Source organism: Actinoplanes sp. NPDC019969, assembly GCF_055562375.1.
On record NZ_JBVHFK010000001.1, the window covers coordinates 791,603 to 848,713 of the forward strand.

General features: G+C 70.9%; 55 protein-coding genes (2 of these 55 only partly in view). 19 read left to right on the forward strand and 36 right to left on the reverse strand.

Going from position 1 to position 57,111, the window contains the following annotated elements:
* On the reverse strand, positions 1-618 hold the 5' portion of the coding sequence (locus tag ACZ3II_RS03810) for a methyltransferase domain-containing protein (protein ID WP_465516074.1). It extends 135 nt beyond the left edge of the window; 618 of the gene's 753 nt are visible here — the first part of the coding sequence; the start codon lies at positions 616-618; its stop codon lies off the left edge, out of view.
* Between the two features lie 48 nt (positions 619-666).
* On the opposite strand from ACZ3II_RS03810, the gene ACZ3II_RS03815 reads away from it, so the two are divergent.
* The 4 genes from ACZ3II_RS03815 to disA all read left to right on the forward strand — a co-directional run bounded on the left by ACZ3II_RS03815 (position 667) and on the right by disA (position 5,018).
* The gene (locus ACZ3II_RS03815) at positions 667-1,494 is read left to right on the forward strand and encodes a UbiA family prenyltransferase (protein ID WP_465516075.1); all 828 of its coding nucleotides are present in this window, start codon (positions 667-669) and stop codon (positions 1,492-1,494) included.
* A 93-nt stretch (positions 1,495-1,587) separates the two neighbouring features.
* On the forward strand, positions 1,588-2,277 hold the full coding sequence (locus ACZ3II_RS03820; protein ID WP_465516076.1) for a hypothetical protein: 690 nt from the start codon (positions 1,588-1,590) through the stop codon (positions 2,275-2,277).
* 32 nt (positions 2,278-2,309) lie between these two features.
* Positions 2,310-3,731: a DNA repair protein RadA gene (gene radA, locus ACZ3II_RS03825; protein WP_465516077.1), complete on the forward strand. Its 1,422-nt coding sequence runs from the start codon at positions 2,310-2,312 to the stop codon at positions 3,729-3,731.
* Positions 3,732-3,833: 102 nt separating this feature from the next.
* Positions 3,834-5,018 carry a DNA integrity scanning diadenylate cyclase DisA gene (gene disA, locus ACZ3II_RS03830; protein WP_465516078.1) on the forward strand — a complete coding sequence of 395 codons (1,185 nt, stop codon included), beginning with the start codon at positions 3,834-3,836 and terminating at the stop codon, positions 5,016-5,018.
* A 335-nt stretch (positions 5,019-5,353) separates the two neighbouring features.
* Here disA and ACZ3II_RS03835 read toward each other — a convergent pair whose 3' ends face one another.
* The 4 genes from ACZ3II_RS03835 to ACZ3II_RS03850 all read right to left on the reverse strand — a co-directional run bounded on the left by ACZ3II_RS03835 (position 5,354) and on the right by ACZ3II_RS03850 (position 7,662).
* Complete coding sequence (locus tag ACZ3II_RS03835) at positions 5,354-5,863, reverse strand: 2'-5' RNA ligase family protein (protein WP_465516079.1); 510 nt, start codon at positions 5,861-5,863, stop codon at positions 5,354-5,356.
* A gap of 2 nt (positions 5,864-5,865) precedes the next feature.
* Complete coding sequence (locus ACZ3II_RS03840) at positions 5,866-6,582, reverse strand: adhesin (RefSeq protein WP_465516080.1); 717 nt, start codon at positions 6,580-6,582, stop codon at positions 5,866-5,868.
* Positions 6,583-6,664: 82 nt separating this feature from the next.
* The gene (gene def, locus ACZ3II_RS03845) at positions 6,665-7,162 is read right to left on the reverse strand and encodes a peptide deformylase (RefSeq protein ID WP_465516081.1); all 498 of its coding nucleotides are present in this window, start codon (positions 7,160-7,162) and stop codon (positions 6,665-6,667) included.
* On the reverse strand, positions 7,159-7,662 hold the full coding sequence (locus tag ACZ3II_RS03850) for a glycine cleavage system transcriptional repressor (protein ID WP_465516082.1): 504 nt from the start codon (positions 7,660-7,662) through the stop codon (positions 7,159-7,161). The genes def and ACZ3II_RS03850 overlap by 4 nt, the downstream gene beginning before the upstream one ends.
* Before the next feature lie 20 nt (positions 7,663-7,682).
* Here ACZ3II_RS03850 and ACZ3II_RS03855 point away from each other — a divergent pair, with 20 nt between their 5' ends.
* Entirely contained in the window at positions 7,683-8,579 is an 897-nt protein-coding gene (locus ACZ3II_RS03855) for an HhH-GPD family protein (protein ID WP_465516083.1), read from the forward strand.
* On the opposite strand, the gene ACZ3II_RS03860 is transcribed toward ACZ3II_RS03855, so the two are convergent.
* From ACZ3II_RS03860 to ACZ3II_RS03910, 11 genes are all read right to left on the reverse strand, one after another.
* The gene (locus ACZ3II_RS03860) at positions 8,556-9,122 is read right to left on the reverse strand and encodes a DUF4291 domain-containing protein (RefSeq protein WP_465516084.1); all 567 of its coding nucleotides are present in this window, start codon (positions 9,120-9,122) and stop codon (positions 8,556-8,558) included. The two genes, ACZ3II_RS03855 and ACZ3II_RS03860, sit on opposite strands and share 24 nt — an antisense overlap.
* Before the next feature lie 91 nt (positions 9,123-9,213).
* On the reverse strand, positions 9,214-11,739 hold the full coding sequence (locus ACZ3II_RS03865; RefSeq protein WP_465516085.1) for an ATP-dependent Clp protease ATP-binding subunit: 2,526 nt from the start codon (positions 11,737-11,739) through the stop codon (positions 9,214-9,216).
* Positions 11,740-12,084: 345 nt separating this feature from the next.
* The gene (locus tag ACZ3II_RS03870; protein ID WP_043533106.1) at positions 12,085-12,441 is read right to left on the reverse strand and encodes a histone-like nucleoid-structuring protein Lsr2; all 357 of its coding nucleotides are present in this window, start codon (positions 12,439-12,441) and stop codon (positions 12,085-12,087) included.
* 96 nt (positions 12,442-12,537) lie between these two features.
* Complete coding sequence (lysS, locus tag ACZ3II_RS03875; protein WP_465516086.1) at positions 12,538-14,046, reverse strand: lysine--tRNA ligase; 1,509 nt, start codon at positions 14,044-14,046, stop codon at positions 12,538-12,540.
* A gap of 51 nt (positions 14,047-14,097) precedes the next feature.
* Positions 14,098-14,856 (reverse strand): type III pantothenate kinase, encoded by a 759-nt coding sequence (locus ACZ3II_RS03880; RefSeq protein ID WP_465516087.1) that lies wholly within the window; start codon positions 14,854-14,856, stop codon positions 14,098-14,100.
* Between the two features lie 62 nt (positions 14,857-14,918).
* Entirely contained in the window at positions 14,919-15,776 is an 858-nt protein-coding gene (gene nadC, locus ACZ3II_RS03885) for a carboxylating nicotinate-nucleotide diphosphorylase (RefSeq protein WP_465516601.1), read from the reverse strand.
* A gap of 59 nt (positions 15,777-15,835) precedes the next feature.
* Entirely contained in the window at positions 15,836-17,482 is a 1,647-nt protein-coding gene (locus ACZ3II_RS03890; RefSeq protein WP_465516088.1) for an L-aspartate oxidase, read from the reverse strand.
* A 62-nt stretch (positions 17,483-17,544) separates the two neighbouring features.
* Entirely contained in the window at positions 17,545-18,456 is a 912-nt protein-coding gene (locus tag ACZ3II_RS03895) for a septum formation family protein (RefSeq protein WP_465516089.1), read from the reverse strand.
* Positions 18,457-18,577: 121 nt separating this feature from the next.
* Positions 18,578-19,006 carry an aspartate 1-decarboxylase gene (gene panD, locus ACZ3II_RS03900; RefSeq protein WP_465516090.1) on the reverse strand — a complete coding sequence of 143 codons (429 nt, stop codon included), beginning with the start codon at positions 19,004-19,006 and terminating at the stop codon, positions 18,578-18,580.
* A complete protein-coding gene (panC, locus tag ACZ3II_RS03905) occupies positions 19,006-19,839 on the reverse strand; it encodes a pantoate--beta-alanine ligase (RefSeq protein WP_465516091.1) in 834 nt (277 codons plus the stop codon). Before panC ends, panD begins: the two co-directional genes overlap by 1 nt.
* Entirely contained in the window at positions 19,836-20,705 is an 870-nt protein-coding gene (locus ACZ3II_RS03910; protein ID WP_465516602.1) for a Rossmann-like and DUF2520 domain-containing protein, read from the reverse strand. The genes panC and ACZ3II_RS03910 overlap by 4 nt, the downstream gene beginning before the upstream one ends.
* Positions 20,706-21,175: 470 nt before the next feature.
* On the opposite strand from ACZ3II_RS03910, the gene ACZ3II_RS03915 reads away from it, so the two are divergent.
* Positions 21,176-22,183, forward strand: a complete 1,008-nt coding sequence (locus ACZ3II_RS03915) for an SAM-dependent methyltransferase (RefSeq protein ID WP_465516092.1) — start codon at positions 21,176-21,178, stop codon at positions 22,181-22,183.
* A gap of 17 nt (positions 22,184-22,200) precedes the next feature.
* Positions 22,201-23,325: an NADH-quinone oxidoreductase subunit D gene (locus ACZ3II_RS03920; protein WP_465516603.1), complete on the forward strand. Its 1,125-nt coding sequence runs from the start codon at positions 22,201-22,203 to the stop codon at positions 23,323-23,325.
* A gap of 4 nt (positions 23,326-23,329) precedes the next feature.
* On the opposite strand, the gene ACZ3II_RS03925 is transcribed toward ACZ3II_RS03920, so the two are convergent.
* From ACZ3II_RS03925 to folP, 8 genes are all read right to left on the reverse strand, one after another.
* Positions 23,330-24,469, reverse strand: coding sequence for a hypothetical protein (locus ACZ3II_RS03925; RefSeq protein WP_465516093.1), 1,140 nt, complete (start codon positions 24,467-24,469; stop codon positions 23,330-23,332).
* A gap of 98 nt (positions 24,470-24,567) precedes the next feature.
* Complete coding sequence (locus ACZ3II_RS03930) at positions 24,568-25,059, reverse strand: hypothetical protein (protein ID WP_465516094.1); 492 nt, start codon at positions 25,057-25,059, stop codon at positions 24,568-24,570.
* 53 nt (positions 25,060-25,112) lie between these two features.
* Positions 25,113-25,406 carry a hypothetical protein gene (locus ACZ3II_RS03935; protein WP_465516095.1) on the reverse strand — a complete coding sequence of 98 codons (294 nt, stop codon included), beginning with the start codon at positions 25,404-25,406 and terminating at the stop codon, positions 25,113-25,115.
* Between the two features lie 3 nt (positions 25,407-25,409).
* Positions 25,410-26,618, reverse strand: coding sequence for an ABC transporter permease (locus ACZ3II_RS03940; protein ID WP_465516096.1), 1,209 nt, complete (start codon positions 26,616-26,618; stop codon positions 25,410-25,412).
* Positions 26,619-26,756: 138 nt separating this feature from the next.
* Positions 26,757-27,272, reverse strand: a complete 516-nt coding sequence (locus ACZ3II_RS03945) for a DUF3180 domain-containing protein (protein ID WP_465516097.1) — start codon at positions 27,270-27,272, stop codon at positions 26,757-26,759.
* Entirely contained in the window at positions 27,269-27,790 is a 522-nt protein-coding gene (gene folK, locus ACZ3II_RS03950; RefSeq protein ID WP_465516098.1) for a 2-amino-4-hydroxy-6-hydroxymethyldihydropteridine diphosphokinase, read from the reverse strand. Before folK ends, ACZ3II_RS03945 begins: the two co-directional genes overlap by 4 nt.
* Positions 27,787-28,149 (reverse strand): dihydroneopterin aldolase, encoded by a 363-nt coding sequence (gene folB / locus ACZ3II_RS03955; protein ID WP_465516099.1) that lies wholly within the window; start codon positions 28,147-28,149, stop codon positions 27,787-27,789. The genes folK and folB overlap by 4 nt, the downstream gene beginning before the upstream one ends.
* Before the next feature lie 31 nt (positions 28,150-28,180).
* Positions 28,181-29,020: a dihydropteroate synthase gene (gene folP / locus ACZ3II_RS03960; RefSeq protein WP_465516604.1), complete on the reverse strand. Its 840-nt coding sequence runs from the start codon at positions 29,018-29,020 to the stop codon at positions 28,181-28,183.
* 335 nt (positions 29,021-29,355) lie between these two features.
* Here folP and ACZ3II_RS03965 point away from each other — a divergent pair, with 335 nt between their 5' ends.
* From ACZ3II_RS03965 to ACZ3II_RS03995, 7 genes are read left to right on the forward strand one after another with little or no spacing between them, the layout of a single operon-like run.
* Positions 29,356-29,619: a hypothetical protein gene (locus ACZ3II_RS03965; RefSeq protein WP_465516100.1), complete on the forward strand. Its 264-nt coding sequence runs from the start codon at positions 29,356-29,358 to the stop codon at positions 29,617-29,619.
* Position 29,620: 1 nt separating this feature from the next.
* Entirely contained in the window at positions 29,621-29,983 is a 363-nt protein-coding gene (locus ACZ3II_RS03970) for a hypothetical protein (protein ID WP_465516101.1), read from the forward strand.
* Positions 29,984-30,020: 37 nt separating this feature from the next.
* Positions 30,021-33,338, forward strand: a complete 3,318-nt coding sequence (locus ACZ3II_RS03975) for an ATP-binding protein (protein WP_465516102.1) — start codon at positions 30,021-30,023, stop codon at positions 33,336-33,338.
* 1 nt (position 33,339) lies between these two features.
* Positions 33,340-35,286, forward strand: a complete 1,947-nt coding sequence (locus ACZ3II_RS03980; protein ID WP_465516103.1) for an MFS transporter — start codon at positions 33,340-33,342, stop codon at positions 35,284-35,286.
* Positions 35,287-35,289: 3 nt separating this feature from the next.
* Positions 35,290-35,832, forward strand: a complete 543-nt coding sequence (locus ACZ3II_RS03985) for a hypothetical protein (protein WP_465516104.1) — start codon at positions 35,290-35,292, stop codon at positions 35,830-35,832.
* Positions 35,829-36,944 (forward strand): M23 family metallopeptidase, encoded by a 1,116-nt coding sequence (locus ACZ3II_RS03990; RefSeq protein ID WP_465516105.1) that lies wholly within the window; start codon positions 35,829-35,831, stop codon positions 36,942-36,944. Before ACZ3II_RS03985 ends, ACZ3II_RS03990 begins: the two co-directional genes overlap by 4 nt.
* Positions 36,941-37,543, forward strand: a complete 603-nt coding sequence (locus ACZ3II_RS03995; RefSeq protein ID WP_465516106.1) for a hypothetical protein — start codon at positions 36,941-36,943, stop codon at positions 37,541-37,543. Before ACZ3II_RS03990 ends, ACZ3II_RS03995 begins: the two co-directional genes overlap by 4 nt.
* Positions 37,544-37,545: 2 nt before the next feature.
* Here the strand turns inward: ACZ3II_RS03995 and ACZ3II_RS04000 are convergent, their stop codons facing one another.
* From ACZ3II_RS04000 to ACZ3II_RS04020, 5 genes are read right to left on the reverse strand one after another with little or no spacing between them, the layout of a single operon-like run.
* Positions 37,546-38,115, reverse strand: coding sequence for a hypothetical protein (locus tag ACZ3II_RS04000; protein ID WP_465516107.1), 570 nt, complete (start codon positions 38,113-38,115; stop codon positions 37,546-37,548).
* Between the two features lie 53 nt (positions 38,116-38,168).
* A complete protein-coding gene (locus ACZ3II_RS04005) occupies positions 38,169-38,456 on the reverse strand; it encodes a hypothetical protein (protein WP_465516108.1) in 288 nt (95 codons plus the stop codon).
* 20 nt (positions 38,457-38,476) lie between these two features.
* Positions 38,477-39,472: a WXG100-like domain-containing protein gene (locus ACZ3II_RS04010; RefSeq protein WP_465516109.1), complete on the reverse strand. Its 996-nt coding sequence runs from the start codon at positions 39,470-39,472 to the stop codon at positions 38,477-38,479.
* Positions 39,469-39,813, reverse strand: a complete 345-nt coding sequence (locus ACZ3II_RS04015) for a WXG100 family type VII secretion target (RefSeq protein WP_465516110.1) — start codon at positions 39,811-39,813, stop codon at positions 39,469-39,471. The genes ACZ3II_RS04010 and ACZ3II_RS04015 overlap by 4 nt, the downstream gene beginning before the upstream one ends.
* Positions 39,810-40,139: a hypothetical protein gene (locus ACZ3II_RS04020; protein ID WP_465516111.1), complete on the reverse strand. Its 330-nt coding sequence runs from the start codon at positions 40,137-40,139 to the stop codon at positions 39,810-39,812. The genes ACZ3II_RS04015 and ACZ3II_RS04020 overlap by 4 nt, the downstream gene beginning before the upstream one ends.
* Before the next feature lie 181 nt (positions 40,140-40,320).
* Here ACZ3II_RS04020 and ACZ3II_RS04025 point away from each other — a divergent pair, with 181 nt between their 5' ends.
* Genes ACZ3II_RS04025 through ACZ3II_RS04035 form a run of 3 tightly spaced genes read left to right on the forward strand, consistent with a single transcriptional unit; the run spans position 40,321 to position 43,880 of the window.
* Complete coding sequence (locus tag ACZ3II_RS04025; protein ID WP_465516112.1) at positions 40,321-42,927, forward strand: FtsK/SpoIIIE domain-containing protein; 2,607 nt, start codon at positions 40,321-40,323, stop codon at positions 42,925-42,927.
* Positions 42,924-43,610 carry a hypothetical protein gene (locus tag ACZ3II_RS04030; protein WP_465516113.1) on the forward strand — a complete coding sequence of 229 codons (687 nt, stop codon included), beginning with the start codon at positions 42,924-42,926 and terminating at the stop codon, positions 43,608-43,610. The genes ACZ3II_RS04025 and ACZ3II_RS04030 overlap by 4 nt, the downstream gene beginning before the upstream one ends.
* A 9-nt stretch (positions 43,611-43,619) precedes the next feature.
* On the forward strand, positions 43,620-43,880 hold the full coding sequence (locus ACZ3II_RS04035; protein ID WP_465516114.1) for a hypothetical protein: 261 nt from the start codon (positions 43,620-43,622) through the stop codon (positions 43,878-43,880).
* A 9-nt stretch (positions 43,881-43,889) separates the two neighbouring features.
* Here ACZ3II_RS04035 and folE read toward each other — a convergent pair whose 3' ends face one another.
* The 6 genes from folE to dacB all read right to left on the reverse strand — a co-directional run bounded on the left by folE (position 43,890) and on the right by dacB (position 50,995).
* Positions 43,890-44,537 carry a GTP cyclohydrolase I FolE gene (gene folE / locus ACZ3II_RS04040; protein WP_465516605.1) on the reverse strand — a complete coding sequence of 216 codons (648 nt, stop codon included), beginning with the start codon at positions 44,535-44,537 and terminating at the stop codon, positions 43,890-43,892.
* Positions 44,534-46,558: an ATP-dependent zinc metalloprotease FtsH gene (gene ftsH / locus ACZ3II_RS04045; RefSeq protein ID WP_465516115.1), complete on the reverse strand. Its 2,025-nt coding sequence runs from the start codon at positions 46,556-46,558 to the stop codon at positions 44,534-44,536. The genes folE and ftsH overlap by 4 nt, the downstream gene beginning before the upstream one ends.
* Before the next feature lie 302 nt (positions 46,559-46,860).
* Positions 46,861-47,436, reverse strand: a complete 576-nt coding sequence (gene hpt, locus ACZ3II_RS04050) for a hypoxanthine phosphoribosyltransferase (RefSeq protein ID WP_043533076.1) — start codon at positions 47,434-47,436, stop codon at positions 46,861-46,863.
* Between the two features lie 65 nt (positions 47,437-47,501).
* Positions 47,502-48,476: a tRNA lysidine(34) synthetase TilS gene (gene tilS, locus ACZ3II_RS04055; protein ID WP_465516116.1), complete on the reverse strand. Its 975-nt coding sequence runs from the start codon at positions 48,474-48,476 to the stop codon at positions 47,502-47,504.
* A gap of 2 nt (positions 48,477-48,478) precedes the next feature.
* Positions 48,479-49,519, reverse strand: coding sequence for a zinc-dependent metalloprotease (locus ACZ3II_RS04060; protein WP_465516117.1), 1,041 nt, complete (start codon positions 49,517-49,519; stop codon positions 48,479-48,481).
* Between the two features lie 60 nt (positions 49,520-49,579).
* Positions 49,580-50,995: a D-alanyl-D-alanine carboxypeptidase/D-alanyl-D-alanine endopeptidase gene (dacB, locus tag ACZ3II_RS04065; RefSeq protein WP_465516118.1), complete on the reverse strand. Its 1,416-nt coding sequence runs from the start codon at positions 50,993-50,995 to the stop codon at positions 49,580-49,582.
* Between the two features lie 3,075 nt (positions 50,996-54,070).
* Here dacB and ACZ3II_RS04070 point away from each other — a divergent pair.
* On the forward strand, positions 54,071-54,577 hold the full coding sequence (locus ACZ3II_RS04070; RefSeq protein ID WP_465516119.1) for an inorganic diphosphatase: 507 nt from the start codon (positions 54,071-54,073) through the stop codon (positions 54,575-54,577).
* A 125-nt stretch (positions 54,578-54,702) separates the two neighbouring features.
* On the opposite strand, the gene eccD is transcribed toward ACZ3II_RS04070, so the two are convergent.
* Entirely contained in the window at positions 54,703-56,127 is a 1,425-nt protein-coding gene (eccD, locus tag ACZ3II_RS04075; protein ID WP_465516120.1) for a type VII secretion integral membrane protein EccD, read from the reverse strand.
* A gap of 159 nt (positions 56,128-56,286) precedes the next feature.
* Between eccD and eccCa the strand changes: the two genes are divergently transcribed.
* Positions 56,287-57,111, forward strand: partial view of a type VII secretion protein EccCa gene (eccCa, locus tag ACZ3II_RS04080; RefSeq protein ID WP_465516121.1) — the 5' portion only. The gene runs 3,114 nt beyond the window's last position; only the first 825 of its 3,939 coding nucleotides appear in the window; its start codon is at positions 56,287-56,289; its stop codon lies beyond the right edge, outside the window.

Genomic DNA, 57,111 nt, shown 5'->3' on the forward strand with positions numbered 1-57,111 from the left:
CAGCCAGCGGAACAGGCCCGGCAGACTCGGGCGCACCCCGCGCACCCTCAGCGTCACGCCGTGCCGGGCGAACTCGGCCACCAGCCGCCGCGGCGGCACGAACAGCGCCGGATCGTGCAGGCCCACCGGGGCGACGCCGAACCGCTCGCCCAGCGTCACCGTGAGCAGCCGGGCCAGCGCCGTGTCGTTGATCGTGTCGAGCACGACGAGACCACCCGGGCGCAGCACCCGGCTCAGCTCGGCGACCGTGCCCGGCAGGTCGGTGACGTGCTCCAGGATCTCTCCGGCGACCACCACGTCGGCGCTGCGGGCGGCCAGCGGCAGCGCCGCCACGTCCCCGGTGACCGCTGTCACGCCGCGGGGAGCGGCCTGCCGCAGCCCGGCGTGCCGCAGGTCCACGCCGATGTGCCGGTAGCCCTTGCCGCGCAGGTGCGGGGCGAGGAGGCCGCCGCCGCACCCGGCGTCGACCAGGATCCGGCCAGGACCGGCGGCGGGAGGGATCAGGGCGGCCCGGGCCGCGGCGAGCCAGTGCAGGATCGCGAAGGTTCCGGCGGGACGCCACCATTCGGTGACCAGGTCGTCGTATTGGCGGGGATCGTTGCGTGGCATCGACCGCATGTGATCGAGACTGGCACGCGGACGCCGACACCACCACACTTGGCGAACATGTCCCGTGCTCTCGCGCTGCTCAGGTCGTCCCATCCGGAACCGGGTGGCGCGGTCACCCTGGCCATGACCCTGCTGGCGGCCGGGGCCGGGCACCGCGGCTGGCGGCTGGTGACGGTCGCCCTGGTGGTCGCGGCCAGCCAGCTCGCGGTCGGCTGGGTCAACGACTGGCTGGACGCCGACCGGGACCGGGTCACCGGGCGGCGGGACAAGCCGGTGGCGTCCGGGGCGGTCTCCGCGCGTGCGGTCGGCCTCGCCGGCGGGGCCGCCGCGCTGGCCGTGCCGCTGCTCGCCCTGCCGCTGGGCGGCCCCGCGACGGTCGCGATCACGGTGGCGACCGGGTTCGCGCTGCTCTACGACTGGCCGCTGAAGAACACCGTGTTCTCGGTAGTGCCGTACCTGATCGCTTTCGGTCTCCTGCCCGCCTTCGTGGTGCTGGCCCTGCCGGGCCACCCGGCGCCGCCGGTCTGGCTGGTCGCCGCCGGGGCGTTGCTCGGTGGCGGCGCGCATTTCGCCAACGTGCTGCCCGACCTGGCCGACGACGAGGCCACCGGGGTACGCGGCCTGCCGCACCGGATCGGCGCCGCCGGCTCGCAGCTGGCCGCCGCGGGACTGCTGCTGGGCGCAACGATCACGCTGGTCCTCGGCCCGCCGGGGCCACCGTCGTGGTCCGGGCTGGCGGCGGGCGCGGCCGCCGTCGTGGTGCTGCCCTGGGGGTGGTACGCCGCCCGCCGCGCCGACGGGCGCCCGGTCGCGCTGTTCCGCGCGGTGATCGTGGTGGCCCTGATCGACGTCCTGCTGCTCGTCCTCAGCGGCCGGGTGACGTGATCTCCAGAGCCTGATGGATGGGTCCCCGCACGCGCCCGATCGCGGCCCACTACGCTGATCTCACACCTTGGTGTCTCTATTTGGAGGATCGTGATGCGCTCCCTGGGAACCCGTCGCGCAGCTCTGGTCGCGGGTGCCGCCACGGTCGCTGCACTGGCGCTGAGCGGATGCTCGGCCGGCCAGGTCGCCGAAACCGCCATCCTGGACACGCCGATCGCCGGCGTGAACACCCAGTCCAAGAGCGGCAGCGTGCTCATCCGCAACCTGCAGGTGGAGTACAACGGCACCGAGGGCTACGCCGCGCAGGAGAACGCCCCGCTCGAGTTGAGCCTCTACAACCAGAGCAACGAGGCGGTCACCGTCACGATCAGCGTCGCCGAGCCGACCCGGCCGCAGGTCGTCGGCGCGACGAACGTCGGCTTCGTGAGCACTGCGACGGTCACCACACCGGGTGAGGTCCCCTCCTCGGCCGCGGTCGCTCCGTCCGGTGCCGCCTCCGCCGCTCCGAGCGCCGCCGCGCCGGGCGCCACGGTCGAGGCCGCGCGGATCCAGATCGGCCCGCAGGGCTCGGCCCTGTTCCGCCCGACCGACACCAAGCTGCTCCAGGTCATCGGCCTGAAGGAGGAGCTCACGCCGGGCATGGCCGTCGCTCTGAAGTTCGCGTTCAGCGACAGCGCCGACGAGCTGGAGGTGCAGGCTCCGGTCGCGAGCCCGCTGACCCCGGCGCCCCGCGGCTCCGCCGAGATCCACGAGCAGACCGGTTCCGAGGGTGGCGGTCACTGAGTTCTGTCGTACCGGCGAGCTAGCTTGTCGGGGTGACGACCTCCCGCTCCTCGGCCAAGGCACCCAAGGCCTCGTACGTCTGTGACGCCTGCGGGCACAACCCACCGAAATGGCTGGGCCGGTGCCCGGAGTGCGGCGAGTGGGGCTCGATCATCGAGTCCTCGGTCACCGTCGGCGTCTCCGGCCGGGTGGTCAGCTCCCGCATGCCGGCCGAGCCGGCCCGCCCGATCGCGCAGATCAGCGCGGCCCCGGCCCGGGCCGTGGCAACCGGTGTCAGCGAGCTCGACCGGGTGCTCGGCGGCGGCCTGGTGCCCGGCGCGGTGGTGCTGCTGGCCGGTGAGCCCGGCGTGGGCAAGTCGACCCTGCTGCTCGACGTGGCCCAGCAGTGGGCGGTCGGCGCCGGCAGCCCGTCGCTGGTGGTCAGCGGTGAGGAGTCGGTCAGCCAGGTGCGGTTGCGCGCCGAGCGGCTCGGCGCCCTGCACGACAAGCTCTACCTGGCCTCGGAGAACGATCTCGGCACGGTGATCGGTCACCTCGACGCGGTCAAGCCGGGCCTGCTGGTCCTCGACTCGGTGCAGACCGTCTCGGCGCCCGGCACCGAGGGCGTTCCCGGCGGTGTCACCCAGGTCCGGGCGGTCACCGCCGCGCTCGTCTCGATCGCCAAGGAGCGGGGCATCGCCACCGTCCTGGTCGGTCACGTGACGAAGGACGGTCAGGTCGCCGGCCCCCGGGTCCTGGAGCACCTGGTCGACGTGGTGCTGCACTTCGAGGGTGACAAGCACTCGTCGCTGCGCCTGGTCCGCGGGGTGAAGAACCGGTTCGGCGCCGCCGACGAGGTCGGCTGTTTCGAGATGCACGAGGGCGGCATCAGCAGCCTGCCCGACCCGTCCGGTCTCTTCCTCACCCGCTATCTGGAGCCGGTCCCCGGCACCTGCGTGACGGTGGCGATGGAGGGCCGGCGGGCGCTGGTCACCGAGGTGCAGGCGCTGATCGGGGCCGAAGTGCAGGGTTCGCCCCGGCGCACGGTGTCCGGGCTCGACCACGCCCGGCTGGCCATGGTGCTGGCCGTGCTGGAGCGCCGCACCAAGCAGCTCAAGCTCTACAACCGCGAGGTCTTCGCGGCCACGGTGGGCGGCATCCGCCTGATCGAGCCGTCCGCCGACCTGGCGATGGCCCTCGCGGTCGCGTCCGGCGGCCTCGATCTGGCGATGGCTCCGCACATGGTGGCAATCGGCGAGGTCGGTCTGACCGGTGAGATCCGGCGGGTCGGCGCGGTCGGCCGGCGGCTGGCCGAGGCGGCCCGGCTCGGTTTCAAGGTGGCGCTCGTCCCACCCGGCTGCGGGCCGGACGGCACCGACGGCACACCCAAGGGCATGGAGGTGATCGAGGTCGGCAACGTGCAGGTGGCGTTGCAGAGCGCGGCACGGGTCGCCGCCGATCACGGGCGGCGGTGACGACCCACCTTCAGGTCACCGTCAGTCACGTTTCATCACGCTACGGAGCATTCATTGAACCTTGCCTCGTTCGGCGTGGATGACAGTCCGTAGAATGTCCGGGTGCCGCTCGACCGCGATGGTTCCAAGCCCGCCGCCAGTTCAACGCCGCGTCCCGGCGTCAACGGCGCGGGACATCGCGCGATGACGCCGGCCGCCGGGGCAGGCCTGACCGGAGGCGCGAGCGATCCGCTCCGGGCCAACCTGGCCCTGATGGCCCCCGGCACCGCCCTGCGCGACGGTCTGGAGCGCATTCTGCGGGGCCGCACCGGCGCGCTCATCGTGCTCGGTTACGACGCGGTCGTGGAGACCATCTGCACCGGCAGCGGTTTCCCGCTCGATGTGGAGTTCTCCGCCACCCGGCTGCGTGAGCTGTGCAAGATGGACGGCGCGGTGGTCCTCTCCAGCGACGGCACCCGCATCGTCCGGGCCGCCGTGCACCTGATGCCCGACCCGTCGATCCCGTCCGAGGAGTCCGGCACCCGGCACCGCACCGCCGAGCGGGTGGCGAAACAGTCCGGCTATCCCGTCATCTCGGTCAGCCAGTCGATGCACATCATCGGCCTCTACGTGAACGGCCAACGCCACGTCCTCGACGACTCGGCGGCCATCCTGTCCCGCGCCAACCAGGCCCTCGCCACCCTCGAGCGGTACAAACTCCGCCTCGACGAGGTGTCCGGCACCCTCTCCGCCCTGGAGATCGAAGACCTGGTGACCGTCCGCGACGCCGTCGCCGTGGTGCAGCGGCTGGAGATGGTCCGCCGGATCGCCGACGAGATCTCCGGATACGTGGTGGAGCTCGGCACCGACGGCCGGCTGCTCGCCCTCCAGCTCGACGAGCTGATGGCCGGTGTCGACGCCGATCGCACCCTGGTCATCCGGGACTACCTGCCCTCCGGCCGCAAGGCCCGCACGCTGGACGAGGCCCTGGTCGAGCTGGACCTGCTGACCGCCACCGAGATGATCGACCTGGTCGCGGTCGCCAAGGCGATCGGCTACCCGGGGGCGTCGGATTCGCTGGACGCGGCGGTCTCCCCGCGCGGGTTCCGGCTGCTGGCCAAGGTGCCGCGGCTGCCGGCCCAGATCGTGGACCGGCTGGTCGACCACTTCGGCAGCCTGCAGCGGCTGCTCGGCGCCACGGTCGAGGATCTGCAGGCGGTCGAGGGCGTGGGGGACGCGCGGGCCCGAGGCGTGCGGGAGGGCCTGTCCCGGCTGGCCGAGGCCTCGATCCTCGAGCGGTACGTCTAGTCACCCCACGTGATCCGCATCACCCGTGCGTCGGAAGCCGTGTTCGCGAGCCGTCGCTGACGCAGGTCATGGGGCCCGGGTTACCGGCCCGAGCGACGGCTCGCGCTCCGAGGCAGCGGCAGGCGCGTTCGCGAGCCGTCGCTGACGCAGGTCGTGGGGCCCGGGTTACCGGCCTGAGCGACGGCTCGCGATCCGGGGGTAGCGGTGACCATCGCATTCGGCCCGGTGGCCGCGCTACGGCCTTGACCCGGGCCTGCCTCGCGCGGGACGGGCGGGACGGCTCACGTTGGGCCGGGACGGCTACGTGCGTACGACATCGGGGTCAGTAGCCAGGACTACAGAGGGTGGCTGATGTCGTTGGCGTGGTCGGCGAGGGCGGCGCCGGTGACCGTTGCACGGATCGGGAGGTACTCCAGGCAGCGGCGGATGGCGGGTGCCATGACCGGGTTGGGTACGCGCAGCGAGATCGTGCAGTGCGGCACCCAGCGGCCCGGCCGGTAGTGCTCCCAGATCTCCACGCCGCCCGCGGTGAGGCGGTCGTGGACGGCCTGGTGGTGGCTGAGCAGTTCGGGAGTCATGGTGACGCCCAGCCACAGGACTCGGCCGACGAACTGGCCGACGAAGTCGATGCCGAGGGTCAAACCGCGGCCCACCGGGAAGCCGTCGAGGGCCTCGGCGACGGCGTGCGGGTCGATCCGGTGGGCGGCCGCCAGTGACACGTGTGGCCGGTGTTTCTGGTGCAGCGAGCCGAGCGACGGGATGCCCTCGTCGTCGAGCGCGCGCCACAGCGTGCGGACCCGGCGGGTCGTGTCGGTGTCCAGGTACAGCTCGAGTGCCGCGACCAATGTCAGCCGACGATCGTCAGACCGACCGCTTCGCTGAGCCGGCCGTCCAGGCGGCCGCGCAGCGTGTAGGCGCCCGCCGCCGGGAACGGCCCGGACGCGACGTTGGCGGTGCACGCGGTGGACTGGCGGCCGTTCCAGGTGACCTCGTAGACCCGCTCGGCGCCGGCCGTCAGCGTCTCCACCTGGTTGCCCTTGACGGGGTTGCACTGGTCGGACGACCAGAACTTGGTGGCGCCCTGCTCGATGTAGAGCTCCTGCGCGCTGGCGCCCAGGTCACGTGTGCAGCTGCGGGTGCCCGCGTTCTTGATCTTCAGCTGGATCCGCAGTGGGGTGCCGCGCTGGGGCGACTGGGTGGCCGGGATCGGCGTCACGGTGATCTCGGTGTCCGCGCAGGCCTCACCGGCGCCGACCACGGGGGCGCCGGGGTTCGCCGGCGGCGGCAGGGTCTCGGCGGGCGAGGTCTGCTGCGGGTCCGGGAACGGGTTGCCCCCGGCGGGCGCACTCTCCTCGAACGACGGTGTCGGTGACACCGGCGGATCCTGTGCGGCGGTCGTCGTCGCCGGAGCCGTCTGCTGAGCAGACGTCTTCTTCGGATCGGGATCGCCCCCGGGAAGGCAGGACACGAACAGGACGATGACGCCGAGCAGCACCGCGCCCAGCACGACCAAACGCCGCCGCCAGTAGACCGCGGGTGGGAGGGGACCAACCGTCGCACGCATGATGCCGCCCACCGTAAACCCGCACACCCATCGCTATGTGAACGACGCGCCGATCCTGCGACACCAACTCACATGATCGTCGTTAGAGATAAATCTTCCGCTGGTAGACGGCGTGTGCCCCGGCCACTCGATCGAGGAAGAGTTTCCCGGCGCAATGATCGATCTCGTGTTGCACGGCCCGCGCCTCGAACGCGTCGGTGGTGATCGTGATCTTCTCACCGGTGCCGGGCCGCAGCCCTTCGACCACGATCCGGGCGGCCCGCTTCACGTCGCCGGTCAGGTCGGGCACCGACATGCAGCCCTCCCGCCCGGGACGCCACCGGCTCGCCTCCAGGATCGTCGCGTTGCACAGCACGAACATTCCGTGCGTGGTCACCGCCTTCGGGTGCCCGGTCACGTCCACACAGAAGACCCGCGCGCTCACCCCCACCTGCGGGGCGGCCAGGCCGACACATCCGGGTGACGCCCGCATCACCGCGACCAGCTCGCCGGCCAGCCGGACGATCTCCGGGTCGGCCGGGTCGACCTCCGCGGCGGGTCTGCTGAGCACGCTCGCGGGCGCGGTGACGACCTTCCTCACAGAATCTCCGGCTCGGCGCGCCGCAGCGTCACGTCCACGTCCAGTTCGGCGGCGGCCACGGCGAGCCGCTCGGCCAGCTCGTCCCCGGTCCCGGCCGGCACCTCGACCTCGGCGACCAGCACGTAGAGCGGGCCGCTCAGGCGGGTGGTCAGGTCGGTGATGTTGGCGCCGACGGCCGCGACCACCCGGGTCACCGCGGCGACGATGCCGAGCCGGTCCGCGCCGTGGACACTCACCTGGTACGGCTCGCCTGACGATGTCCCGGCCGGCTCCGGCTCGACCGGGCGGACCGTGGCCAGCACCCCGTCGATCGGCTGCAGCGCCCGCACCGCCTCGTCCTCGCTGGGCCCGGCGCAGATCAGGGTCATCGCGAAATGACCCCGCAGCCGGGTCATCGTCGAGTCGGTCAGGTTGGCGCCGACCGCGGCCAGGGCTTCGGCGACGTCGGCCACGATGCCGGTACGGTCCGGCCCGATCACGGTGATGGCTAGCTCGTGCACCCGCTTACAGTAAACGGGATATGACTCTCGCAGACGACGCCATCACCTGGTATGCCGCGAACGCCCGAGATCTGCCTTGGCGGCAGCCGGACACCACCCCCTGGGGAGTACTGGTCAGCGAGGTGATGCTGCAGCAGACCCCGGTCGTCCGGGTGGAGCCCGCCTGGCGCTCCTGGATGACCCGCTGGCCCACCCCGGCCGCGCTCGCCGACGATCCGCCGTCGGAGGCGATCCGGATGTGGGGACGGCTCGGCTATCCGCGACGGGCGATGCGGCTGCACGCCTGCGCTGTCGCGATCGTGGAACGGCACGGCGGCCAGGTGCCCTCGGACCTGGACCAACTGCTCGCCCTGCCGGGGGTGGGAACGTACACCGGGCGGGCGGTGGCGACGTTCGCGTACGGGCAGCGGCATCCGGTGGTGGACACGAACGTACGGCGGGTGGTGTGCCGGGCTGTCGAGGGCAAGCCGGACGCCGGGCCGGCGACGACAGCGGCCGACCTGACGGCCATGGAGGCCCTGCTGCCGGACGACGAGGCCCGTGCGGCCAGAGCCAGCATCGCGTTCATGGAGCTGGGCGCGATCGTGTGCACCGCCCGCGCGCCGAAATGTGTCGACTGCCCGTTCTATGCGGTCTGCGCCTGGCGGCTGACCGGATTGCCGCTGCCCGACGGGCCCAGCCGCAAGCCGCAGCGGTACGCCGGCACCGACCGGCAGGTCCGCGGGCTGCTGCTGGAGGTGCTGCGGCATGCCACCGGCCCGGTTCCGCGCCAGCGGCTCGACCTGGTCTGGCAGGACGAGGTGCAGCGCGCCCGGGCTCTCGCCGGCCTGGTCGAGGACGGCCTGGTGCAGCCTCTCGGCGGCGACGATTTCGTCCTGGCGGGCGACGCGCCGTCAGGGGAGGTGCAGACCCTCTAGGGGCCGCTCCGGCGGCAGGAGGGCCGTGGCGCCCTCCTCGTCGCCGGCGTCCAGGCGGCCCCGGATCTCGCGGACCAGCGGGGTCACGTCGGTGATCCCGGTGATCCACTCGTCGACGTACCGGTCCACGGCCGCGCCGCCGATGCCGAGCTGGAGCGACCGGTACGGCAGCTCCCGCAGGCGCAGGTCCCGCTCCGGGTCCCACTGGACGCGGACCGGCGCCCTTTTGAGCTCCCGCTGCCAGGTCGCCCGGTCCGGGTGGACGCCGCGCACGTAGTGGCTGAGGGCCGCGTTGGCGAGGACCCACTCCAGGCCCTCCCGGGTGATCGAGACGGCCAGGACGCGCTCCTGACCGGGCTTGGTGGCCCAGCCGCAGCGGTACATCATCCACAGGAACGACGGCTTGATCCAGGTCATCCGCTCCCGTTTGAACGGTGGGACGAACCGGCCGGCACGCACCGCCGGATCGGCGATCTCCGGGCGGTACGCCTGGTAGACGGTGACGGTGTGGTCGTCGTACACCGCTCTGATCTGATGTCGCATCGCCACATGGTCGAGCGGCGGCGCGGCAAAAGCGACCGAATATGCGAACGGCCCGGCTGCGCGCGCGCAGCCGGGCCGTTCGGTGAAGCGCTTACTCCTCGGTGGTCGGCACCGCGAGGTCGGCCGGGACGGCGTCGGGCACCGTCACGCCCTTCTCCGCGCCCTTGAAGACCAGCTTCGCCTTCTCGAACTTGGCCGGGTCGCCCTCGCAGTCCACCACGACGATCTGGCCGGGGCGCAGCTCGTTGAAGAGGATCTGCTCGGACAGCGTGTCCTCCAGCTCGCGCTGGATGGTCCGGCGCAGCGGCCGGGCGCCGAGGACCGGGTCGAAGCCCTTGGCCGCCAGGTAACGCTTGGCGTTGTCGGTCAGCTCCAGGCCCATGTCCTTGTTCTTCAGCTGCCCCTCGATGCGGGCGGTGAAGATGTCGACGATCTGGAGGATCTCCTTCTCACGCAGCTGGTGGAAGACGATCGTGTCGTCGATGCGGTTCAGGAACTCGGGGCGGAAGTGCTGCTTCAGCTCGTCATTGACCTTGATCTTCATCCGCTCGTAGCTCGACTCCTCGGCCTCGGAGGCCTGGAAGCCCAGCGACACCGCCTTGGCCACGTCACGCGTGCCCAGGTTGGTGGTGAGGATGATGACCGTGTTCTTGAAGTCCACGATCCGGCCCTGACCGTCGGTCAGGCGGCCGTCCTCCAGGATCTGCAGGAGCGTGTTGAACACGTCCGGGTGGGCCTTCTCGATCTCGTCGAAGAGGACCACGGAGAACGGCTTGCGCCGCACCTTCTCGGTCAGCTGGCCGCCCTCGTCGTAACCGACGTAGCCGGGAGGGGCACCGACCAGGCGAGACACCGTGTAGCGGTCGTGGAACTCGGACATGTCGAGCTGGATCAGCGCGTCCTCGGAGCCGAAGAGGAACTCCGCGAGCGCCTTGGACAGCTCGGTCTTACCGACGCCGGACGGGCCGGCGAAGATGAACGAGCCGCTCGGGCGCTTCGGGTCCTTCAGACCGGCACGGGTCCGGCGGATCGCCTTGGAGACGGCCTGCACCGCGTCCTCCTGGCCGATGACGCGCTTGTGCAGCTCGTCCTCCATGCGCAGCAGGCGGGAGGTCTCCTCCTCGGTGAGCTTGTAGACCGGGATGCCGGTCCAGTTGCCCAGGACCTCGGCGATCTGCTCGTCGTCGACCTCGGACACGACGTCCAGGTCGCCGGCCTTCCACTCCTTCTCCCGCTGCGCCTTCTGGCCCAGCAGGGTCTTCTCCTTGTCGCGGAGCTGAGCGGCACGCTCGAAGTCCTGCGCGTCGATCGCGGACTCCTTGTCGCGGCGCACCTGGGCGATGCGCTCGTCGAAGTCACGGAGGTCCGGCGGCGCGGTCATCCGGCGGATGCGCATCCGTGCGCCGGCCTCGTCGATCAGGTCGATCGCCTTGTCCGGCAGGAACCGGTCGGAGATGTACCGGTCGGCCAGCGTCGCGGCCGCGACCAGAGCCGCGTCGGTGATGCTGATCCGGTGGTGCGCCTCGTAACGGTCGCGCAGACCCTTGAGGATCTCGATGGTGTGCGCCAGCGACGGCTCGCCGACCTGGATCGGCTGGAAACGGCGCTCGAGAGCGGCGTCCTTCTCCAGGTGCTTGCGGTACTCGTCGAGCGTGGTCGCGCCGATGGTCTGCAGTTCACCGCGGGCGAGCATCGGCTTGAGGATGCTGGCCGCGTCGATCGCGCCCTCGGCGGCGCCGGCGCCGACCAGGGTGTGGATCTCGTCGATGAACAGGATGATGTCGCCGCGGGTGCGGATCTCCTTGAGCACCTTCTTCAGGCGCTCCTCGAAGTCACCGCGGTAACGCGAGCCGGCGACCAGGGCGCCCAGGTCCAGCGTGTACAGCTGCTTGTCCTTCAGCGTCTCGGGCACCTCACCCTTGACGATGGACTGCGACAGGCCCTCGACGACAGCGGTCTTGCCGACGCCGGGCTCACCGATCAGCACCGGGTTGTTCTTGGTGCGCCGGGAGAGCACTTGCATGACCCGCTCGATTTCCTTCTCCCGGCCGATGACCGGGTCGAGCTTGCCCTCGCGGGCGGCCTGCGTCAGGTTGCGTCCGAACTGGTCGAGAACGAGAGACGTGGACGGCGCGGCCTCGCCGGTCGCGGTGCCCGCGGCGGCCGTCTCCTTGCCGCCCTGGTAGCCGGAGAGCAGCTGGATGACCTGCTGGCGGACCCGGTTGAGGTCGGCGCCGAGCTTGACCAGCACCTGGGCGGCGACGCCCTCGCCCTCGCGGATCAGGCCGAGCAGGATGTGCTCGGTGCCGATGTAGTTGTGGCCGAGCTGCAGCGCCTCCCGCAGGGAGAGCTCCAGAACCTTCTTGGCGCGCGGCGTGAACGGGATGTGCCCGCTCGGCGCCTGCTGCCCCTGGCCGATGATTTCCTCGACCTGCTGGCGGACCCCCTCGAGGGAGATGCCCAGGCTCTCCAGAGCCTTGGCGGCGACACCCTCGCCCTCGTGGATCAGGCCGAGCAGGATGTGCTCTGTCCCGATGTAATTGTGGTTGAGCATCCGGGCCTCTTCTTGGGCCAGGACGACAACCCGTCGCGCTCGGTCGGTGAACCGCTCGAACATGCCCTCGTGCTCCTCACGTGCCGTGCGCCAATGCTGAGCCTGTCTCAACAGCTGGCGGGGCCAGCGCACGGGCATCGGTGATGCCCGTGCTGTAACTCTATCGCCGCCGACGGGCTCCGCTGGGTTCTCACGGCCCCTCGGAACGATCCGCAACGTTGATTTAGCCAACTTCGCACGCTCAGCGGCTGTTCCCCCACCCGAACGTGTACGCGTACAGCGAAATCCTGCGGTCCACAGCCTGTGGACAACTCGGTCCACACCTGTGGATAACCATAGTCCGCCCGCACGCGGAGAGGGCGCCACCGACGTGAGTCGGGGCGCCCTCTCCGAGGTCGAACCGGGAAATCAGGCCCGGCCGGGACCCTTGGCATGGAACTCGTCGACGATCTCCTGCGGGATGCGGCCGCGGTCGGAGATGTCCTTCCCCGACTTCTTGGCCCACTCGCGGATCGCCTTGTTCTGCTCGCGGTCAGCGGTGGCGCCGCCACGGCCGCGCGCCGCGCGGCCACCCACCACCACACCACCCCGGGCCACCTTCGTGCCCGCCTGCAGGTAGGGCTCGAAGACCTCCCGCAATTTCGCGGCGTTCTTCTCCGAGAGGTCGATCTCGTACTGAATACCGTCGAGCGCGAACTTCACGGTCTCGTCGGCGTCGACACCATCGATGTCATCGACCAGCTTGTGAATGATCTGCTTGGCCACGCGCCGTTATCCTCCCGAACACAGGTTCTCTCCCCAGCAATGGGAAGACAATAACGCCAGGGGCGCATCACCCGTCAATGGAGGGGTCGATAATTGTTACTCGGGCCGGACCAACGGGAAGAGGATCGTTTCCCGAATGCCCAGGCCGGTGAGCGCCATCAACAGCCGGTCGATTCCCATTCCCATGCCACCGGACGGCGGCATTCCGTACTCCATGGCCCGCAGGAAATCCTCGTCCAGCTGCATGGCCTCGGGGTCGCCACCGGCTGCGAGCAGCGACTGGGCGTGGAACCGCTCGCGCTGGATCACCGGATCCACCAACTCGGAATAGGCGGTCGCGAGCTCGAATCCGGCGACGTAGAGGTCCCACTTCTCGGTCAGGCCGGGAGTGGTCCGGTGCGGCGCGGTCAGCGGGGCGGTCTCCTCCGGGAAGTCCCGGACGAAGGTCGGCGCCTGCAGGCTGTCGGTCACCAGGTGCTCGAACAGCTCCTCGGCGAGCTTGCCGGGACCCCACTTGGGATCGACGGAGAGCTGGACCTTCTCGGCGTACCGCTGCATCTGGGCCAGATCGGTGTCGATGGTCACCTCCTCGCCGAGCGCCTCGGAGACGGCGCCGAAGAGGGTGATCTCGGCCCATTCGCCGCCCAGGTCGATCTCGGTGCCGTCCTGGTGGGTGACCACATGGGAGCCGGACACCGCGGTCGCGGCCTCCTGAATCCAGTCCCGGACCTGCGCCTGCATCACGTTGTAGTCGGCATACGCCTGATACGCCTCGAGCATGGCGAACTCCGGAGAGTGCGTGGAGTCCATGCCCTCATTCCGGAAGTTGCGGTTGATCTCGAAGACCCGCTCGATGCCGCCGACCACGGCGCGCTTCAAAAACAGTTCCGGAGCGATCCGCAGATAAAGATCCATGTCGAGCGCGTTGCTGTGCGTCACAAACGGGCGGGCCGCGGCGCCACCGTGCAGCAACTGCAACATCGGCGTTTCCACCTCGAGATAATTCCGGCGGAACAGCGACTCACGGATGCTGCGGACCACTGTCGCACGGGTACGAACGACGTCGCGCGCCTGCGGCCGCACGATGAGATCGACATAACGCTGCCGCACCCGGGTCTCCTCGGAAAGCGGCTTGTGCGCGACCGGAAGGGGCCGCAGCGCCTTCGCGCTCATCGCCCAGGAATCGGCGAGAACCGACAGCTCACCACGCCGGCTGGTGATCACCTCACCGGTCACCGAGACGAGGTCGCCGAGGTCCACCACGCTCTTCCAGTCGGCCAGCGACTTCTCGCCGACCTTGTCCAGCGAGAACATCGCCTGCAGCTCGGTGCCGTCGCCGGCCCGCAGCGTGGCGAAGCAGAGCTTGCCGCCGTTGCGCACGAAGATCACCCGGCCGGTGACCGAGACGGTGTCCCCGGAAGCGGTGTCGGTCGGCAGATCCGCGTAGCGGGAACGGATCTCGGCGAGCTCGGCGGTCCGCGGGACCTCGACCGGGTAGGGCGGCACGCCCTCGGCGAGCAACCGGTCCCGCTTCGACCGGCGAACCCGCATCTGCTCGGGAAGGTCCTCGGCGGGGTCGATCGCTGGCGTGTTCTGCTCGGTCACGGCATGACTTCCTTCTCGGTGCTGGGACTCGGAAAGCCTACTCAGGCCCGATCAGACGTTCCGCTCATATACCATCCGCAGGCCGATCAGCGTGATCATCGGCTCGTGCGCCGTGAGGGTCCGGCACTCGTCCTTCACCAGCCAGGACAGGCCGCCGGTGGCGATCACCGCGCGGACCGGGCCGATCTCCTCGATCATCCGCTCGACGATCCGGTCGACCTGGCCGGCGAACCCGAAGTAGAGCCCGGCCTGCAGGCACTCCACGGTGTTCTTGCCGATCACCGAACGCGGCTTGGTCGGCTCCACCTTGCGCAGCTGGGCGGCGCGGGCGGCGAGCGCGTCGAAGGAGATCTCGATGCCCGGCGCGAACGCCCCGCCGAGGAACTCGCCCTTCGCGCTGATCAGGTCGAAGTTGGTGGTGGTGCCGAAGTCGACGACGATCGACGGTCCGCCGTAGAGGGAGTGCGCGGCCAGCGTGTTGACCACCCGGTCGGCGCCCACCTCCTTCGGGTTGTCGATGGCCAGCTGCACACCCGTCTTCACACCCGGCTCGACGATGACGCTGGGCACGTCGTCGTAGTAGCGCTTGAGCATGGTGCGCAGGTTGCGCAGCGCGGCGGGCACGGTCGAGCAGGCGGCCACCCCGGAGATCTCCACGGCGTCGCCGGCGAGCAGGCCCCGGATCTTGAGGCCCAGCTCGTCGGCGGTGGAGGCCGCGTCGGTCTTGATCCGCCAGTTGTGCACCAGCTTGTCGCCGTCGAAGGTCGCCAGCACGGTGTTCGTGTTACCGATGTCAATACAGAGCAGCACGGAGGCCCCTAAGAATCAAAATCAAGACCCCTCTTTTGTACGGCCACCGCCCCGCCCCTCGTTCAGCGGGGACGCAGGTCCAGCGCGATGTCGAGAATCGGCGACGAATGGGTCAGCCCGCCCACCGACAGATAGTCCACACCGGTGTTCGCGTAGGCCGCTGCCGTCTCCAGGGTCAGGTTGCCGGTGGCCTCCAGCTCGACCCGGTCCCCGACCACCCGGACCACCTCGGCCAGCAGCTCCGGCGTCATGTTGTCGCAGAGCAGGAACGTCGCGCCGGCCGCCACCGCCTCCTCCGCCTCGGCCAGGGTGGTCACCTCGACCTGCACGGCCACGTCCGGGAAGGTCTGCCGGACCAGCTCGTAGGCGGCGGTGATGCTGCCCGCGGCGAGCTTGTGGTTGTCCTTGATCATGGCGACGTCGTAGAGGCCCATGCGCTTGTTGGTGCCGCCGCCGGCCCGTACCGCGTACTTCTCCAGGATCCGCAGCCCGGGTGTGGTCTTCCGGGTGTCGAGCACCGTCGCGCCGCTGCCGGCCAGCAGGTCGGCCCACTTGCGGGTGTGGGTGGCGACGCCGGACATCCGGCAGATCAGGTTCAGCGCGGTCCGCTCGGCGGTCAGCAGCGCCCGGGTCGGCCCGGTGATCACGGCGAGCACGTCGCCGCGGCGCACCCGGTCGCCGTCGGCGACCACCGCCTGGAACGTCGCCGCGCCCGCGCTGGTGGCCGCGAAGACCTCCGCGGCCACGACCAGACCGGCCACCACGCCGTCGGCCCGGGCCACCAGCTCGGCGGTGTCGGTCTGGGCGGCTGGGATGGTGGACTCGCTGGTCACGTCACGTGCCGGGGTGCCGAGGTCCTCGGCGAGCGCGGTCAGCACGATCCGCTGCACCTCGCCCAGGTCCAGGCCGAGGTCGGCCACCCCGGGACGGTCCTCCGGCAGCGGCTCGCCGGGAGAAAGGGTTCCACCGTCAGGAATAGTCATGCCATCTCCTGGAAGTCCTGAGTGAGAGCACCGTCGGGGGCAAGAGCGTTCAGCAGGTGGCCGCGCCACTCGTCGGCCGCGGTCGGGTGGTCCTCGCGCCAGTGGCAGCCGCGCGTCTCCCGGCGGCTGCCGGCCGAGGCGACCAGCGTGGCGGCGACGGTGAGCAGGTTGGTGACCTCCCAGGCCGCGGTGTACGGCCGGGACCGCTGCTCGGACAGCCGGGCCAGCTCCTTCGCGGCGCCGGCGAGCGAGTCGGCCGACCGCAGCACACCGGCCCCACGGGTCATCGCGCGCTGCAGCTCGGAACGGATCGCCGGGTCGACGACCCAGGCCGGCCCGGCCGGGGTGCGGGCCGGTTCGGCCTGTGGCGGCAGCTCGCGGGCGATGTCGTCGGCGATCCGGCGGGCGAACACCAGGCCTTCCAGCAGGGAGTTGCTGGCCAGCCGGTTCGCGCCGTGGACGCCGGTGCAGGCCACCTCGCCGCAGGCGTACAGGCCGTCGATGCTGGTGCGGCCGCGCAGGTCGGTCCGGACCCCGCCGGAGGCGTAGTGGGCGGCAGGCGCGACCGGGATCAGGTCGGTGGCCGGGTCCACGCCGGCGGCCCGGGTGGACGCCATGATGGTCGGGAACCGGCCCTCGAGGAACTCCTTGCCGAGGTGCCGCGCGTCCAGGTAGACATGGTCCGCGCCGGTGGCCCGCAGCACCCGGTAGATGCCCTTCGCGACCACGTCCCGGGGCGCCAGCTCGGCCTGCTCGTGCTGCCCGACCATGAACCGCTCGCCGGCCTCGTCGACCAGGTACGCCCCCTCGCCGCGCAACGCCTCGCTGATCAGCGGCCGCTGCACCGAGGTGACGCCCGCGGAGACGAACGAGGTCGGGTGGAACTGCACGAACTCGACGTCGGTCACCTCGGCGCCGGCCCGCAGCGCCAGCGCCACCCCGTCGCCGGTGGAGACCGACGGGTTCGTGGTGGACGAGAAGATCTGGCCCATCCCGCCGGTGGCCAGCACCACCGCCCGGGCCAGCACCGCGCCGACACCGTCCTCGGAGCCCTCGCCGAGCACGTGCAGGGTGATCCCGCAGGCCCGGCCGTCGGCGGACCGCAGCAGGTCCAGCACCAGCGCGTGCTCCACCAGGCGGATCCACGGGTCGCGGCGGACCGCCTCGTGCAGGGCGCGCTGCACCTCGGCGCCGGTCGCGTCGCCGCCGGCGTGCACGATCCGGTCGGCGCGGTGCCCGCCCTCGCGGGTCAGCATCAGCGAGCCGTCCGGGTTGCGGTCGAACTCGGCGCCCCGCCGGATCAGCTCACGGATCCGGGCCGGGCCCTCCTCGACGAGCACCCGCACCGCCGCCGGGTCGCACAGGCCGACGCCGGCGATCTCGGTGTCGTACGCGTGCGCCTGCGGGGTGTCCAGCGGGTCGAGCACCGCCGCGATGCCGCCCTGGGCCCAGCGGGTGGAGCCGTCGTCGATGTTGACTTTGGTCACGACGGTGACGTGCAGGCCCTGTTCCCGCAGGTAGAGGGCCGCGGTCAGGCCGGCGATGCCAGAGCCGACGACCAGCACGTCGGTGGTCTCGGTCCAGCCGGGCTCGGCGGCGGCAAGCCGGCGCGGCAGCGCCGGGAGATCCGCGAGAGGTGACATGTGGTTCAGTACACTCCGCCCCTACGATTCCGTCGCGGCGGGGGCACCGTCAGTGGCCATGGTTACTTGTACTGGACCGGAAGGGCCTTGGTCCCCTTGCCCTTGAGCGAGCCGGTCAGTTCGGCCCCGTCCAGCCACAGATAACAGCGCACCCCGCGGTCGCCCTGGGTCCAGACGTCGGCGTTGCCGGGCAGCGAGACGACCCCGGTGCGGTACTGCAGGTCGCCGTCGTCGGGCACCCCCACGTACCGCGCGGTCACCGTACGGCAGCCGTCGTGGAACTCCTCCCAGGCCGTGTCGCCCTTCGGGTAGGAGGCCGACGCCGGAGCGGTCCAGACGCCGGTGAACTCGGCGTTGTGCTTCTCCGTGCACCGGGCCGGCGGCATGGTGGAGATCGCGCCTGCGTCGTCGAGCTCGATGCCGTAGCAGGTCAGCAGCAGGCCGGAGTCCTTGGCGGCGAGCACGTTGCGCAGGCTGCCGGCCCGCCGCAGCAGGGCGCCGTCGTCCTCGATGGAGTCGAGTTCCACCACCTCGCAGCGGAACCAGCGGGAGCCGCCGTTCCACGCCGCCGGTGAGGGGTGGGTGACGCCGATCCACAGCCGGGCGGTACGCCACGGCCCGCCGACGTAGGCGGAGGTCTTCGCGTCACAGGTCCGGTAGGCGGCGCGGGCCCCGGCCGACGAGCCGTCCGGTGGTTCGGCGGCGTCCGCGGCGGGCGCGGTGTACTCGCCGACGTACACGGTCTCGGTACGGTGCTCGACCCCGCAGTCCACCTTCTCGTAGGTGGCGCGCGGCCCGGAGGCGGCGAAGTTGGAGAGGTGACAGGTGGCGGCCTCGGGGACGAACCCGGTCGCCGGCGCCATCGCGCCCCAGTCGTTGGTCAGGTCGCCGTCGACGTCCCCGCCGCTGCCGCAACCCGCCGCCGCGAGCAGCGCGGCCACAGCGGCAGCCGCCCCCCATCGGCGGTATCGCATGAGCCGTGCCTCCCAGCCGTTTCCGATTCGCCGACTATATGGCGACAAAACGGCCCGGGGAGGCGAATCGCGAAACCTCACCGGCTGGCGGCTCGACGGGCCAGCCGGTGAGGTGCGACGGTTACCGGGTGGCCAGCGTGAGGTCGCCGCGGACCAGGTCGCCGGCCATGCCGTCGGCGGCCGCGGCCGGGTCCGTACCCAACTCAATGATCTTGTTGTCGGCGTCCACGTGCACGATCCGCGGCTCGTAGGCGCGGGCCTCGGCCGAGTCCATCTGACCATAAGAGATCAGGATGACCAGGTCGCCCGGGTGCACCAGATGCGCGGCCGCGCCGTTGATGCCGATCACGCCGCTGCCCCGCTCGCCCGGGATCACGTAGGTCTCCAGGCGCGCCCCGTTCGTCACGTCCACGATCGCCACCTGCTCGCCGGGGATCAGATCGGCCGCCTCGAGCAGGTCCAGGTCGACGGTGACCGAACCGACGTAGTGCAGGTCGGCCTGCGTCACGGTGGCCCGGTGGATCTTCGACTTGAGCATGGTCCGGAGCATCAGGCGCCTCTCTGCAGGGTGAGCGGAACGTTGTCGATCAAGCGGGTGGCGCCGACCCGGGCGGCCACCAGCAGGCGGGCCGGGCCCTCCTGCGGGGCGGGGCCGAGGTCCGCGCCGGTCAGGGCGAGGTAGTCGAGGCGTACCCCCGGTTCCTCGGCAAGGATCTTGTGAGCGGCGGCCAGGACGGCGTCGGGGTCACGGTGCGTGGCGCCCTCGCGCAGAGCGCGGGACAGGGCGAGCGCGGCGAGACGCTCCTCCGGCGAGAGATAGCGGTTGCGGCTGGACAGGGCCAGACCATCCTTTTCCCGTACGGTCGGAACGCCCACGATCTCGACCGGCAACTCCAGGTCGCGCGCCATCCGGCGGATCAGCGCCAGCTGCTGGAAGTCCTTCTCGCCGAAGAACGCCACGTCCGCCCGGGTCAACAGCAGCAGTTTCTCGACCACGGTGAGCATCCCGGAGAAATGCCCGGGACGGCTCGCGCCCTCCAGGATCCCGCCCAGCTCCCCCGGATGCATGGTGATCGACGGCGCCCCGTGCAGGTAGACGTCGTCGCGGCCCGGCGCGAACACCAGGTCGACGCCCTCCGCCCGGCAGGCCGCCAGATCGTCGTCGAGGGTCCGCGGGTACTTCTCGAAGTCCTCGTTCGGCCCGAACTGCAACGGGTTCACGAAGATCGTCGCCACCACGAAGGCGGACCGCTCCCGGGCCACCCGCATCAGCTGCCGGTGCCCCTCGTGCAGCGCCCCCATGGTCATCACGACGGCGATCTCCCCGTCGACGGCATCCAGCGCAGCCGCCAGATCAGCACGGGTATGAACCAAAGTCGTCACGCTGTGCTCCCCACTCCGGCGCGGGCCAGGACGTCCATCAGGGCGGTGGCGTCCTGCGGGCGCAGGCGGCCGGAAGCGATCGCCCGGTCCGCGGTACGCCGGGCCATCGCCAGGTAGGTCGGCAGCGCCTCCACCGGCATCCGCTCCAGGTGCTTGCCGACCGTGCCGGCGTCCCCGCGGGAGACCGGGCCGGTCAGCGCGGCGTCACCCATCCGCAACGCGTTGTCCAGCGCGGCGGTCAGCAGCGGGGTCAGCACTCGGCCCGGCTCGGCGACACCGGCCGCCCGCAACACGTCGGCGGCCTCGTTGACCAGGGTGACCAGGTGGTTCGCCCCGTGCGCCAGCGCCGCGTGGTAGACCGGCCGGGACTCCTCGGCGATCCACTCCGGGACGCCGCCCAGGTCGGCCACCAGCCGGGTGGCGAAGGCGCGATCCGGGCCGGTCACCCCCCAGGCGATACCGGGCAGCCGGTCCAGGTCGGTGTCCGCGCCGGTGAAGGTCATCGCGGGGTGCAGGGCCATGCCGTTCACATCGCCCAGAACGGCCAGTCCGTGAGCACCTGAGGTGTGCGCCACGACCTGGCCGCAGCGGAGCGCGCCGGTCCGGTCCAGGCCGGCCACCACCGTGGCCAGGTGATCGTCCGGAACGGCGAGCAGCAGCAGATCGGCGGCCGCACGGGCCACCTCGTCAGCGGGAAGGATCGCCGCGCCGGGAAGCAGGCGGGCGGCCCGCTCGCGGGAGGCGGCGGAGACTGCGGCGGCGGCGACCACGCGGTGGCCGGCGGCGTTCAGCGCGGCGCCCAGCACAGCACCGACCCGGCCGGCGCCGACGACACCGACGGTCAAAGCGTTCATCCGTGGATCCAGTCCTCGTGGAGGGGTACCGGTCGAGCGCCAGTATGCGCCGTCTTGACACGCTCGTAGCAACCACGTGTGAACAACCGCACCGCCATCGATACGGCAGTGCGGCACTCCCTCTCGATCGGCCACCGTCCGGCCCGCCTGAGCCGTCCTCCCCCCGAATACCGCCAGCCGTCGCCCAGACAGGTCACCGAAGCCGGATAACCGGCCTGACGTACGGCCCGCGGCCGGCCACCGCCACCCCACACCGCGAGCCGTCGCCCAGGCAGGCCATCGGAGCCGGAGAACCCGCCTGACGTACGGCTGGCGACCTGGCCACTGCCACTCCACACCGCGAGCCGTCGCGCAGACAGGTCATGGCGGGGCGGTCACCGGGCGGGGGTACGGCTGGGCCGCCTCGCGCGGTGGGGCGGCGGGTGTGGTGCGGTGGGGGCGTACCCGGCAAGCGGGGTTGAAGTTGATCTTTGGGGTGGCGGATGAGTGTCGGGTGGCGGCTGGCGATGCAGGCGGGGCTGTACGGCAGTGACGGGTTCTTCGTCCGGACGGCATACGGGCCGGCTGATCACTTTCGGACGAGCGTGCATGCGTCGCCGTTGTTCTCCGGGGCGGTGGGACGACTCGTCGAACGGGTCGACGCCGCGCTCGGGCATCCGGCGGTCTTCGATCTGGTGGATGTCGGGGCGGGCCGCGGCGAACTGCTGACGGCACTGCTCGCGCTGCTTCCCCGGGAGCTGGCCGGGCGGATCCGGCCGATCGCCGTCGAGGTCGCGGCCCGGCCGCCGGGGCTGGAGCCGTCGGTACGCTGGCGGCGCGAGGTGCCGCCGGAGATCACCGGGCTGCTGGTGGCGACGGAATGGCTCGACAATGTGCCGCTCGACGTGCTCGAGACCGACGAGGACGGCAGGTTGCGCAAGGTTCTCGTGGATCGCGCCACCGGAGTCGAGACGCTGGGCCCCGCCGCCGACCCCGCTGATCTGTTCTGGACCAGCCGTTGGTGGCCGGAAGCGGAGCGGATCGAGGTCGGATCGACCCGGGACGCGGCGTGGGCGGAGGCCGTCGGCGCGGTGCGGCGCGGTGTGGCGCTCTGTGTGGACTACGGGCACGTCAAGGCGGAGCGGCCGGTCTTCGGGACGTTGACCGGGTTCCGGGGCGGGCGGCAGGTACCGCCGGTGCCGGACGGCAGCTGCGACGTCACCGCGCACGTGGCGATCGACGCGGTCGCGTGCGCGGCCGGGGTTCCGTACCGGATCGTGCGGCAGCGCGAGGCGCTGCGAGCGCTCGGTGTGGACGGTTCCCGGCCACCGCTGGAGCTGGCCCGCACCGATCCGGCCGGGTATCTGCGGGCACTCGGGGCCGCGGGCGCCGCCGCCGAGCTGACCGATCCGGCCGGACTCGGCGGCCACTGGTGGCTCTGGCACACCATCGGCCTCGACAACGACGGCACAATGCCCGGCCTCGACGATCGTGGCACGATGCACCAGTGACTGATGCCCTGCGGGAGATGACGGTCGGCACCGGCGCCGGCCTCGACACGGCCGACATGGTGCTCAACATCGGGCCGCAACACCCCTCCACGCACGGCGTGCTCCGGCTCAAGCTCACCCTCGACGGGGAGCGGGTGGTCGCCTGCGAGCCGATCGTCGGGTACATGCACCGTGGCGCCGAGAAACTGTTCGAGGTGCGCGACTACCGGCAGATCATCATGCTGGCGAACCGGCACGACTGGCTGTCCGCGTTCTCCAACGAGCTGGGCGTGGTCCTCGCCGTCGAACGGCTGATGGGCATCGAGGTGCCGGAGCGGGCCACCTGGCTGCGGATGGCCCTGGCCGAGCTGAACCGGGTGCTCAACCACCTGATGTTCCTCGGCTCGTACCCGCTGGAGATCGGTGCGATCACGCCGATGTTCTACGCGTTCCGGGAGCGGGAGACGCTGCAGGCGGTCATGGAGGAGGTCTCCGGCGGCCGGATCCACTACATGTTCAACCGGGTCGGCGGTCTGAAGGAGGAGATCCCGGCGGGCTGGACGAAGCGGGCCCGGCAGGCGGTCGCCGCGGTCCGGCGGCGGATGCCGGACATCGACAACGTCATCCGGAAGAACGACATCTTCATGGCGCGGACGGTCGGCGTCGGGGTGCTGAGCGCGGCTGACGCCGCGGCCTATGGCGCATCGGGTCCGGTGGCCCGGGCGAGCGGTCTGGATTTCGATGTACGTCGTGACGAGCCCTACCTCTTCTACGACCAGATCGACGTCCCCGTGGTGACCCGGACGTCGGGCGACTGTCACGCCCGTTTCGAGGTGCTGCTCGAGCAGGTGTTCGTGTCGCTCGATCTGATCGACGAGTGCCTGGACCGGGTGGACCGCACCGGCGGCCCGGTCAACGTGCGCCTGCCGAAGGTGGTGAAGGCGCCGGAGGGGCACACGTACGCCTGGACCGAGAACCCGCTCGGGGTCAACGGCTACTACCTGGTGTCCCGGGGCGAGAAGACGCCGTGGCGGCTCAAGCTGCGGACCGCCTCCTACGCCAACGTGCAGGCGCTGGCCACGCTGATCCCGGGCTGCCTGGTCCCGGACCTGATCGCGATCCTGGGTTCGATGTTCTTCGTCGTCGGGGACATCGACAAATAGCGGCTCACCAGTTCTCGTCGGCCGCGCTGTACCCGGGGTAGTTCGCGAAGTCCGCGAGGGTGCCGACGTTGGTGTCGTTCGCGGAGGGACGGTGGCGGCGGGCCTTGTACTCGGCGCTGTTCTCCGCGTCGCCGTACTCCCCGGGATAGCCGTTGGCGGGACTGGCCGGCGCCGCGGCGTACCCGGTGGTCGCGCTCTCCGCATAAGCTCCGAAGTCGCCGTCCGGAGCCTCCGGGCGGCCGTACTGGGTGCCGCCGGGACGGACGCTCGCCGCGGCCCGGACAGCAGGCGGGGCCATCATGCCGTTGGGTCCGGGCGGTGGCGGCACCGAGGCGGCGGCGCGCGGCCGGGGCACCGGAGCGACCGCCGCGGTCGCCGTGGCCGGCGGCGGGCCGACCGGGCCGCCCTGGCCCGGGACCGGCACGGCGGCGGCAGCGGCGGCCCGTGCCACCGGGACCGAGCCGGCCGGCCGCACCGAGGCGCTCGCCCGGCCGGCCGGTGCGGACATGGGTTCCTGCGCGGGCGACACCGGCTGGACGATGCCGGGCACCGAGGCCCGCCCGCCGCTTCTCGTGGGCGGCGGGACCTCCTGCTGGTAGCCGTGCTCCTGGTACTCCTCGTCGTAGCCGGCGCCCTGATCGGCGTACTGGTAGCCGTTGTCGTCGTAGCCGTACCCCGGTGCCGTTTCCTCCTCGAACTGCGGCTGCGCCCCGTAGACCGCCGGTTCGGGCTGGGTGACGAACTGGGTGTTCGACGCGAACTCCTGATGCGCCGGGACCTCCGGCGCGAAATCGGGCTCGAAGCCGGCCTGAGCCCGCCCGCCCGGATTGCGCATCGGCAGCGGCGGCCGCGGCGCCTCCGGGGCGGCGGCCGCTGTCGCGAACTCCGCCCGCAGCTCCCGCCGCAGCGTCTCCACCTCTTCGGCGACCCGGTCCTCGACGTCCATCCGGAGCAGCACCGGATCACTGCGGATCAGCACCGAGGCACCGATCAGCACCACGCTCACGGCTGTCAGCACCACCGCGAAGCTGGCCGAGCCGATCAGCACGACAGCCGCGGCGATCGGGGCGAGCACGACGCCCGCCCAGACGAGGCCGCGGAGCAGCTGCGCGCTGTGTCCCGCTTGGGTGTCCCGTTCCGGCATGGGCGCAGATGTTACCGAGAGCACGTCCCCGGCAAAACCGCTGTGCGTGTGTGGATTTCGGGTGGGACGTCCCACCCGAAATCCACACACAGCAAACGTCAGCGGGTGCCGCGCCAGCCGCCGAGCGAGGCCAGGCCGACGATCCAGCCGACGAAAAAGCCGTACCCGGCGCCGGAACCGGCCGCGTTGAACGCGCCGAGCAGCGACGGGTTGGTGAGGAAGAGGGTGGCGAACAGGGCGGCGAAGGCGCCCGCGAAGATGTACGCGGCCCAGCCGGCCAGGAACTGGCTGATCGTGCCGCGGGCCCGGGCCAGCTGCGAGCCGGGCAGCAGGTAGAGGAAGAGCATCGTCAGCACGACGACCAGGATCGCCTTGAGGTCGCCGACGACGACGTCACGCAGCGAGTCGTTGCTGTCGAAGCTCCAGCGCGGCCAGGACAGCAGCCGCAGCCACCAGCCGCCCGCCGAGTTCGGGTTGGTGTTGTCCTGGGCCCAGTCCGCGTACCACGGGCTGCCGAAGACGAGGACGAGTATGAGCGCGGCGAGAGTGCCCGCACCGGGTGCGGATTTGTATCGGTTACCGAGAGCCATGCCCCGCTGATTTCCCAGCGGGGCCGAAATCTCAAACGACGCGCGTCACTGGCTCACTTGCTGAGGTAATCGATGAACGCGGCACGCAGCAGCGGCTCCTGGACGCCGAGGTCACGGCCCTCGAATTCGCGCCACAGGGCGACCGCCTCGTCCACGGTCGGGCCGATCGAGTGGGGCGCGCCGTCGAGGGACGCGGCGTCACCGGCGTCCGGCAGGTGCCGCAGCACCGACCAGAAGAACTTGACGTCGTGGTTGGCCCGGGCCTTGGCGAACGCCTGCTCCCGCAGCGACTCGGTGGGCAGGGCGTCCAGTTCGGCAAAGCTGGGCGAAGTCATGCCGAAAAGCATAGATCAGCGGTTGACGCCCCACGGGCCGTCGTCCCAACGGTCGCTGCGCGGCGCGGGGGTGGCCGGCGTGTTCCACGTCTCCGGGAGGGTGGGCGACCAGTTCGCGCCGGTGGACGGCGCCGCGTTCCACTCCTCGTCGGCGCCGGGGGTGTACGGGCTCCCGTACGACTCGACGAACCGGGTCACCACCAGGCCGGCGGCGCACAGGCTCGCGGCGATGGCGAACAGCGCGATGTCCAGGCCGCGAAGCTCCTCGTACCGCAGGAAGAGGGTCACGGCGGCGACCGCGAAGAGGGTGCCGAAGATCCCGCCGCGCCGCCCGTACGCGCTGGTGCCGCCGAGCAGCGCCAGGCCGAACGCGATGCCGGTCCACTCCAGCCCGGTGGCCGGGGCGATCGGGCCGGCCGACTGCGCCGCGATCAGCACGCCCGCGCCGGCGGCGAAGACCGTGGAGAACACCAGGGCGAGCACCGCCGGAACCGCGGCGACGGCGCCCCGGCGGCGGGCCGGGTCGGCGACCGGGCGCATCCGGCCGACGAAGCGGCGCACCGGCGGAACCGCGCCGAGCACCGCGCCCAGGACCGCGAGCAGCGCGAACCCGCCGAACAGCAGGAACGCCTTGCCGGTCGGGTCCCAGTCGCCCTGCACCGCGACCGGCGCTGGTCGCAGTTGGATGTAGACGATGACGCCGAGCGCGCCGGCCAGGCTCGCCGCCCAGGCGGGCACGTGCAGCAGGAGCACCACGACCGCGAGGGCCAGGCCACCGGCCACCGCGATGATCAGCGCCGGAACGAGCGCCTGGGCCAGGCCCTCGTCACCGTTCTCCGCGTAGTGCAGGGCGGCGGCCAGGGCGATCGGGCCGATCGCCAGGTTCGGCACGCCGGCGCGCAGGGTGAGGCCGGCAGCCAGCGCGAGCAGGCCGATCGCGGCGCCGGTGACCAGCAGCGTGTCCAGGCCGGGGCGCTGCAGGGCCGCCGAGTCCTCACGGAACAGCAGGAAACCGATCACGCCCGCGGCCACCAGCAGCATGACCTCCCAGCCGAGGTGGATGCCGAGCCGGTCGCGGCCCTCCTCGTCGACGGCCGGGAGCGCGCCGGTGGTGGTCACCGGGTTCCGCAGCGACTGGTCGAGGGTGTTGCTGGTGGTGTCGTCGTACTGCACCCGGCGCCGGTACGCGGCCGGATCGGTCTCGGTCGTCTCGTCGTACGACATGGTCCGCGCCTCCTCACGCCTCCACGAGCGGTTCGAGGCGCACGCTACTCCGGCTGTGGCCCGCCCGTCGCAAAGCATACGGATAAGAGAAGGCCACAGTTCAGAGCGTAAGTCTCTTCGATGATCATCAACAGATGGTCATCGCCGGGTGTTCGAACGACCCGAGTCGTCGTCCTCGCGCTCGTCCTGCTCGGGCACCCGGCAGGCCCGCTCCAGCCAGAGCGCGGCGGCGATCAGCGCGGCCGCGGCGACCAGGGTGGCGCCGGCCACCGGCACCCCGTTGGCGGCCTCCTCGGTCGGCTCCAGCAGCAGCCAGACGAGCAGGCCCGCGGAGAAGCCGCCGGACAGCGCGCCGACCAGAGAGGACGCCTTGGCCAGCGCCGCGAAGCGGGCGACGGCGAGCGGCTGCACCGGCAGGGCGCCGGGTTTGCGCTGGATGCGGGCGCTGGTGTTCTGCGCGAGGTACGCCTCGGCGACGGCGAGCACGGCCAGCACGCCCGCGCCGGTCCACGGCAGCGGGGAGATCCGGTAGAACAGGTCGTTGGTGGAGATCAGCAGCCAGCCCACGGCGGCCGCCGCCAGGGCGGCCACCACCAGCGACGAGGCGCTCGTCGGCCGCAGCGAGGGATGCGGGTTTCCAGGGTCAGCGCTCACCCCATCGACTCTAACGACAGGTCCGGGCGCGGGCTCACCCCGGCGATGTCGGCCGCCACCTCGGGCGTGCCGAGCAGCGCGGCGACCGGCCCGTGCCCGGGCAGCGCGGCGTCCGGCTGCACCTGGAGCCACGGGACCAGCACGAAAGCGCGCAGGTGGGCGCGCGGGTGCGGGAGCGTCAGCTCGGGATCGTCGCTGACCACCGGATCGCCGTCCCACACCGCGATCACGTCGACGTCCAGGGTGCGCGGCCCGAACCGGCGCTCCGGGTCCCGCACCCGGCCTTCGGCCGATTCGCACGCCTGGGCGCGGGTCAGCCATTCCCGGGCTGTCGCGGTGGGGTCGTCCACCAGGACCACGGCATTGAGGTAAGGCGGTTGCGCGCTGTCTCCCCAGGGCGGCGTCTCATAGACCCCGGAGACGTGTACGACGCTCGCGCCCAGATGTGCCACCGCGGCGCGCAGGTGCGCGAGACGGTCGCCGAGGTTGCCGCCGATGGAGAGGACCGCCCGGGTCACGAACGGCTCCGGCGCAGGGTGACCGCCACATCGGCGAACTCGTGCGGGATCGGGGCCTGCGGTTTGTGCACCGTCACCTCGGCGGCCGTGACCCGCTCGTCGGCGAGGCAGACGTCGAGGAGCCGGTCGGCGAGCCGTTCCAGCAGGTTGACGGGTTCGCCGGTGAGGACCGCGACCAGGCTGCCGGCGAGTTCGCCGTAGTGGACGGTGTCGGTCACGTCGTCGCTGGCCGCGGCCGGCCCCAGGTCCAGCTCCAGGGTCACGTCGACGACGAAGTCCTGGCCCTGCTCCCGCTCGAAGTCGTAGACGCCGTGGTGGCCACGGGCGCGCAGGCCGGTGAGGGTGATGCGTCCGGTCATCGGTTCTTCCTTCCTGCTGAGATCGGGAGGCTCACGGCGTACGGCCGAAACGGGGTGAGCCGGTGGCGCGCCAGACCGCGAGCGCGTCGGCTGTCGCCCGCACGTCGTGGACCCGGACGCCCCAGGCGCCGGAGGCGACGGCCAGTAGAGAGGTGGCGAGGGTGGCGGCCTCCCGGCCGTCGACCGGGCGTGGTGTGCCGTCCTCGTCGGCGAGCAGCCGGCCCAGGTAGGACTTGCGGCTGGCGGCGAAGAGGACCGGGAAGCCCAGATCGATCAGCCTGCCGAGGTGGGCGCTGAGGGCCCAGTTGTGCTCGGCGAGCTTGGCGAAACCGAGGCCGGGATCGAGGACGATCATGGCGGGGTCGACCCCGGCGGCGACCGCGTCGTCGGCACGGGCCCGCAACTCGTCCCGGACCTCGGTGACCACGTCGCCGTAGACGGCGAGTCGCTGCATGTCGCGGGAGTGGCCGCGCCAGTGCATCAGGATCCACGGGCACCCGGCGGCGGCGGCGACGCGTGCCATGTCCGGGTCGGCGAGGCCGCCGGAGACGTCGTTGATCACCACAGCCCCGGCGGCGAGGGCCGCCTCGGCGACCGCGGCGCGAGTGGTGTCGATACTGACCGGTACGCCCTGGGCGAACAATCGCTCGATCACCGGCACGACCCGGGCGATCTCGGTCTCCGCGTCGACCCGTTCGGCTCCCGGCCTGGTGGACTCGCCGCCGACCTCGATGACGTGGGCGCCTTCCCGAAAAAGACACGCGCCGTGGTGAACCGCGGCTTCGAGGTCGGTGTATCTACCACCGTCAGAGAAGGAATCCGGCGTGACGTTCAGGACGCCCACCACCACCGGGTGATCCCGGCGAAGCAGTGCAGCCCCTGTGAGCTGGGCGTCTGTCGGCGAATTGGACACAGGTGCAGAGTACGGGGCAGCAGTGCCTAGCACAGACGTACGATGGATGGTGACTGTGATTCACGCAGTCCTTCACCTTGGGTAACGAAACGGGCGCTTGTTGCTCGCAAGTACGGGCCGTACTCTTCGGATCTGGGCATCATGAAGTGACCGAAGAAGGCAGAGACGAGCATGGCAGTGCCCGAACGACTCACTCGACGCAGTGGGTCAGAGGTAGCACCATATGGGCGTTGCCGTACGGCTTCACAACTGCAGCGTGTCCGTACCCCCCACGGGCACCGGGAGGTTTACCGATGATCGCCACCGAGTTCCTCATCCTGGCGGCCGAGCCGGCAGGAAAGATCAACACCGAAGGCATCGTCACCTTCTTCGCGAGCAACATCGCTCCGATCCTGCTCGCGGTGCTCGGCGTCATCTTCATCGGCCGGGCCAGCAAGGGCGAGGTCTCGAAGGTCCTCACCAGCTCGGCGATCGCGATCGTGGGCCTGGCGTTCATCGCCGGCGCCGCGACGCTGTTCTTCGTCGGCGAGTCGATCATCGACCTGATCTTCAACTGAGATGCGGCTCCGGACCGACGACGACATCTACCGGGCGCGCCTGGTCTATCTCGGCCCGCCCGGCTACACCCTGCCCGTGCATCTGCCGTACGCGCAGTACGGCATGTTCGTCGCTCTGGTGCCGCTCTTCATGGCCATCCACTACCTGATCACGCTCGACTTCGACCCGTTCCCGGCCTGGGAGATCGCTCTCGCCATGGTGTCGACGTCCTACGTGTTCCGGCATGTCGACCCGGACCGGCCGGCCCGGGTGGTCATCCGCACCGCGCTCACCGACTGGCGCCGCACCCGCGAGCCCGCCGTGGAACAGCGCGATCCCCGGCTTGTCGCCACTCGCATCCGGGTCCGGGAGGAGTTGGTATGACCAGTTGCCAGGTCGTCAGCGCGTTCGAGGTCCACGCATGAGCGGAACCCATCCGCACGGGCATCCCCGAGCGGACGCCTCGTCCCGGGACAGGCAGAGTAACGGTGTGCGTTCGGACCACTACTCATCGCCCGATCCGCTCGACGACGCCGAAGAGTTCGTCACCGCGCCGGGCCACGGCGGAGTCGGCGTCTTCCAGGCGCCGCAACCGGTGCGCCCGCGTGCCGCCGACGTGGACACGAACCTCGACATCGACTCGCCCTTCCTGGACCTCTTCGGTGGTGCTCCGGCTCCCCATTCGAGTGATCCTTTCCCGAATGTGCCCACCGCGCCGGTGTCCACACCTCCGGCCGTGGCCCCGATCTCCCCGCCGCCGCCCCCGCCCCCTCCAGTCGCCGCGCCGATCCCGTTGCCGCTGGATTCCGGGCCGCCCGCCGCCGGGTGGAACGGGGCGCCGTTCACCCGGGCGCCCGTCGGTCCCGAGCCGGACTTCTTCCCGGAGAACGGTCACGCCGTCCTCTCGACCAACGGGCACGCCGTCGCCCCGGCGGCTGACGACGACTGGACCGATTTCGACGACTGGCCGCCGCAGGCCGGGCGCGCCACCCTGCCGGCGGATCCGGTCGCGCGGTGGCAGGCCCCCGCGCCCGCCGTCCCGCCCACCCCGCTGCCGGTGCCGGCCCCGTTGACGGCGCCTTCTCCGCCCCCGGTGGAGACCGCGCCCGTCCGCCGGACGGACCGGGCGCCGGCCAAGCGGAAGGAACCCAAGGAGCCGCGACCGGCGCCGCTGCGGCCGCAGAAGCTCAAGTTCAAGGACCGTGATCCGTCCATCGAACTCGCCATCAGCGAGATCGCCGGGCACCTCACGTTCACCCAGAGCACCGTGACCGCCTGGTACTACCTGCCCGAGGTGCGCTGGGCCTTCCGGCCCGACGCCGAGCGCGAGGCGCTGCTCAGCGCCATCTCCGAGCAGTACGCGGGCCTCGCCGGCTTCCGGCTGCACCTGCGCCGGACCACCCGCCCGTTCCCGGCCGACGAGTGGGCCCGCACCGTCGACTCGTTCACCACCAAGCCGCTGCCCGACGTGCACGGCGGCACCTCCTGGTCGGACCACCTCGTGGCGGCACAGCGGCACCTGCTCTCGGTCAACCACGCCGAAGGACAGACGTACCTGGGCGTGACGTTCGCCCGGCGTTCCCTCGGCGACACCTTCTCCGAGCGGATCCTGCGCGCGTTCGGCCGCGGCACCAGCGAGAACGAGCGGCGCAAACTCGGCCGGACCGTCGAGCAGTTCGACGAGGTGCTGAACGCGTTCGGCATGCGCGGCCGGCGGGTCACCCCGCAGGAGCTGGAATGGCTGCTGTACCGGTCGGTGGCGCTGTGCATGGCCCCGCCCGGGCTGCTCTCCCCGATCACCAACGGGCACTGGGAGACCGGCGACCTGCTGGCGCTCACCGAGGCGGTCGAGCGCTACCGCACGCCGTACGGCTCCACCGTCAAGTTGGTCAACCGGATGTCCGGCGAGGAACGCCACGTCGCCGTGCTCTCCGTCGGCCGGATGGAGCCGCTGGAGATCCCGGAGAAGCACGAGCCGTGGATGCACTTCCACGAGCGCCTGCCCTGGCCGATGGAGCTCTCCTCACGGATCGACATCCTCGGCTCCACCAGCTCCTTCAAGAACCTCGAGCACCGGCTCCGGATGATCCGGTCCCAGCAGCTCGACTACGCCGAACACGGCATCGACGCCCCGCCGGAACTCGAACGGCTCGCCAAACGGGCCCTCCACATCGGCGACGAGATGACCACCGGGCTGCCCACCGACTCCGCGCGGGCGCACGGCTGGCACCGGATCGCGGTCGGCGGCGCCACCCGCGAGGAATGCCTGGAACGGGCGCGGCGGCTGATCCAGCTCTACTCCCGGGAACTGCGGATCTCCCTGCAGCACCCGAAGAACCAGGACCAGCTGGCCCGCGAGTTCATCCCCGGCGAACCGATCGCGAACACCGGCTACGTGCGGCGGATGCCGGTCAAGCTGCTGGCCGCGGCGCTGCCCCAGGCGGCATCCACGGTCGGCGACCGCAGAGGCGATCTGATCGGGCGTACGGCCGGGACGTGCCGCCGGCCCGTCTTCCTCGACCTGCACTTCCCGATGGAGGTGCGGGAGCGCTCCGGGCTCGGCGTGTTCGTGGCCGAACCCGGCGGTGGCAAGTCGACCCTGATGGGCGCCCTCGGCTACCTCAACGCCCGGCGCGGTGTCCAGGTGACCCTGCTCGACCCGTCCGGGCCACTCGCCCGGCTGTGCCAGATGCCGGAGCTGCGGCCGTACAGCCGGGTGCTCAACCTGACCGGCTCGGAACAGGGGACGCTCGCGCCGTACTCGCTGATCCCGACACCGGTGCGCGGCGAATTCCCGACCGGCCCCGCCGGCGACCGGGAGTTCGAGATCGCCGTCTCCAACGCGCGCGCCGAACGCCGGATGCTCGTACAGGACATCTGCTCGATGCTGGTGCCGCCGCAGGTCGCCAAGGAGGCGTCCACGGCGACCCTACTGCGGCACGCCGTCCGGCAGGTGCCCGCCGAGGAGACGTCGACGCTTGACGACGTCGTCCGTACCCTCCAGGGTCTCGACGACGACGAGGGCAAGGAACTCGCCAACCTGCTCCTCGACACCGCCGAGATGCCGCTGGCCCTGCTGTTCTTCGGCCACCCGCCGCAGCACCTGCTCGGCGCCGACGCGGCCCTCACCGTGATCACCATGGCCGGCCTGCGCCTGCCCGACCTCAAGATCGAACGAGAGTACTGGTCGGCCGAGGAATCACTCGCCCTGCCGATGCTGCACACCGCACACCGGCTCGCGGTCCGGCGCTGCTACGGCGGCTCGATGTCGTCCCGCAAGATGGTCGGCCTGGACGAGGCCCACTTCATGGAAGGCTGGCGCTCCGGCCGGTCGTTCCTGGTCCGTCTCGCCCGCGATTCCCGGAAATGGAACCTGGCCGCCCTCGTCGCCTCCCAGAACCCGCGCGACATCCTCGGCCTCGACGTGCAGAACCTGGTGTCCACCGTCTTCGTCGGCCGGATCGCCGAGGACCAGGAGATCGCCTCCGAGGCGTTGCGGCTGCTGCGGGTGCCGGTCCACGACGGCTACGAGGCGACCCTCGCCTCGCTGTCCCAGGTCGACAGCGCCTCACAGCACCGCCTCGGGTTCCGTGAGTTCGTGATGCGGGACGTCGACGGGCGGGTTCAGAAAGTGCGCGTCGACGTCTCGTACGTCGACGGACTGCTCGAACACCTGGACACGACACCGGGGGTGGCGCCGCCGGCGGTTGTGCCTCTCCCGTCCGACCTGGAGGTTTGAGATGGTGCGGCGGGGGTTGGCATTCCTCACGACCTTGTTCGTGCTGGCGGTGGCTTCCATTGCCTGGGCCGTGGCCACACCGTCCGGGGCGGCCGCCGCCCCACCCGCCAAAGCCCCCGGCGGCGCCTGCAGCGTCGAGGAGTGGCAACGGGACTTCCGCGCCTGCGTCGATCGGCTCACTGAGGTCGTCGGCGACCGTGCCCAATGCCTTGACGCGCCCACGCCGAGCACCCCCGATTCCGGACTTGCCGGCTGGTTCGCCGAGCGTCCGTCTTCGTCGGGCAAAGACAGCTTCCCCGGCATGTACAGCGACTACGGGTATGCCGGATACAGCTTCAGCACATATGACTTGGGAGGCGGCTGCGCTTCCAATGTCACCGATGCGGATCACAAAGTCGAGAACACCCTCGCCAATGGCGAGTTCATGATCGCTACGGCGGTGATCGGCGCCTCCAACGCGCTCCGTGAGAGGGCGTGGAATCCGGCGACGTTGTGGGGCTGGGCCGATCCTCTTGTCGATCAAGCCACGAAGGCCGTCTACCAGAAGGTCTTCTCCGTCTTCGGCGTGGTGACCCTGGCCGTCGTCGGCGTCTACCTGCTCTGGCGATCGAGGCAGGCCGAGATGGGTGCGGCTACCACTACAGCGGGATGGGCGATCTTCATCATGGTCGTCGTGACGGCAATCGCCGCCTGGCCGACCCAATCCGCCAAGATGGCCGACCAAGGGCTCATCACATCTCTCGGCGTTGTCCACGACGCGGTCGGACCGCAGCCCAAGGAACGGGTAGGGCCTTGCCCACTCGGCCCGGACGCCTGCACTGACAACCGGCCTCCCGCAGTGCGAGCCAGCGACACAGCGACGGAGACCCTGCTCTATCGCAACTGGCTCCGAGGCATTCTGGGATCCGCCGACAGCGATACCGCCAAGAAGTACGGTGAGGCACTTTACGACGCACGCTCGTTCCGCTGGGATGAGGTCGACAAACTGCGGTCGAACCCCGCCACTCGCGACGCCACACTCGATCGCAAGAACACGCAATGGATGAAGGTCGCGGAGCAGATCAGGGCGGAGGATCCTGAGGCCTACGAATACCTCCAAGGCTCGAGGGGCATGGAGCGAGTCGGCGCCGGATTCATCGCGATGCTAGCGGCATTCATGTATGGCCTCTTCGACATCACCGCGTCCCTGCTCGTGCTACTCGGCTTCCTGGTTTTCCGCTGGGCTGTGATCGTGGCACCGATTCTGGGGACCATCGGCCTTCTACGGCCGGCAAGCGGCGGTATCCGACGTCTGGGGAATGCGGTCGTCGCCGCGGCGTTCAACATTGCGATCTTCGGTACGGGCGCGGCGATCTACCTGTTCGCCGTGGACCTCATCATGAACACCACAAGCCTGGCCGGTTGGCTGCAGGTGGTCCTGGTGGGGCTCTGCGGCGTTGTCGGATGGCTGCTGCTGCGCCCTTACCGTCGCATCACACAACTTGGCGGCAAGGACGGTGCGGCCTCCATCGCCGCCGGTGGCTCCTGGCACCGCCGGTTCTTCCGTGACATGCGGGAGGCCTCCAGGCTGGATGCCGCCGAGGGCGATAGCTCGCGGGAGCCGGTCTTCGGCAGAGGCAACCGACCTCTCGAACAGCGGAATCTCCGGCCGGAGGCACGGCTGGAAGATCCTGCGCACGCGGCAACGACACGTAACCAGAGCACCGACCTTGTTCCTGCCAATACCCCTAGCCGCCCGGACGGCAAGGAAAACACTGTTCGAGACGACGATCCGCCGGCCTCTCCACCGACGCCAGGGAAGTCCCGTCCAGCTCGATCCCGCACCACCTCTGACTGGGCCGAACCGGATGTCGCGGAGCGACCCACGTCGTACTCGATCTATCGGCCGGAGACCCGCACCACTAATGAGGAGCCGGCCACCCCGCGGATACGTTCTGAGGCCAGGTGAGGCATGCCCCGCTTGATCGAACGTGGCCTCAACGGGATCTTTCGGTCCCGTTGGGGCGTCGCCATCGTCATCGCCGCCATAGTGCTGGCAGTCGTCGGCATCGGCCGTCTCTTCTCCGACGGACAAGCCGCTACGCCTCTGGGCAGTGGTAACCCGGCACCGACCATCAGCATCGACCCTTCGGACTACGACAGCGTGCTCTCGTCCGAACCGCCGCCGACTCCTCGGACCATCCCGGGAAGAGCACAGCCGGAGGCGGTTGCCTACGCGTTCGCGTCGGCCTGGGTGGGCAACGATGGCGTCACCGCCCAGAAGTGGTTCAGCCGGCTTCAGCCCAACGCGACCAAGAACCTCGCTGAACGGTTGCGCGACGTCGACCCGGCCGGGGTACCGGCGGATCGGGTGGTCGGACGGCCGACCCTGGTCACGATCAACCCGACTCTGGTGAACGCGAACGTGACGATGGATTCCGGCAAACTCGTCCTCCGGCTCGTGGCGCCGGACGGCAAGTGGCTGGTCGACGGCATCGACTGGGAGCCGGCGTGAGCATGCCGCGCCCCCGGAAAATCGTCGTCCTGGTCGCCTCTCTGGTCACGCTCCTGCTCCTGTGCTGCTGCGGCGGCGTCACCGTGCTCCTGTTGAGGAGTGCTGACGACGAGGGCGACCAGCTGATCAGCGCCTCGTTCAACTGCGGACAGGGTGGGCCGGTCGATCCGGACGCCGAGTTGCCGCGAATCCAGAACTACAGCGCGGAGCAGATGCGGAACGCGGCCATCATCATCAATGTGGGCAAGAACCTGAAGCTGCCGCCGCGGGCCTGGGTGATCGCCGTGGCGACGGCGATGCAGGAGTCACAGCTCACCAACCTCGGTCACCTCGGCGCGAAGAACGACCACGACTCACAAGGCATGTTCCAGCAGCGGCCGAGTTCCGGATGGGGCACTCCGGCCCAGGTACGGGATCCGGTCTACTCGAGCACCAAGTTCTATCAAAAGCTGCGGACGGTCCGGAATTGGGACAAGCTTCCGCTGACCCGGGCCGCGCAGAAGGTCCAGATCAGCGCTTATCCCGATGCCTATGCGAAGCACGAACCGGTGGCCACCCAGATCGTGAACCAGTTGGCCGACGGCGCCGCCAACGCGGTGGGTGACTCGCTGAACATGGAATGTGCTTCCGCGGGACAGGTCGCGGCATCCGGATGGACCGTCCCGCTCAAGGCGCCGGTCGGCTCCGCTTTCCGTAGCGCTTCCCGCCCTAACCATCAGGGTGTCGACCTGAGTGTGGAGAAATACCGGCCGATCGTCGCGGCAGCGAGCGGCGTGGTGTCGAAGGTCAAATGCGACGAGGACTTCCGTGGGCGTCAGACCTGCAATGTGGACGGGTACCCCGGCAAGGGTGGCTGCGGGTGGATGGTGGAGATCGTCCATGCGGGCAACGTCATGACGCGTTACTGTCACCTGGTGCAACGACCGCTCGTGCGCGAGAATCAGCAGGTCACCGCGGGAGAGATGATCGGCCGGGTCGGCAGCAGCGGCAACTCTTCCGGGCCTCATCTGCACTTCGAGGTGCATCTCAACAACGACCGGTCCCGGCACGGCGCGGTGGATCCGGTCCGGTTCATGCAGAAGACGGGCGCACCGCTGGGCAACGAGGAATGAGCGGCGGAATGATGCCGGATCCGTTCAGCAGCCGCAGCGAGAGCGCGCTGGAGTCACCACGCCCGATAGTGCCGACCCCCGCAATGATGGCCGGGGAGCTACGTGGGCGCCGCGTGCTGGTGGGGCTTCCGGGTTTCGGCTGGCGCGGCGATCTGCGGGCCGACGAGAAGGTGGTACAGGGCAGCCGCACCTACGTCCCGGTGATGCCGGAATCGGAGTGGTACCGGGCCGAGGCGGAACGGACCGAGGTGTTCGCAGCACTGGTCCCGGTGGAACGCGTCTGGGTCGAAGAACTGGGTTTTGCGGGGACGAGCACGCCCGGCGCAAAGGTCAATCAATTGGTCTCGCTCGACGAGCCACCACGGCGACCACCAGTCGCAGCTGTCGATGCCGATTCGCTGACCGGTCGCCGTGTCACGCAGATCCTAAATGACGGCGAAGAACGTCGCGACCTGCGAGCGGTCACGGAGTCACATGTCAGTGACGACGGGACCGTGGCTGTGCGCGTGGCTCAGGAACTCGACTGGTACAGGTGGGGATGGAGCGGCAAACTCCCCCGGACACTCGAGGTTTCAGCGCACCTGATCTGGGTCGAGTAGCGTCAGGTTTGAGTGGCTCCGCAGACGCGCCAGCCGTCCTGATCAACGATGGCGAACTGCCAAGTGCTGCTTTTGCGGCCTTGCCCCGCGATGGTCTGCGTCAGATCGGCATCGACAGTTCCGGTCTGGCCGCTCGTAGCGACTTCGAGGCTCGACCAGGTGATGGAGATTTTGACCGAGTACTCCTTCTCCCGATTCACCGTGTCGTCACGAAATTGCGTTATCTCGGCGAAGTCACCGCCTGAGGCGCACTGATAAAGCGCAGCCTCATTATCGTCTCGATGCACCAGAAATGCTGCCAGGTAACTGTCGACGACGGCGTCGGGCGCGGTTCGCTGGATGGCGGTGGCCTCGTCGTAGAGGAGGGCGAAGGCGCCGACCCCGCCCAGGCACAGCAGAGCGAGAATGCCGCCGGTGAGAGCCAGGACCAGGCGGGCGCGCCGACTCTGGAAGCGCCTCCGCCGGCCACCCGGCAGAGTCACCGACGGGCCGGGGACAGCCGAACTCCCGCCGCCGGGTGGGGGCGTCGCTGGCTGGCTGCCGGCTTCGGCTTCAGGCGGTTGCGGTCCCATGTGTACGACAGTAGTTCGCTCGTCACGATTCCTATGATCAGGAGCCATCACCGTCACCCCGCTCCGTCCGGGACGACGAACTCCGTGTCCCGTCCCCAGTGCTTCAGGACTTCGGTCACGCCACTCTTGATGACGGCGAGGTCCTCCGCGGTGACGGGTTCGCCGTCGTCCCATGCCGGCGCCCGGTCCAGGTAGATGCCGTAGCTTCGCGATCCACGGTCCACCGGCAGGACCATGCGGCGGCCGCGGTAGTCGGCACGCATGGTCTCCCGGTCGACGCTCGACAGGGTCACGCCGGTGTCGGTGCGTGCCGACTGGCTCTTGATCTGGTGAACGCCCATTCCCCGCCCTCGTCTGCCTGTCATGCGTCCGGGTCGATGACGTTGATTCTCGTCACTGCCGGGTTCCGCTCCAAGGCCGGCCGTTCCACCGTGTTCCAGACGCCGTCGGCGCGTGGGTTGTGCGACCATGCCGTCACCTCACCCTGCGCCCCTTCGGCGTACCGCCCGGAGAGCCTTCGCCACACGTCTTCCGCCTGGCCGGTCCGGATCGGTGAACCGTCCTCGAAGAGGAGCATGTCGTCGAATCGCCGGCCGCCGGGCGTCTGTTCCAGCGTCACCCGGGTGACGCCGTCGGTGTGTTTCTCCGCGAACACCCGCATCGGGATCTTGTCGTCGGTTTTGCCGGAGTAGAAGTTGGCGCCGTCGAGCGGGCTGCGGACGTCGGCCTTTTCGACCTCGCGCATCAGGCGGTGGAACTCGGAGTTCTGGCCGAAGTGTTTGGCCAGGTCGCCGGCGTGCCGGGCGGCTGTCCTGGTGCCCGCGGTGCGCAGCAGGCCGGCGGCCTGCTGGAACATCTGGGCGATTTCGCCCTCGACCTGCTGCAGGGCCCGGTGCAGGATCTGGCGGCAGGCGACCCGGCTGGCCGCGATGAAGATCGGGATCTCGGTGAGGGTGGCGCCGGCGGTGGCGGTGGCGGTGACGATCGCCTGGCCGACCTGGAAGGCGAGCAGCGACAGCTGAGCCAGGTAGGCGGTCTTGGTGGCGACGGTGACCCCGGCCATCGCGATCAGGCCGGCGCCGATCAGTTCGACGGCGGTGGCGGCGTCGTCGAGGTGCCGGCCGGGGCCGTCGGGGCCGGTCCACCAGCGTTCGAAGGCCTCGACGGAGGCACCTTCGTTCTCCAGCCACACCCGGCGAGCGGCGGCGTCGGCTTCGGCGGCGTGGCGGCGCAGGCGGGTGCCGTGGTCGATCCAGGCGCGGCCGTCGCCGTACAGCCGGTCCTCGTCGGCCTCCGGCCAGGTGAAACCGATCCATTCCAGCGGCTCGGTGAGTTCCGCGGGCAGTTGGATGGTCATGACGTGCCGTCCCCGGGAGAGGCGAGGGAGGCGGCGGAGAAGGCGTCGGTGGCGGCGATGGCGCGGGCCTGGGCGGTCAGGGTGAGGGCGGCTTCGCCCATCTCCTGGACGTACGATCCGAGCGCCTGCAGCGCGTGCCCCAGCACCCCCTGATAGGCGAGGGCGAAGACGCTGCCGCTCTCGTCGCCGCCCCACGGGTTGTCCGGGCCGGCCACCGTGGTCTCCAGGGCGGCGACGTCGTCGGCCATCCGCTGCGCCACCCCCGCGAGGGTGCGCCCGCCGGCTGCTACGGATTCGGGGTCGAGCTTCAGCCGTACCGTCGCGGGGGTCGGGGTCGTCATCGCCGCACCCCCGCCTGCCGGGAGAGAGCCTGCAACGCCTCGGAGATCTCGCCGAAGCGGCGTTCCGCCGCGCTGGTGGCCTCGGTGACCGCCGCCTCGAAGGCATCGTGGGCGGGGAGGCCGGCCTGGGCTTCGGTGATGGCGTCGAAGAGGGCGGTGCGGAGTTCGTCCACAGGCAGTGCGGCGACCTGTGGATCGAGGACGACGTCCCACAGGCGGCCGGCGCCGTCGAGTTCGATGCGGACCAGCCCGTCGGCGCCTTCACCCGTGGAGGCGATGTAATCCGTCTCCCGGGTGGCTCGTTCATGCTCGGGGTGAACGTCCACCTCGGCCTCCCCTCGTGTGGATCCTGTGCGTGCGAATACCGCTGTTGCACGCTTCGAGTTCAAACCGACACGGTGCGTTCTTTACGGGGTCGAGATTGGACGGATGCGGCACGAAAGTCGGACCGGGGACGCAACGCGGCGACCGCACAGGTCTGGGATAGGTTTTATCCGCGGACAGGAGGTGACGGCAGTGGCGGATTCGACTCTGCGGGTCCGGCAGGCCGCTGCTTTGCACCGGCAGGCGGTGGCGACGGCGGATGCGGCCGCTGTCGCTCTGGAGGCGTTCGCGCCGGCCGCTGCCGACCCTCGCGAGCAGCATCGTCTCGCCGACCGGTTGCGGGCTGCGGCGGCCCGGCTGGTCCCGGGCTGGCTTGGCGCGACCCTCGACGCGTTGTCGCCGGTCGCGCCGCTCGGCGGCGCGGTGCCGCCACGGTTCGTCCGGGTGGGGCTGGCGCAGCCGCTGGACGACGTGCGGTTCCCGGCGGTGGTGCCGCTGCTCGGCACGGGCCATCTGACGGTCGACGCGACGGCCACCGATCCGCGGGTGTTCGGCCTGCTGCGGTCGCTGCTGCTGCGTCTGCTGGCGGCTTCCCCGCCGGGCTCGCTGCTGGTCCGGGCGGTGGACGGAGTGGGTGGCGGCGCGGTGTTCGCGCCGTTCGAGGAGCTGGCGGACGCCGGGCTGATGTCACCGCCCGCGACCGACCGGCAGGGTCTGCGGGATGTGCTGTCGGAGGCGGAGAAATGGCTGCGCCCGGCGCGGGCCGGGACGAGCGCGGGCCGGCGGGCCCAGCGTGACCGCAGCCTGCTCGTGGTGATCGCCAGCCTGCCGGAGATGACCGAGGGCGAGGAGCTGCGGCGGATCGCCGCGCTGGCCCAGCAGGGCCCGGATTCGGGCCTGCATCTGATCGTGGCGGGCTGGCCGCCGCCCCCGCTGACCGCGGAGACCACCCAGGCGCCGCTGCCGCGTACGACCGCCCTGTCGGTGCGCAACCCGTATGCGATCGTCGGCGACCCGCCCGGTGGCACGTTCGGGGCGGCGCCGGAGACGATGTGGCTCAACGCGCCGGTCTTCCTCGACGAGGATCCGCCGCCGCGCCTGATCGACGCGGTCTGCCGGGAGCTGGCCGCCGATTCCGCCGAGGCGTCCCGGGTCACCCTGGCCGATCTGCTGCCCGAGCCGGCCGACGAGCTGTGGTCGCAGGACGCGTCCGCCGGTGTGGAGACGGTGGTCGGTCACCACGGTGACGTGCCGTTGGTGCTGCGCTTCAACGACCTGACCCCGCACTGGATGCTGGGCGGCCGGTCGGGCGGCGGCAAGACCGCCTTCCTGATCAACGTGCTGTACGGGCTGGGCGCCCGCTACGGCCCCGATCAGCTGGCGCTGTACCTGCTGGATTTCAAGGAGGGCGTGTCGTTCGCCGAGTTCGTCCCGACCCAGCGGGACCGGACGTGGCTGCCACACGCGCGGGCCGTCGGTGTCGAGTCCGACCGGGAGTACGGCCTGGCCGTCCTGCGGGAGCTGGACGCCGAGATGGGCCGGCGCTCGCTGGCGTACAAGCGGGCCGGCGTGTCGCGTTTCGCCGATCTGCGGGCGATCGCGGCCGAGGAGGGCCGGGACAGTCCGCTGCCCCGGATCCTGTGCGTGATCGACGAATTCCAGGTGCTGCTGGCCGGCAACGATCCGACGGCTGCCGAGGCGGTGGCGCTGCTGGAGTCGCTGGCGCGCAAGGGCCGGTCGTACGGTATCCATCTGGTCCTGGCCAGTCAGACCGTGCTCGGGGTCGAGGCGCTGTACGCGAAACGGGATTCGATCTTCGGCCAGTTCCCGGTGCGGATCGCGCTGCCCGGCGGCGGTGACGTGCTGGAGCCGACCAACGACTCGGCGGCCGGTCTGCCGATCGGCAGCGCGGTGGTGAACACGGCGGGTGGCCTGGGCGGGCCGCGCGGGGCGACCCGCGGGCACGAGCGGGTGGTCCGGTTCCCCGATCCGCACGCCGACCAGAGGCTGCTCAGCGACCTGCGGCACCGGTTGTGGGGCGTCCGCGACCCGGAGGCGCAGCCGCCGCTGGTCTTCGCCGGTTACGCGGAGCAGCATCTGGCCGACGACCCGACGTACCGGGCGGCGCTGGCGGGCCGGGTGGCCCGGCCGGCTGCGCTGGTCGGCCGGGTGATCGACGTGGCGCTGTCGACGGCGGCGTTCGCGCTGGATTCGTCGCCCGGCCGGCATCTGGCGATCCTGGGTTCGCACACGGTCGGCGCCGAGGTGCTGGACGCGGCGGCCCGCAGTCTCGCGGCCTGCCACGCGCCGCGGACGGCCCGGTTCGTGATCGCGTCGCTGGTCGCCGAGGGTGACGCGGCAGCGGCGGCGCTGGCCGCCGAGATCGGGCACCGGCAGGACGTGGAACTGGTCGACGCCGCCGGGCTGGCCGCCGCGCTGGATCCGGAGCACCCCGGCTATCGGGTGGTGTTCGGGATGGACGCGGCCCCGGCGGGCACGCTGAGCCTGCTGCGGCAGCTGCTGCGCGACGGGCCGGGCCGTGGGGCGCACCTGCTGTCCTGGTGGCGTGGTGTGCGCCGGTTCAGCGAGGAGATCGGCGGGAGCATGGGCCGGGAGGACGTGGCCGGCCTGATGTTCCTGAACGTGCCGCAGTCGGACGTGTCGCTGATGCTGGGCCGGCCGGTGGACTGGCAGCCCCGGGCGAACCGGGCGCTGCTGCACGACCGGCACGCCGACCGCACCGTGACGGTCGTGCCCTTTGTCGATCCAGCGGAGCGTGACGAGCCGTGACCGAGCAGGCCGAACACCATGGTGTCATCCCGGCGCAGGGCGGACCGCCCGCGCCGGGGCCGTGGGACGACTATCTGGCCGCCGCCCAGCAGCTGGACGTGGTGCGCCGGGCGGCGAGCACGATGGCGGGCGAGCATGCGGCGACGGTGGCGGCGGCCCGGCAGGAGCTTTCCTCGGTACGGGCACGGCTGTCCCCGCAACGGGCGAGGCTGACCCGCGACTTCCGGGTCCCGGAGAGTGAGCTGCTGCCGCAGCCGGCCGATCAGGCCGTCGCGATGGAACGGGTGGCCGGTGGGCCGCCCGCGGTGCTGGCCGCGCTGCGGGAGGCCAGGGCCACCGCCGACGCTGCGGATGCCGCCTTCATCGGTCCCGGCCCGGGCGGACCGAACCGGCCGGTGACCCGCAACCTGGTGGTGTACGGGCCGTTCGCGATCGCCGTGCTGCTGGTGCAGGTGCTGCTGTTCCTGGTCGCCGAGCCGGGTTCCACGTCGAACCTGATGCTGCTCTGTGGGCTCAGCATGCCGCTGCTGGCGTTCGGGCTGGGGTGGGCGACGATCGGGTTCGTCTACGGCGACGACGGCGGCGCGAAGGTGGACCGCACTCCCGTCGCCGGCCTCATCGTCTGCCTGACACCGGTCCTTCTCACCTGCGCGTGGACCGGCCTGGAGAAACTTCTGAGCTAGGAGGGCTCGATGGCGAACGTCGAAGAGGTCAAGGTCGGTGTGGCGGCCACGGTGGACGGCGCGCAGCGCACCATCGCCGGGATCCAGGCCGCCGCGAACGAGCTCGATCAGGCGCTGGCGCGGATGCGGGTGACGGCGGTGGGGTCGTTCCATCCGGCGGCGGCGGCCGCTATCGCGCATCTGGAGCAGGCACGGACCCGGTTGGACGAGGCGGTGCAGCTGACGCACGCGGCTGTCGACTCGGCCAACCAGTTCCGCAGCATGATCTGAAAGATCCGGCTAGCGGGCGTTTATCAACGCCATCGCCTCGGCGCGGACCTTGCCGTCGGTCTGGAACGCGCCGCGGACGGCGGACGTGACGGTGCGGGCGCCGGCCTTGCGGATGCCGCGCATCTCCATGCAGAGGTGCTCGCACTCCAGGACGACTATCGCCCCGCGGGCCCCGAGCTGCGTCATCAGCAGGTCGGCGATCTGCGAGGTGAGCCGCTCCTGGACCTGCGGGCGGCGGGCGAAGACCTCGACGAGACGGGCCAGTTTCGACAGGCCGGTGATGCGCCCGTCGGTGCCGGGGATGTAGCCGATGTGCGCCACGCCCTTGAACGGCAGGAGGTGGTGCTCGCACATGCTCTGCACCTCGATGTCGCGGACCAGGACGAGTTCCTCGTGGTCCGCCTCGAAGCTGGTGGTGAGCACGGTGGCCGGGTCGACACGGAGGCCGGCGAACAGCTCCGCGTAGGCCCGGGCGACCCGGGACGGGGTGCGGATCAGGCCGTCGCGGTCCGGGTCCTCGCCGACGGCGATGAGGATCTCCCGGACCGCTTTCTCGATCCGCCCGAGGTCGACGGCCTGCTCGACCGGGGTACCGGTGAGCTTGCCGTCGACCAGCCGGGCGGCGAGGTAGTCGAGTTCGTCTGACTTGCTGATCAGTTGCTGCCTTCCGCACCGTTCGCGTTCGGGTTGTGCCCGACTGCGATCTGCCCGTCCGCCTCGGCCTGCGCCTTGAGCTTGTCACGCTCGGCGGGGGTGAGGACCGGCGGCGCCTCGGAGGGGAGACGCTTGCCGAAACCGTTGAACGGCGACATCGGGGGACGCTTGGCCACCCGGGCGCAGATCCGGTTCATGTCCTCCTGAGTGATGGTCTCCTTCTCCATCAACTCAAGCACCATGTTGTCGAGCACGTCGCGGTATTCGACGAGGATCTCCCACGCTTCGTCGTGGGCGAGCTCGATCAGCGCACGGACCTCGGCGTCGATGTCGGCGGCGACCGCGTCCGAGTACGCCTTCTCGTGGCCCATGCTGCGGCCCATGAACGGCTCGTCGCCGGTGGTGCCGTACTTCACGGCGCCCAGCTTGGAGCTCATGCCGTACTGGGTGACCATCGCCTTGGCCAGGCCGGTCGCCTTCTCGATGTCGTTGCCGGCGCCGGTGGTGGGCTCGTGGAAGACGAGCTCCTCGGCGGCCCGGCCACCCAGCGCGTACGCCAGGGTGTCGATCATCTCGGCGCGGGTCTGGGTGTACTTGTCCTCGGTCGGCAGCACCAGCGTGTGACCCAGCGAGCGGCCACGCGGCAGGATCGTCACCTTGTGCACCGGGGCGGAGTGCGGCAGGGCGTAGGCGACCAGCGCGTGTCCACCCTCGTGGTACGCGGTGATCTTCTTTTCCTTGTCGCTCATCGCCCGGGTCTTGCGCTCGGGGCCGGCGATGACCCGGTCGATCGCCTCTTCGAGGAACTCGTTGGAGATCGCGCGCTTCTCGTTACGCGCGGTCAGCAGCGCAGCCTCGTTGATCACGTTGGCCAGGTCGGCGCCGGAGAAACCGGGCGTGCGGCGGGCCACCGAGTCGAGATCGACGTCGGGCGTGAACGGCTTGCCCTTGGCGTGCACCCGCAGGATCGCCTTGCGGCCCTCCATGTCCGGGTTGTCCACCGGGATCTGCCGGTCGAAACGGCCCGGGCGCAGCAGCGCCGGGTCGAGGATGTCGGGCCGGTTGGTGGCCGCGATCAGGATCACGCCACCCTTGGTGTCGAAGCCGTCCATCTCGACGAGCAGCTGGTTGAGCGTCTGCTCGCGCTCGTCGTGGCCACCGCCCATGCCGGCGCCACGGTGCCGGCCGACCGCGTCGATCTCGTCGACGAAGACGATCGCCGGAGCGTTCGACTTGGCCTGCTCGAAGAGGTCGCGGACCCGGCTCGCGCCGACACCGACGAACATCTCGACGAAGTCCGAACCCGAGATCGAGTAGAACGGGACCCCGGCCTCGCCGGCGACGGCGCGGGCCAGCAGCGTCTTGCCGGTGCCCGGGGAGCCGAAGAGCAGGACGCCCTTCGGGATCTTGGCGCCGAGCGCCTGGTACTTCGTGGGGTTCTGCAGGAAGTCCTTGATCTCCTGGAGCTCCTCGACGGCCTCGTCCGAGCCCGCCACGTCGGCGAACGTCGTCTTCGGCGTGTCCTTGGTGATCATCTTCGCCTTGGACTTGCCGAAGTTGAGCACCCGCGAACCGCCGCCCTGCATCTGCGACATGAACAGCAGCAGCAGGACCACGAGGATCGCGATCGGGAGCAGGTTGATCAGGATGCTGAGGAGGATGTTGTCACCGGAGACGGTGGCATCGACCGTGCCGGAGATCCGGGACGGGGTCGCCTTCTTGGCATCGAGGACCTGGGTCCAGATCTCATCGGTGAGCTCGTACGGGTACTGGGTCTCGATCTTGTCGGTCGCCTTGTTGTCGCCGAACTGCTCAGCGCGTTCAAGATCGATCTGGAGCGTCTGCTCCTTGTCCTTCTGGACGACCTTCTTGATACCGGGCTGATTCAGACGGTCAAGCGCGACCGAAGTGTCTACCCTCTGGTAGCTCGGACCACTGGTGAAGACAGAGCTCAGCGCGACTACGCCGATGATCACCAGAATGATCCAGACCACCGGGCGGCGGAAGAAACGCGTACGTTCCATACTGTTGTCGGGCGCCAAGCGCCCGGACCCTCCTGATCGGCGTCCTGGTCACCTCAACGTCAACCGCCCACCGGCGGCTGCCGGGAACCGCGTTACCCCCCTTTTCGGGAGATGAACCGGATCCCAGCCCCTCCAGCGCTCGTGACACCACGCCATCGGTCACTCGACCGTACACCGTAGGTGCCGCTTACGAACCCGTGAGCCCGCAGGGCGAACTACGCGTACGGGCCGTGAAATCTCGGCGGTTCAGGTGCAAAAACGCACATAATGAACCAATACTGAGAACACGCTGAGAAAGCGGTTCAGCTACGGGCGTAGACCTCGGGCTTGAGAACGCCGACGTACGGCACTTCCCTGTACCGCTCGGCGAAGTCCAGACCGTAACCGACCACGAACTCGTTCGGGATGTCGAAGCCCACGTAACGCACCGGAACCTGCACCTTGACCGCGTCCGGCTTGCGGAACAGCGCCACCACCTCGACGCTCGCCGGCCCCCGCGACTCCAGGTATTTCATCAGCCAGGAGAGGGTCAGTCCGGAGTCCACGATGTCCTCGACGACGAGCACGTGCCGGCCGGCGATGTCCCGGTCCAGGTCCTTCAGGATCCGCACCACGCCCGAGGAGGTCGTCCCCTGCCCGTACGACGAGACGGCCATGAACTCCATCTCGGTCGAGGGACCGTGCCGGCCCAGCGAGCGGGCGAAATCGGCCATGAACATGACCGCGCCCTTCAGCACACAGACCAGGAGGATGCCGTCCTCGGCGTCGGCGTGGTCCGCGGACACCTGCTTGGCAAGTTCGTCGATCTTGTCCCGGATCTGTTGCTCCGAGATGATCACGTGGTCGATGTCGGCGTCGTACCAAGAGCCATCAGCCATGCCTCTAAGCCTGCCGCATGGAAGTTACCGTTCGGCGAACGGGGCCGGATTCCGAACCGGATAGCTCAACTGATAAAGGCCGGATCCACTCGTACGAGGTCGTCCGAACGGCGGGCGACCATGATCCCGCCGGGCAGATGGGCCGGTCCCTGACCCCGCCAGGCGGACACCAGGGCCTCCAGCGCGGTCACGTGACCGAACGCCAGCGCGCCGCCCGGAGCGCCCAGCTCACGCGCCCAGCGGTGCAGCACCCGGCTGCGGATCGCCGGCAGCAGAACGGTCAGCGCCGGCACCGACAGGCCGGCCGGCGACCGGGCCGACTCCAGGGCGGCGGCGGACAGCTCGTCCAGGGCCGCGTTGTCGGCGGCCACCAGCGCGGCCGTCCGGGACAGGTTGGCCAGGACACCGGGGCCCAGCGCGTCCACCAGCACCGGCAGGACGGAGGCACGGACGCGGGACCGGGCGTACGCCGGATCGGTGTTGTGCGGGTCCTCCCAAGGGGCCAGACCCAGCGCGGCACAGGCCTTGCGGGTGTCGGCCCGGGCCACGTCCAGCAGCGGCCGGCGGAACACCCCGCGCCGCGCCGGCATCCCGGACACCCCGCGCGGGCCACCGCCGCGAGCCAGCGCCAGCAGCACCGTCTCGGCCTGGTCGTCCCGGGTGTGGCCGAGCAGAACCGCGGCCGCCCCGAGATCCGAGGCGGCCGAGGCCAGCGCCGCGTAACGGGCGGTGCGGGCGGCCGCCTCCGGGCCACCGGGCAACCCGGCGACCGACACGGTGGCGATCCGGACCGGATCGAACCCGGCATCCCGGGCCCACGCGGCCACCGACCGGGCGCGCCGGTCGGAACCCTCCTGCAGACCGTGGTCGACGGTGACCAACCCCACCCGGCGTCCGGCGAACCGGGCCGCCGAGGCCAGTGCCAGCGAGTCAGCCCCGCCCGAACACGCCACCAGCACCAGGGCGTCGTCGGGAAGGTCGGCCAGACCCCGGCGCACCGCCATGCGCACTGCCGCCACCGGCGGCGGGATCCTGGCCATGGCTAGTGGTGCACCCGCGCCACCCAGGCGTCCGGGTCACCCAGCTCGTCGAGCCGCGGCAGGGTCAGCGGGGACTCGAAGATCTTGTTGAAGCCGTCCATGCCGACCCGCTCGTGCACGCCGTGGACGAACTTGCGGCCCTCCGCGTACTGCCGCATCTTGACCTCGATGCCCAGCACCCGGCGCACCGCCTTCTCCAGCGGGTTGCCGCCCTCGCGGCGCCGGTTGAACTTGGCCCGGATCGACTCGACCGACGGGATCACCTCGGGGCCGACCCCATCCATCACGAACTCGGCGTGCCCCTCGAGCAGGGTCATCAGGGCAGTCAGCCGGTCCAGCACGGCACGCTGGGCGGGCGTCTGCACGATGTCCAGCACCGAGACGCGGCTCTCCTCGTCACGCAGCGCGTCGGACAGCGTCGCCACCCCGCGGCGCAGCCGCTCCAGGATGTGCTCGCTGCCCTGCGAGGCGTCGACGAACGCCTGCACCTCGCCGAGGAAGTAGCCGCGCATCCACGGGACGGCGGTGAACTGGGTGCGGTGGGTCACCTCGTGCAGGCAGACCCAGAGCCGGAAGTCACGCGGGTCCGCCTCGATCTTGCGCTCGACCTCGACGATGTTCGGCGCGTTCAGCAGCAGCTGACCGGGCTCGCTGGAGAACACCTCGTATTGCCCGAGGACGCGGCCGGAGAGATAGGCCAGCACCGTGCCGGCCTGCACCCCGGTCACCCGGGAGCCGATCGCGTCGGCCCACGGAGCCGGCTCCTTGTCCCCGGACAGCCGGGACACCAGCGGGCCGATCACCCGCTGGAGGCCGGCGATGTTCACCTTCGCCCAGTCGCGGCGGTCGACGACCCGGACCGGTGGCACCTCCACCTGTGAGCTCAAGCCGGTGTAGGCGGCCACGTGCCCGGCCGCCTCGTCGGTCAGCGCCCGCAGCTCGGAGACCACCTGAGTGGCCTCCTCATAGGTCACCGCGGGGCCGGATTTCGACAGCGCGCCCGCGGTCGCGGCGGCCAGATCCCAGTCAACGAACTGCGCCATGCAGCCCACCGTACCCGCGCCGCTCCAGCCCACACTCAGGTGAAATCCCGGAGTACCCGATCAGCAGCCGCAGGCCACCAACCGCGCGGCGATCCGGTCCAGGGCCTGCCGGGCGGTGATCGAGTCCGCCCCGCCCTTCGCCATGATCGCGAAGGCGAGCACCTGCCGCTCCTTGGTGACCAGCACCCCGGCCAGCGTGTTCACCCCGCTCAGCGAGCCGGTCTTGGCTCGTACGATGCCCTGCGCGCTCTCGTTGGCGCGCGGCGTCGCGAACCGCGTCTCCAGGGTGCCCGACCAGCCCGCCACCGGAAGCCCGTTGAAGATGTTGCTGAGCGCCGGCTGCTGCCCGCCCGCCGCCAGCTGCAACGTCTCCACCAGCAGGTCCGGGGTGATGCCGTTGCGGTTGGAGAGCCCGCTGCCGTCGTTGAGCCGGGCCTGCGCGCCCGCCAGGCCCAGTTCGGTCAGCTTGGCGTTCATCGCCGCTGCGGCGCCGGTGAAACTGGCCTTCCCGCCGGCCGCCAGCGCGACCTGCCGCGCCAGCACCTCGGCCAGCACGTTGTCGCTCTGCTGCAACATCCAGTCGACGACCTGCACCAGCGGCGGCGACTGCACCTTGCCCAGCTCGGCGCCCGGCGTCCAGGCCGTGCCGGCGGGCGCCGACGGGTTCGCGGCGCCACCGGCGGCCGGAGCCGTCCCCTTCTTCACCGCCGTCCCGGGCACGCCGATCATCCCGGCGAACAGCTTCCCGGCCGACAGCGCCGGATCCGTGTACCGAGGATCCCCGCCGAACTCGTTGTGCACCGGCTCGATCCGCCCCGCATTGGTCATCAGCGACTGGATCCGGGCCACCTGCCCACCCGGGGAGATGTCCCAGTCGCTCCAGCCGCTCGCCGTCTCCGGGCCCTCGAAGAGCGAGGTGTCGACCAGGACGCGGGTCGGCTTGGCGCCGCCGAGCGCCTTCTTCACCTGCGCCGCCAGGTCGTCCAGGTGGGCCGCGCCCGGGAAGAGGTCCTTGTCGCCCTTCTTCACCGCCAGCGACGCGTCACCACCACCGATGATCACCACCTCGCCCGGATTCGCGCCGGCCACCACCCGTGTCTCCAGCCGGTACGCCGGCCCACGGGCGGCCAGCACGGTCGCCGCGGTCAGCACCTTCGTCGTCGAGGCCGGGGTGTTCATCTTGTCGGCGTTGCGCTCGTAGAGAACCGTGTCACTGGCCACGTCGACCACCTGGATGTTCACGGCGGAACCCAGCGCGGTTGCACCCACCAGCGGGTCCAGGGCCTTCTTGACGGTCGCCGGGTCGGGTGCGGAACCGTCCGCCGTCGCGGCCGCGAGCACCGGCGTCGGCGTCGGCTCGGGCGTGGCCGCGGTGGGCGCCGTCGTCGCGGCGGGCTTCCCGTTCAGCGCGTCCAGCCAGCCGTCGACCGGCCCCGGACGGACCACGAGACCCACCACCGCGGCGGTCGCGAGCAAGATCAAAACCGCGATTGCGGAGACCAGTTTGGTACGGGACTTCCGGCGCGTACCCCCCTCGCCCGGCGGTTCGGCAGTCCCGGGCTGGGCCACCGGAGCCGCCGCACGCGCGGCGCCCACCGGCACGGACGCCCGGCCGGCGTTCTCGTCCCGGTTCGTCTTGGCAGCTCCGGGGCCGGTCAGCTGTCCGGCCCGGGCCATGCCGAGCGGTCCCAGCGCGGGAGCCGCCTTGCCGATGACGGCGGTGCGGTCCGGATCAGCGGATTCTTGCGGGGTACGGCCGGGAGCCGCCCCGGAAGCAGCGGCACCGCCCGGAGCCTGGCCTCGATCGGCGGGGCGGCCCACGGCCGAGCCGGCCACCGGGACCGCAGCCGACCCAGAACTGCCGGTGGTTCCCTTGACCGTCCCCGAACCACCGGCCCGTTCCGTGACCGCCCCGAGGTTGGCGGTCCGGTCCGGGTCCGTGGACGCGGGCCATTCCGGGTTCGTCCCCTGAGTCGCCGCGCGTTCGAGGCTCGACCCGGGGTTCGTTGTCCGTTCCGTGCCCGTCCCCTGATTCGCTGCACGGTCGGCGCCGGGTCCCTGGTTCGCCGCACGTTCAGGGCCGGTCCCTTGGATCGCCGCGCGTTCAGCACCGATCCCCTGGTTCGCTGCACGTTCGGGGCTGACCCCTTGGCTCGTAGCGCGCCGGGGGTTGATATCCGGATTTGCCGCTTCTTTCGGAACTGCGCTGAGATGGGCGGTGCGATCGGGGTCAGCGCCGGAATTCAACGCGGGTTCGGGGCCTGACCCGAGGTTCGCTGTGCGGTCGGGGTCTGCTTTGACGTCGGCGGGACGGCCGCGGTCGGTTCCCGGGCTGCCCGGGTGTTGGGGAGCGGTACCGAGGTTGGCGGTCCGGTCCGGATCCCCGGCTCGGCCCGGATCACCGGTGCGGCCGTCGCTGGACGGCCGACCGGGGTCGGAGGACGCGACCGGCTCGGCGTCCGGATCGGACGGGCCCGCGGGCTGGCCGGCACGCGCGGCGGCCGGGCCGGGTTGCGTTCCCGGCCAGTTCCCGATCGGGTCCGGGCCGCTCGGCGGGTAGTGGCCGGTACGCCCGTCACCTCCCGCACCCGAGCCGCCCCCGGAAGGACCGGCGACACCCGGTCGGCTCTGACCTGAAATGACCGTATTTGCAAACTGTGCTGCTTCCACCTGTACGGCAGCACGACCGGACGACGGAGATTCACCGGAAGCGACCTGCGGCTCCGAGCCCGGAATGCTGACCCGCCCCACACCGGCTCCCTGCCCCGGCAGAGACGGCCTCGCTGCGCCGGGTTGCTGCTCAGCATGCCCGGGGCCGCCGTACGTTCCGGCCCGCCCCGGCACAGACGCATGCCCTTGACCAGCGCCACGCGTCCCGGCCTGCCCCGGAACCGAGGCCTGCCCGCGTCCAGCGTCATGTGCCCCGGGCTGCCCCGGAACCGAGGCCTGCCCATGTCCAGCGCCGTGCGCTCCAGGCTGCCCCGGAACAGACGCATGCCCGCTGGCCTGCTGAGGAACAGCGGCACGACCACCGGCCTGCTCAGCCGCAGAGCCCTGCCCGCCCGGCTGTCCAACCCCAGAAGCCTGGCCGCTCGCCTGAGGGCCCACTGCACCCTGACCAGCCGACTGCCCGGGCACGGCAGCCTGTGCCGTCGGGGGGCCGGCTACAGAGACGCGGCCGCCCGGCTGCCCGGAAACAGGAACCTCCGGCTGGCCGGGGACTGAAGCCTTACCGGCCGACGGCCCGGAGACCGGAGCCTGGCCGCTCGGCTGCCCGGAGACCCGATCCCGGGCATCCGGCTGACCCGAGACAGAGGCCTGACCGGCCGACGGCCCGGAGGCCGAAGTCTGGGCGCTCGGCTGCCCAGGGACCGATGCCTGACCGGCCGACGGCCCGGAAACCGAAGTCGGGGCGCTCGATCGTTCTGTGCTGGGAGCCGAGCCACCCGGTTGACCAGGGGCGGAAGGTTGTTCTCCGGCCGGAGCAGGCGGGCGCGGCTGGCCCTGAACCGATGATGGCGCGCTGCCCGGGACCGTTGCCTGCTGAGCGAGGTTCGGTTCGGGGGAGCCGGACGCCTCTGCTGACGTAGGTGCCTGTTCCGCACGGCCCACGCCGGACTCGGACGGTGGAGAGTCTTGGCGCGGACCGGCCATGGGACGGCTTTCCCCCGCACCGGAGCCGGCTGGGGTGGAGGCTGCCTGTGGGGATGTTCCGGGCGGGCCCGAGGTGAACTGCGGCGTGATCGGTGATGCGGACGAACCGCTCGCCGGCTGGTCGTTTCCGGGTACCGGCGATTTCCCGCCATCACCAGAGACGGCCTGCGCCTGGACAGCGGGAATGGCAGGCGTGGCCGGCTTGCCACCGGCGACCGGCAGGCCACCGCGTATGACGGGGGAAGGCGCCGTCGCCAGGCTGTCCGGCCGCGCGGAAGGCGCAGAAGACGCGGAAGCGATAGAAGAGGCGGAAGGCGCAGAAGAGGCCGGAGGCGCGGAAGGTGCGGATGGCGTAGAGGGCGCGGAAGCCAGACTGTCCGGCCGGGCGGGAGCGGCAGAAGGCACGCTCGCCCGCCCCGGGGCTGCCGGCGCTGGTTGCCCAGTGGACCCCGGGACGGCGGCCTGACCGGAAGCGGGCGGCTGAGCCGCGGACGGTGGAACGGCCGCACGGCCGGGAGCACAAGGGGGCGCCGCGGGGCCGCCGGACGGTTCCGGTTCGTCGGTTTGCCAGGGGAACGGCAGCCGGGCCACGTCGGAGGGTGGGGAATCCGGGGTGCCCGGATTGTGGTGGTACGCGGAAGAACCGGCCGATGACTGCATGGCTGACTTACCCTCTTCGGTGCCGGGTTGCGAACTCGACACGCCGCGTTCCTTCGGACCGTCATGTGAATCTTGCCTCGTCACACGCCCCTCCTCGCCCGTGGCGTCAGACTTAGGGGAGACTAGCGACATCCGGCACACCGTCGCGCGCGGATCCTGCGGGCCCTGCTTCCACGCCCCGCTCCTCTGCCCGGCGGACCGGTCTATTCAAGCGGGCAAGCAAAAGGGGAGCGAATAATGGATTTCGACGTTCTGGTTGAGATCCCCAAGGGGCAGCGCAACAAGTACGAGGTGGACCACAAGACCGGACGTATCCGGCTGGACCGGACCCTCTTCACCGCGACACAGTATCCCGCGGACTACGGCTACATCGAGGGCACCCTGGGCCAGGACGGCGACCCGCTGGACGCTCTGGTGCTGATCCAGGAGCCGACGTTCCCTGGCTGCCTGGTCCGCGCCCGCGCGATCGGCATGTACCGGATGACCGACGAGAAGGGCCGCGACGACAAGGTCATCTGCGTGCCGTTCGAGGACCCGCGCCAGGAGCACCTGCGGGACATCCACCACCTGGGCGAGTTCGACCGGCTGGAGATCCAGCACTTCTTCACGGTCTACAAGGACCTGGAGCCGGGCAAGTCGGTCGAGGGCGCGACCTGGGTCGGCCGGATCGAGGCGGAGGCCGAGATCCGCGCCTCGTTCAAGCGTGAAGAGGCCGCGCAGGCCGAGGGAGAGCACGAGCACTGAGCGCACGGTCCGTCGAGACCACGAGCGAACCGAAAAGCGAACCGCTGAACGACCGCACCTGCGGGGCTGACGCCTCGCAGGTGCGGTCGTTTCGCGTACCTCAGCAAAAGGAGAGATAGTTCACATCAGCCGCCGATGCCGGACACGGCGCTGTAGAGACCGGTCACCGCGCAGGCGACCGGGATGACCGAGACGACGATCAGCGCGTCCATGATGTCGGCGGCCCGGCCGAGGTACGGCGAGGGCGGCTTGTCCGCGTACCGCGCACCCGCAAGAACCGTGAGCAGGGCGATCAGCAACGCGCCGGCGATCACCGCGGGCAGCGCATCGCCCGCGCCGGTGAGCAGGTCGGCGCCGAGGGCCGCGCCGCCGGCCAGACCGGCCGCGAGCACCGGCACCCGGTGGCGCCGGGTGACGAACAGGCGCGAGCGCAGCAGCAGCGCGGCGCCGCTGACCGCGATCAGGATCCGGGAGGCGATCGAGCCCTCGGTGGCGAGCACCGCGAACGCGCCGACGGCCAGCACCGACCAGCCCAGGAGCATGCCGGCGAGGAGCTCGTCGGTACGGGTCACGGCCGCGAACACGGCGGTCCGCTCGGGCAGCTTGCGCACCGCGTCGACGGCCGGCCGGGGCGCGTCACCGGTGGACGGGGCATCGGTGCCGGGCGGCAGACTGACCGGCGGCAGCGGGGTCCGCCCGAACCGCACGGCGAGCAGCGGCAGCACCCCGATCGCGCAGACCAGTAGCGAGATCAGCACCGCGGCGCCGCCGGCCGCGTCGGTGAACAGCCCGGTGGCGGCGGCGACCGCTCCGAGCAGGCCGACCGTCACCCCGGCGGTGAAGAACCGGGCGCCGGCCGCCACACCGGCCCCGGCGATCGCCGAGATCAGCAGGATCGCGACCGAGCCGGCGAGCAGCTCCGGGCCGCCCAGCCAGGGCAGTGGCGCCAGCACGCCGTCCTTGCCGTAGGAGGTGACCAGGGTGGCGCCGCCGGCGAAGGCGTACGGCAGCGCGTAGCCGCCGAGGGCGACACCGGCCCGGCCGTCACCGAACGCGCGGGACGCGACGGTGGCGACGAGGGTGAGAAGGATCGCAACGGCGAGGCCGGCGATTCCCGGATAGTGGCCCTTCGCGCCGGTGGAGAGCAGGGCCGGCAGGCCGAGCGCGAGCGGGACCGCGGCGGCGGCCAGAGTCGCGGTGCGGCTGGCGGCGGGGGTCCACACACCGCCGCGGCGGCGGGCGCCCTCGGCGATGGCCTCCACCACGTCGTCGTACTCGAGTTCGGGCCACGCGTCCCCGGCCGGGACGAGGTGGAGCACCTCGCCGTCCCGTACGCCCTGGGGGTGCAAGCCCTGGCCGGTGGCCAGCAGAAGGCCGTCGCCGCGCCGCAGCACCCACCCACCGTGGCGCTCGCCCTCGTCGGCGAGACCCTCGCCGGCGTAACGCAGCACCTCCGGCAGCAACTCGGCCAGCGGAACCTGTTCGGGCAGGGCCACGTCGACCCGACGTTGCGGCGCGCTGATAGTCACGCGGGCCAGACCGACGCTCACCAATAAGTCCTTCCGTCCGTCCACAACCTGGACCGGGGCGTTGTCCACATCCGGCGGGGGCGAGGCTGCGGGATCGACGGAACTTTACCTAGCATGGGCCGGTCGTGAAGTCCCGAGATCCGCGGGGCTCGCCGGGACGAACGAATTTCAGGAGGCCGGATGGGCACCGTGGTGATCAAGCGGGCAGCCCGTCGGCCTGCCCCGGAGATCCCGTCCGACCAGCTGGTGGTGGAGGCGCCGCCGGAGATCCCGGAGCAGGTGGCCGGCCGCTGGCAGCAGTGGCTGATGGCGCTGCCGATGCTGGGCGGCACGATGGCCATGGCGATGATGATGGGCCAGGGACAGCGCGGCGCCTTCTCGTACGTCATCGGTGGCCTTTTCGGGGTCTCGTCGCTGGCGATGCTGGTGACCTCGTTCGGCGCCTCGGGCGGGCCACGCAAGGCCGAGATGATGAGCGCCCGCCGGGAGTACCTGCGCCATCTCGCCACGCTGCGCAAACGGGTCCGGGAGACGGCCCGGCTGCAGCGGACCGGCCTGCTCTACCGGCACCCCGACCCGGACCGGCTCTGGTCGACGGTCGACAGCCACCGGGTGTGGGAGCGGCGCGCGGCCGACCCGGACTTCGGTGTGGTCCGGGTCGGCCTCGGCCCGCAGACCCTGGCCACCCCGCTGATCGCGCCGGTGACCCGCCCGCTGGACGAGCTGGAGCCGATGACAGCGGGGGCGCTGCGCCGCTTCCTGGACGCCTACTCGGTGGTTCCCGACCTGCCGGTGGCGATGTCTCTGCGCGGCTTCTCCCGGATCTTCCTGCGCGGTGAGGCGCCGGGCGCGGAGGGCCCACGCGCGCTGGTCCGCGCGGCGCTGACCCAGCTCGCCGTCTTCCACGCCCCGGAGGACCTGGTGATCGCGGTCTGCGCGGGCCAGGACGCCCGGGAGCACTGGGAGTGGGTCAAGTGGCTGCCGCACGCCCGGCACCCGTCCCGC

Coding starts and splice junctions, on each gene's coding strand:
- ACZ3II_RS03815 (WP_465516075.1), top strand. CDS start 667: ATGTCCCGTGCTCTCGCGCTGCTCAGGTCGTCCCATCCGGAACCGGGT.
- ACZ3II_RS03820 (WP_465516076.1), top strand. CDS start 1,588: ATGCGCTCCCTGGGAACCCGTCGCGCAGCTCTGGTCGCGGGTGCCGCC.
- ACZ3II_RS03840 (WP_465516080.1), bottom strand. CDS start 6,582: ATGCGTGCGACGGTTGGTCCCCTCCCACCCGCGGTCTACTGGCGGCGG.
- ACZ3II_RS03855 (WP_465516083.1), top strand. CDS start 7,683: ATGACTCTCGCAGACGACGCCATCACCTGGTATGCCGCGAACGCCCGA.
- ACZ3II_RS03860 (WP_465516084.1), bottom strand. CDS start 9,122: ATGCGACATCAGATCAGAGCGGTGTACGACGACCACACCGTCACCGTC.
- ACZ3II_RS03865 (WP_465516085.1), bottom strand. CDS start 11,739: ATGTTCGAGCGGTTCACCGACCGAGCGCGACGGGTTGTCGTCCTGGCC.
- ACZ3II_RS03890 (WP_465516088.1), bottom strand. CDS start 17,482: ATGTCACCTCTCGCGGATCTCCCGGCGCTGCCGCGCCGGCTTGCCGCC.
- ACZ3II_RS03895 (WP_465516089.1), bottom strand. CDS start 18,456: ATGCGATACCGCCGATGGGGGGCGGCTGCCGCTGTGGCCGCGCTGCTC.
- panD (WP_465516090.1), bottom strand. CDS start 19,006: ATGCTCCGGACCATGCTCAAGTCGAAGATCCACCGGGCCACCGTGACG.
- ACZ3II_RS03915 (WP_465516092.1), top strand. CDS start 21,176: ATGAGTGTCGGGTGGCGGCTGGCGATGCAGGCGGGGCTGTACGGCAGT.
- ACZ3II_RS03920 (WP_465516603.1), top strand. CDS start 22,201: ATGACGGTCGGCACCGGCGCCGGCCTCGACACGGCCGACATGGTGCTC.
- ACZ3II_RS03925 (WP_465516093.1), bottom strand. CDS start 24,469: ATGCCGGAACGGGACACCCAAGCGGGACACAGCGCGCAGCTGCTCCGC.
- ACZ3II_RS03930 (WP_465516094.1), bottom strand. CDS start 25,059: ATGGCTCTCGGTAACCGATACAAATCCGCACCCGGTGCGGGCACTCTC.
- ACZ3II_RS03935 (WP_465516095.1), bottom strand. CDS start 25,406: ATGCTTTTCGGCATGACTTCGCCCAGCTTTGCCGAACTGGACGCCCTG.
- ACZ3II_RS03940 (WP_465516096.1), bottom strand. CDS start 26,618: ATGTCGTACGACGAGACGACCGAGACCGATCCGGCCGCGTACCGGCGC.
- folB (WP_465516099.1), bottom strand. CDS start 28,149: ATGACCGGACGCATCACCCTCACCGGCCTGCGCGCCCGTGGCCACCAC.
- ACZ3II_RS03965 (WP_465516100.1), top strand. CDS start 29,356: ATGATCGCCACCGAGTTCCTCATCCTGGCGGCCGAGCCGGCAGGAAAG.
- ACZ3II_RS03970 (WP_465516101.1), top strand. CDS start 29,621: ATGCGGCTCCGGACCGACGACGACATCTACCGGGCGCGCCTGGTCTAT.
- ACZ3II_RS03975 (WP_465516102.1), top strand. CDS start 30,021: ATGAGCGGAACCCATCCGCACGGGCATCCCCGAGCGGACGCCTCGTCC.
- ACZ3II_RS03980 (WP_465516103.1), top strand. CDS start 33,340: ATGGTGCGGCGGGGGTTGGCATTCCTCACGACCTTGTTCGTGCTGGCG.
- ACZ3II_RS03985 (WP_465516104.1), top strand. CDS start 35,290: ATGCCCCGCTTGATCGAACGTGGCCTCAACGGGATCTTTCGGTCCCGT.
- ACZ3II_RS03995 (WP_465516106.1), top strand. CDS start 36,941: ATGAGCGGCGGAATGATGCCGGATCCGTTCAGCAGCCGCAGCGAGAGC.
- ACZ3II_RS04000 (WP_465516107.1), bottom strand. CDS start 38,115: ATGGGACCGCAACCGCCTGAAGCCGAAGCCGGCAGCCAGCCAGCGACG.
- ACZ3II_RS04005 (WP_465516108.1), bottom strand. CDS start 38,456: ATGGGCGTTCACCAGATCAAGAGCCAGTCGGCACGCACCGACACCGGC.
- ACZ3II_RS04010 (WP_465516109.1), bottom strand. CDS start 39,472: ATGACCATCCAACTGCCCGCGGAACTCACCGAGCCGCTGGAATGGATC.
- ACZ3II_RS04015 (WP_465516110.1), bottom strand. CDS start 39,813: ATGACGACCCCGACCCCCGCGACGGTACGGCTGAAGCTCGACCCCGAA.
- ACZ3II_RS04035 (WP_465516114.1), top strand. CDS start 43,620: ATGGCGAACGTCGAAGAGGTCAAGGTCGGTGTGGCGGCCACGGTGGAC.
- ftsH (WP_465516115.1), bottom strand. CDS start 46,558: ATGGAACGTACGCGTTTCTTCCGCCGCCCGGTGGTCTGGATCATTCTG.
- hpt (WP_043533076.1), bottom strand. CDS start 47,436: ATGGCTGATGGCTCTTGGTACGACGCCGACATCGACCACGTGATCATC.
- tilS (WP_465516116.1), bottom strand. CDS start 48,476: ATGGCCAGGATCCCGCCGCCGGTGGCGGCAGTGCGCATGGCGGTGCGC.
- ACZ3II_RS04060 (WP_465516117.1), bottom strand. CDS start 49,519: ATGGCGCAGTTCGTTGACTGGGATCTGGCCGCCGCGACCGCGGGCGCG.
- ACZ3II_RS04070 (WP_465516119.1), top strand. CDS start 54,071: ATGGATTTCGACGTTCTGGTTGAGATCCCCAAGGGGCAGCGCAACAAG.